This window comes from Tsukamurella hominis (assembly GCF_965137015.1).
Lineage (GTDB): Bacteria > Actinomycetota > Actinomycetes > Mycobacteriales > Mycobacteriaceae > Tsukamurella > Tsukamurella hominis.
In genome coordinates this window covers 111,375-167,689 of sequence record NZ_CBCRZG010000001.1, presented here as the reverse complement: position 1 = coordinate 167,689, position 56,315 = coordinate 111,375, and the positions used below count along the sequence as shown (strand labels likewise).

Here is a 56,315-nt window from a genome sequence, read left to right as displayed (position 1 = left end):
GTAGATCCCCAGGTACTCGACGGGCTCGCCGTCGGCGCTGCCGAACCAGTGCGGCAGCCGGGTGTCGAACTCGATCACCTCGCCGGGCTTGATCACCATGTCCTTCTCCCCCAGGAGCAGGCGCAGGTTCCCGTCGAGCACATACAGCCAGTGGTAGCCGGGGTGCGAGACCTGTGTGCGCGTCTGCACCCCGGGCCGGGGCCGGATGACCTCCTTGAAGGTGCGCAGCCCACCGGCGCGGCGGGTGAGCGGCACGATGACGTGGTCGCCGTGCCGCACCGGCTTGAGCCGCACGCGCGGGTCGCCGGTCTCGGGCGCGTCGACGAGCTCGTCGAGCGGCAGCCCGTACATGCGCGCGAGCGGCAGCAACAGCTCCAGGGTGGGCTTGCGGGTGCCGCCTTCGAGCCGCGACAGCGTGCTCACCGAGATGCCCGTCGCCTCAGCGACCGCGGTCAGGGTGATGTCGCGCTCCTGCCGGATCGCGCGAAGCCGCGGGCCGACCTGCTCGAGAACCGGATCGTCTGCCATGGGACCGATTGTGCCCGCCATCAGCCGAACGGGTTCAGGGTCCGGACTCCGAGGCCCTCGAAGTCCTGGACGTTCCTGGTGACCAGCGTGAGATCGTGGGCGAGCGCCGTGGCGGCGATGAGGGCGTCGACGATCGGCGGCGTCCGGCCCGCCGCCGATATCTCTCCCCATCGCGTAGCCGCGGGGATGTCCAGATCGATGATCTGATCGCGGTAGGCGTCCTCGATACCCGCGATCCACGTCGCGACGGCCTCTGCCTGGCGGGGGTCCCTCCGAGCCAACATGCGCTCGCCACGGCGCAGCTCACCGATGGTGAGCACACTGAGATATCCGGAGTTCCCCACGCCGGCGAGCCATTCGACCACCGCCTGGTTGGGGCGGCGCTTCACGGGCTCCGACACCACGTTCGTGTCCAAGAGGTACGCCGCGGTCAATCGAAGAGCCCCTCCGTGCGATCCGGGTCAACGGTACGCGCGGGAATCTCGAAGTCATCGACGGCGGGCGCCGACAGCAGGAACTCGGAGAAGCTCGGCCTCCGATCCCGTCCGTGCGTCGCGCGGAAATCCTCGATGTCCACGACCACCGCGATGGGATCGCCGTGCCGGGTGATCACCTGCGGCTCCCCCTCGCCGACGGCGCGCAGCAGCTCACTGAGGCGCTGCTTAGCCTCCTGGACCTGCCATTCCCGCATGCATCCAGGATACCGAGATCAGTCCAGACAGTCTAGACCCACGGCGCACCTAGCGGACCGCGGTCCGCTACGCTACGGTGGACACCACGCCCGAGCGGGCGAGTAACCCCGTCGAAAGGACCCCTATGAAGATCGGCATCATCCTCGGCTCCATCCGCGACGGCCGCAAGGCCGAGCAGGTCGGCCAGTGGGTCGCTGCGGCCGCCGCCGCGCGCGAAGGCGTCGAGGTCACCGTGCTGGACCTCAAGGAGTTCGACATCCCGCTGCTGACCTCCGCCACCGTCCCGGGCGCCGCGAACCGGCAGTACGACAGCGCGGCGGTCACCGCCTGGGGCGAGGCGGTCGACACCCAGGACGGCTTCGTCTTCGTGACCCCCGAGTACAACCACTCCATCCCCGGCGCCTTCAAGAACGCCTTCGACTCGATCGGCCCCGAGTGGGCCGGCAAGACCGTGGGCTTCGTCGCCTACGGCGCCGACGGCGGCGTCCGCGCCGTGGAGCACTGGCGCCAGATCACCGCCAACTTCTCCATGGTCGACGCCCGCGCCCAGGTCAGCCTGGGCCTGTTCACCGATTTCGACGGTGCCGGCGCCTTCGCCCCGATCGATCGTCGCCCGGCCGAGCTCGCCGCGCTGCTCGACGAGCTGACCGCCGCCACCGAGCGCCACCTGGTCGCCGCCCGCTGACCTCCTCCGCGCCGGGCCCCGATACCATCGAGGCCCGGCGCGCGAGCGCCGAATCGATTAGGCTCGCAATCGTCACACGACGAGCGGGGAGCCCCATGCGCTACGACCTCATCATCCGCGACGGCCTCTGGTTCGACGGGACGGGCGCGGAGCCCCGGCGCGCGCACCTCGGCATCGTCGGCGACCGCGTCGCCGCCGTCTCGGCCGAGCCGCTCGACGAGGCCGGGTGCCCCGAGGTGATCGACGCGCGAGGCAAATGGGTGCTGCCGGGCTTCGTCGACATCCACACCCACTACGACGCCGAGGTCCTGCTCAACCCCGGGCTCGGCGAATCCGTCCGGCACGGCGTGACGACCGCGATCCTCGGCTGCTGCTCGATGTCCACCGTCTACTCCTGCCCGGAGGACGCCGCCGACCTGTTCAGCCGCGTCGAGGCGGTGCCCCGCAAGCACGTCATCGCCGCGCTGGAGGACTTCCAGGACTGGACCGAGCCCGAGGGCTACGTCAAGCGCCTCGACTCCCTGCCGCTCGGCCCCAATGTCGCCTCCTTCCTCGGCCATTCGGACCTCCGCACGGCCGTCATGGGCTTGGGCCGTGCCACCGACACCTGGTCCTTCCCCACCCGAGCGGAACTGCGCCGGATGGCCGAGATGCTCGACCGTGCGCTCGACGCCGGGATGCTGGGCATGTCGGGAATGGACGCCCCCATCGACAAGCTCGACGGTGACCGCTACCGCTCCCGCGCACTGCCCTCCACCTACGCGTGGTGGCACGAGCGCTGGCACCTCATCAACGTCCTGCGCAAGCGCGGCCGCATCCTGCAGAGCGCCCCCAACATCAACAACCCGCTCACGGTGGTGATGTTCTTCCTCGCCTCCAGCAGCCGACTGTTCGCGCGCGGCCGCAGGGTTCCGGTGAGCCTGCTGGTCGCGGCGGATTCGAAGTCCGCCCGCGGTGCGCACCGCCTCTTCAGCGCCGCCGCCGCGATCGGCAACCGGGTCTTCGGCTCCCGGGTCGCCTTCCAGCACCTGCCGCTGCCCTTCACCCTCTACTCCGACGGCATCGACCTGCCGGTCTTCGAGGAGTTCGGCGCCGGGACCGCCGCGCTGCACATCAGGGACCAGCTCGAGCGCAACGAGCTCATGGCCGACACCGAGTATCGTCGCCGGTTCCGGCGCGAGTTCGCCCTCAAGAAACACAAGCCCGGACTGTGGCACAAGGACTTCCACGATGCCGTCATCGTCGACTGCCCCGACGTTTCGCTGATCGGCCGGAGTTTCGGCGCGATCGCCGACGAGCGCGGCATCGCGCCGCTCGACGCCTTCCTGGACGTGCTGGTCGAGAACGGGGAGAAGAACGTCCGCTGGACCACGACGGTCGGCAACGACCGCCCCGCCGTGCTCGACGAGATGGCCAAGGACCCGAACCTGCACCTGGGCTTCTCGGACGCGGGAGCGCACCTGCGCAACATGGCCTTCTACAACTTCCCGCTGCGCTTCCTCAAGCGGATGCGCGACGCCGAGGAGGCCGGCCGCACGGTGCTGCCGCTGGGCCGGGCCGTGCACCGCCTGACCGGCGAGCTGGGTACCTGGTTCGGACTCGACGCCGGCTTCCTGCGCGAGGGCGACCGCGCCGACTTCGTGATCGTCGATCCGGAACGGCTGGACGAGACCGTCGACGCGTACAACGAGGCGGAGGCGCCGTTCTTCGACGATCTCTCGCGCATGGTCAACCGCAACGACGCGACGGTGGTCGCGACCGGCATCGCCGGCCGCATCGTGTTCCGGCTCGGGGAATTCGTACCCGGGTACGGCCGCGATCAGCAGACGGGGCACTACCTCCGCGCCGGCACGCACTAGGTCGACTCAGCGCCCGCCGGTCGGGCCGGTGCCGCACCTGCCCGACCGGACGGGGTGGGAGTGGCGGCCGGACGGTTTCGCCGCGAGGCCCTCCCCCGCACGACTCTCCGCGCCCACAGTGTCCCTGTGAGATGGATCACGCCATCTCGCCCGGACCGCAGACGCAGGAGAGACGACATGGCCATCGAGCTGAACCAGATCTGGGACTTCCCGATCAAGGAGTTCCATCCCTTCCCCCGCGCGCTGATGGGGGTCGGCGCGCACGACATCATCGGCGTGGAGGCGAAGAACCTCGGCTTCAAGCGCGCCCTGTTGGTGACCACCGGCCTGCGCGGCTCGGGCATCATCGAGGAGCTCATCGGCAAGATCGAGTACCAGGGCGTCGAGGTGGTCCTGTTCGACAAGGTGGAGTCGAACCCCAAGGACTACAACGTCATGGAAGCCGCGGCGATGTACGAAAAGGAGAAGTGCGACAGCATCATCTCCGTGGGCGGCGGCTCCAGTCACGACGCCGCCAAGGGTGCGCGCGTGGTCATCGCGCACGACGGCCGCAACATCAACGAGTTCGAGGGCTTCGCCAAGTCCACCAACAAGAAGAACCCGCCGCACATCGCCGTCTCCACCACAGCCGGCACCGGCTCGGAGACCTCATGGGCCTACGTCATCACCGACACCTCCGACATGGACAAGCCGCACAAGTGGGTGGCCTTCGACGAGGCCTCCATCGTGACGCTCGCGATCGACGATCCGCTGCTGTACTACTCGTGCCCGCAGCACTTCACCGCGTACTGCGGCTTCGACGTGCTGGCGCACGGCAGTGAGCCCTACGTCTCGCGGCTGGATTTCGCGCCGTCGCTGGGCAACGCCCTGTACTCGATCGAGCTGGTCGCGAAGAACCTGCGCGAGGCCACTTTCGAGCCGCGCAATCTCAAAGCGCGCGAGGGCATGATGAACGCGCAGTACATCTCGGCGCAGGCCTTCAACTCGGGCGGCCTCGGCATCGTGCACTCCATCTCGCACGCAGTCTCCGCCTTCTTCGACAGCCACCACGGCCTCAATAACGCGATCGCGCTGCCCAGAGTGTGGGAGTACAACCTGCCTTCGCGCTACGAGCGGTACGCCGAGATCGCGGTCGCGATGGGCGTGGACACCCGCAACATGACCACGGTGCAGGCCGCGGACGCCGCGGTGGAGGCGGCGATCCGGCTGGCGAAGGACGTCGGCATCCCCGACAACTTCGGGCAGATCCGCACCGACTCGTACGAGAAGAACCAGATGAACTCGGGCAAGTACGCGGGCCGCGGCGAGGTGATCAAGGGCGACGAGAAGTCGGTACTCGCGATCTCCGAGCACATCCAGGGCGACTGGTGCACGCCGGGCAACCCGCGCGAAGTCACGGTGTCGTCGATGATCCCGGTCGTCGACCACTGCATCAACGGCACGTACTGATCCGACGAGGGAGGAGACGGGCATGACCACCGTGGCCATGATCGAGACACGCACTACGGAAGCGGAATTCGCCGACGGTCCCGCGTTGCGGGAGGCGCTGCGCGGCGCGGATTACATCGCGGATCCCGACCTGGCCACCGTGATCCACCTGTCGACGGTGCTCGGCCGGCCCCTGCTGCTGGAGGGGCCGGCGGGCGTCGGAAAGACCGAGCTCGCCAAGGCGCTGGCTCAGGTCGCCGGCCGTCGGCTCATCCGGTTGCAGTGCCACGAGGGGCTCGACGACAGCCGGGCGCTCTACGAGTGGGACTACGCGCGGCAGCTGCTCCACGTGCAAATGCTCCGCGACCGGATCGGTACCGAACTGGCAGGCTTCGACACCCTGGAGCAGGCGTCGGCGCACTTGGCCGCCAAGGACTTCGGCCTCTATTCGGAGACCTTCCTCGCGGCGCGCCCGCTGCTCGCCGCGATCCTCTCGGAGGAGCCGGTGGTACTACTGGTCGACGAGGTGGACCGCACCGAGGAGTCGATGGAGGCCCTGCTGCTCGAGGTCCTGGCGGAGAATCAGGTGACGGTGCCCGAGATCGGCACCTTCGCCGCCCGCACGCGGCCGTGGGTCGTGTTGACCTCCAACGACACCCGCGAGCTCAGCGCCGCCCTCAAGCGACGCTGCCTGCACTACCACCTCGGCTACCCGGCCGCGGACCGCGAACGTGACATCGTCGCCGCCCGCGCCCCCGAGGTCGAGCCCGCCGCGGTCGCGGAGGTGGTCGAGCTCGCGGGCCGATTGCGGGACCTGCCGCTGCGCAAGAGTCCGTCGATCTCCGAGGTGATCGACGCGGCCCGCATCGCGGCCGTGCTGGCCGGCAGCGGAACCGCGCCGGCCGAACGGCCGGAGCTGCTCTACGCCGCGCTCCTCAAGTACTCGACCGACGTGGACCTGGTGCGGACGCGGGACGCGGGCGCACCGTCGGGTCCGGTGGAGGCGACGGGCCGGCCGGACCGGACGACGGTGGCGTCGAACCCCTCCAACACCACGACGGCCGTCTTCCGCGGGCACGGGGGCCGGGGCCGTGGCGGCAACTGAGACCGCGGGCCTGCTCGACGTCGTCGCGGCGGCCTTCGGCGCCCGGCTGCGCGCGCACGGCGTCGGCGCCTCCCCCGCCGAGGTGATCGAGGTGCGGCGCGTGCTGGCTCTCTACGGGGCTCGCGACCGGGCGCGACTCGGCGCGGGCCTGCGGGCGACCTGCGTCAAGTACGCGCACGAGGACGCCGGCTTCGACGCCGCGTTCGCCGAGCTCTTCGCCGATGCACCGCGCGCCGTCGACGCTCCTGATCGCACTCCGGCACATGCGCCCCTCACCGGCGGCCTCCCCGAGGACCTGGTCCTCGACCCCGACGGGGAAGTGGGCCGCTACGCCGACTACAACGAGCGGGCCGCGGAGGTCGGCGACCTCGTCGTCGACACCCCCGAGGCGGACGAGGGCTTCAACCCGCACAAGGACGACGACGACTTCTCGGTGACGTCGGCGGCGGACGCGGAGCTCGCGGTCTCGGCCGAGGACGGCGGTCGCCGCGGCGTCAGCTACACCCTCGACGTGGCGCGGGCCGGGACCGCCGAGGTCGGGGCGCTGTCCGACGGTGCCGCGATGGCCGCGTCCGGCACGCTGCGCTGGGACGATCCGGCGGCGATCCTGGCCTGGCTGGACCGCTACGACCCGAGCCGCGTCTACGCCGACGCCGGACCGGAACAGGAGCTCACGCAGGCCACCGCGGAGCGCCTGGCGGCGGCGCTGAGCGCCTTCGTCGAGGCCCTGGCCGCGGCAGGCCAGGCCCCGCCCGGGCCGCCGGGCGAGGTCGAATCGCGCCCGCACGCCGAGCTGGAACTGGCGGTGCACGAGGTGCTGCGCCGCATGCGCGGCGCGCCCCGCGAGCGGGTGCGCTACCACGGTCACGGCCGGCTCGACCTGCGCGCGACCGCCCGGACCGCGCAGCGCACCGAGGGCGTCCCGTTCCGCCTCGCCACCCGGGTCCCCCGCCCCGACCGGCTGCGGCTGTTGATCCTCGCGGACGTCTCGCTCTCTGTGCGACCCGTCACCGCGTTCGTCCTGCGCCTCGCGCAGTCCCTCCGGCGACGCACTGCGCGGTGCGAGGTCTACGGCTTCGTCGACCGGCCGGTGGACGTGACCGACGCTCTCCTGCCCGGCGCGGGCGACGACGCCCTCGCCCGCGTCCTCGCCGACCCCGAGATCGACCTCGAAGCCTCCAGCGATTACGAACGGGTCTTCGCGGAGCTGCTCGCGGCGCCCGCCGGGCTCACCCGGCGCACGTCTGTGCTCATCGTCGGCGACGGGCGCTCGGGCGGCCTACCCGACGGTGCCGAACACCTCGCGGAGCTGCGACGGCGGGTGCACCGGCTGGCCTGGATCACGCCCGAGCCGGAGCGCTACTGGGCGCAGGCCACGTGCGCGATGCCCGCCTACCGCGAGCACTGCGACGCGGTCGTCACCGCCCGCGACGCGGACCAGCTGATCGAGCGGGCGGCGGACCTCGGGAACGCGCTGCGCTGACGCGTACCTGCCCGATCGGACAGGTACCCGCCCCTGCGAACGGCCCGCCGCCGGCGCCCCGGGCTGACGTAACATGGGTCACATCGATCCATTGAGGAGCAGCCCGTGAAACACCTCGATGATCGCCCCGCGGCCGGCCCCGATCAGCGCGCCGCGATGATGCCGTTGGTATCCCGGGAGGTGCCGCGCACCGTCAAGTTCCACGCCCCGGAGATCGTCTTCGGCGTCGACTCCCTCGGCGAGGCCGCCCACGCGGCGGTGCGCCTCGGCGCGGTGCGGCCACTGCTCGTCACCGACCCGGGGCTGATCGAGGCGGGCTGGGTCGACGAGCTCCTCGTCCACCTGCGCGACGCCGGGCTGCGGCCCGAGGTGTTCAGTGCGGTGACGCCGAATCCGAAGGACCACGAGGTCGCCGCCGCCTTCGACCGGTACGCCGAGGCGGGCTGCGACGTGGTGCTCGGCATCGGCGGCGGGTCCGTCATGGACGCGGCGAAGGGCGTGGCGATCCTCGCCACCAACGGCGGCCGGATCCTCGACTACGTGGGCGTGGACCGGGTGACCCGCCCCATCCCGCCGACGGTCATGGTGCCCACGACCGCGGGGACGGGCGCCGACGTCTCCCAGTTCTGCATCGTCACCGACACCGAACGGGCCACCAAGGTCACCATCCTGGGCCGGGCACTGGTCCCGGACGTCACCGTCATCGACCCGCGGCTGCTGACCACGATGCCGGAGTGGCTGGGCGCGGCGAGCGGCCTCGACGCGCTCACGCACGGCGTGGAGGCGTACGTCTCGCTCGCGCACAACCCGCTGACCGACCACCACGCACTGCGGGCCGTCGGCCTGGTCTCGGAGTCCCTGACCGCGAGCATGGCGAACCCGCGCAGCATCTCCGCCCGCCTGGTCATGGCGCAGGCCAGCCTCGAGGCGGGGATGGCCTTCACCAACGCGATCCTCGGTGCCGCGCACGCGATGAGCCACCAGGTGGGCGGGCTCCTGGACATGCCGCACGGCGTCATCAACGGCATCCTGCTGCCGCACGTGGTGCGGTTCAACGCCGCGGCCGATCCCGCGCCGTACGTGGCGATCGCAGCCGGGATGGGGCTCGACGAGCAGAGCGCGCCGGCCGCGGAGGCGGCCGCCGCCGTCGCCGACCGGGTCGAGGAGCTGGCGCGGGAGGTCGGCGTCCCGCGGGGCCTGTCGGAGCTCGGCGTGCCCGAGGACGTCCTGCCGCGCCTGGCCGCGCAGAGCCTCGACGACTCGTGCATGACGACGAATCCGCGGGCGGCGACGGTCGCCGAGATCACCGAGCTGTTCCGGGCGGCGATGTGACCGCCGAATCCGACCTCGCCGCGCTCACCGGGCTCCGGTCGGGCAAGAGCAGCTACTACCCGCAGTACCGCGGGGCGGTAGAGCGCGCCGAGCGCGTGCTGCACGCGCTGGACCTCATCGCGGGCGCGCTGGTGCGCACCGTCGAGGGGCCGGAGACGCTCGTGTGCTCGGTCGCGGAGGTGGCGCGCGAGCACCTGCGCGCCGACTGGGTGGTCTTCGCGCTCACCGACGGCCGGCTCACGGCCGCCGGGATGCGGCGGCTCGTGCTGGGCCCCGACGGCATCCCGTACCTGGTGGACCGAGTGACCGGCCCGCCGCTGCCCTACGAGGTCGTCGACTGCCTCGAGCGGATCCGCGACCCCGCGACGGTCTCGGACCGGACGTCGCTCGAGGGGCGGCACGCGTTCGTGCCACTCGTGCTCGACGGTGCGGTGGTCGGCGCGATCGCCGCCTGGGTGCCCGACGGGCGCGAGCTGGACGGCACCGACGCCGCAGTGTTGAGCATCCTGGCCAGCCAGACCGCGGTCGCGCTGCACAACGCGGCCCTCTACGAGGGCATCGCGACGCTGCTCACCCGCTCGGAGCAGGCCCACGCGCAGGCCCGGCGGACCGCCGCCGACCTCGCGGTGCGCAACGCGGAGCTCATCAGCACGCAGCGCGAGCTCGGCGTCGCCCAGCGGCAGCGCGTGCTCGACGACGAGCGGCACCGCATCGCGCGCGAGCTGCACGACAGTGTCACGCAGGCGGTGCTCTCCGCGGGCATGCAGATCGAGGTGTGCCGCAGCGACATCCCCGCGGCGGAGCGCGCCGAGCGGCTCGACCTGGCGAAGGAGATGACGCGACGCGGGGTGGAGCAACTGCGCGCGGCGATCTACACGCTGGGCAACAGCCACGACCACGAGGACGCGGCCTTGCCGGAGATGCTGCGGCGGCTCGGCGTGGTGCACGAGCCGGACGAGCTGACCGTCTCGGTCCGGGTGCGCGGCGAGATCCGCGAGTTGCCCACGGCCGTCGATCACGCGCTGCTGCGGATCGCGGGCGAGGCGCTGTTCAACGTCGCCGTCCATGCCGAGGCCACCCGCGCGGTGGTCTCCCTGCGGTACGGGCCGGACGCGGTCGAGCTCGCCATCGACGACGACGGTGCAGGCGATCCCGCGGCGCTGCGCTCCGCGCTCGCCACCAGCAGGGAGCGCGACCTCGACGGCCACGGGCGCGGGCTGGCCAACATGGCCGCGCGGGCCGCGGAATGCGGTGGACGGCTCGCGATCCGGCGGTCCCGGATCGGCGGCGTCCGCGTGCAGGTCGCGCTACCGGTGGAGGAGGAGTCGTGACGGAGACGCGGGAACGGACGGAGCGGTCGCGGCTGGTGCTGGTCGACGACCACGCCATCCTGCGGCAGGGGCTGCGGTCCGTGCTGGAGCGCGAGCCCGACCTGGAGGTCGTGGGCGAGGCGGTCTCGCGCGCCGAAGCGCGTACGGTGGCCGAGCACGTGCGGCCCGACGTGATGGTGATCGACCTGAAGCTTTCCGGCGGTTCGGAACTCGAGGGCCTGAGCCTGTGCCGCGACCTCACGGCGGCGCACCCGGAGATCGCGCTGCTCGTGCTCACCACGTTCCTCGACGAGCGGCTCGTGGTGGAGGCCGTCCAGGCCGGCGCTCGTGGCTACGTGGTCAAGGACGTCGACACCACGGAGCTGGTGACCGCCATCCGGTCGGTCTCGCGCGGGCAGAGCGCCTTCGACTCCCGCACCGCCGTGGCCGTGGTGCGAACGCTCGCGGGCGGCGCGCCCGACGACACCCTCACCGCCCGCGAGCTTGAGGTGCTGCGCCTGTTGGCGAAGGGCCACTCCAACAGCCGGATCGGCGAGCAACTGTTCATCTCGCCCACCACGGTCAAGTTCCACGTGAGCAACCTGCTGCGCAAGCTGGGCGTGAGCCGCCGCACCGAGGCGGCGTACGAGGCCAGCAAGCGCGGGATCATCTAGCGAGCGTCACCGGTCGAGAACGAGCCACCCGCCGTGGTGCTCGGAGACCGAGAAGTCGAGGCCGGTCGTGGCGCCGAGCTCGCGCAGCGCCGTGGCGGTGAAGGTGCGCACGTGCCCGTACCGGGCGTCGGGCTCGTCCTCGTAGGGCACCGCGACGATCACGCGGCGGCGGGCCAGCCGCACCGCCTCGGCGAGGATCGCACGCCCGGCCGGGGGCGGCACGTGCTCGAGCAGGTGCAGGGCGGTGACGGTGTCGGCGTACCCGTCGGGCAGGCCGGTCGCGGCGGCGTCCGCGGCGAGGGTGCGCAGCGTGGCCCCGAGGTCGGGAGCGACCCGCGCGAGCAGGTCCATCGTGCCCGGGCACAGGTCCGAGGCGGTGACCCGCCGGCCGCGGCGGGCCGCGCGCAGGGCGAAGAAGCCGAAGCAGGAGCCCAGGTCGAGCAGCGAGGCACCGAGCAGGAGATCCTCGGCGCGCCGATGGACGGGCGCGAAGGGCGTGCATCCGAACTCGAGATCCGCGAGGGAGTTGCGGTAGTAGGTGAGCCAGGCGGAGTCCGCGGCGTCGACGGTGCTCCGCACGGCTCCCACGACGAGCCGCTCGAACTCGTCGACGGTACGCGGCGCCGCGACGGCCGCGAGGCGCGCCGCGAGGGAGTCACGCAGGTGCTCGGGCCGCAGCCGGTGCCGCAGGTGCACCCGCCCGCCCGCGCGTTCGACGGTGACGAGCGCCCCGTCGGGCCCGGCCGACCGGGACACGGTCACTGTTCCGTCCGACCAGGTTCCGGGTCGCTGCGGGGCGAGCACATCGATCATCCTCCGAGCGTAGGAACGCCCGTGGCGCACCGCGCCGGGCCGACGGCGGGGCGGAGGCCTACCCGGTCGGAGGGGACGCGCCGGCCGTCACGGCCAGGTGATCACGCCGCGCTGGAAGGTCTGGGAGAACGTGCTCCCGGTGCGGATCTCGGGACCGGTCGGGTAGCCGTACTTGCCGGACTCTCGCTTGTCGGCACTCCACTTCACGAGGATCTCGCCCCACACCGGCCAGGCGCCGGACGCGGGCGACCAGTAGATCACGCCGCCCTGGAAGGCGTTCATCGCGCCGGTGACGGCGTTGAAGGGGCCGCGGGACTGCAGCTCGTCGGTGGTCGGGTAGCCCAGCGGGCCGTTCTCCCAGCGGTTCTCGCCCCACTTCGCGCGAATGGCGCCGCCGATCTGGTGGGCGTTGCCGCCGTCGGCACCGGGATGCCAGTAGAACGAGGACTGGTTCTTGAAGGTCTGGAACTTGCCGCCGCGACCGGCGTTCGTCTCGGGGATGAGGGGCACGCCCCACGTCGACGGTCCGCCCGTCGCGAAGTAGGAGACCTCGATCTGGCCCTTGACGAGGAACCGGCCGACCTGCTGATCGGCCTTGGCGACCGCGGCGACGGTGCCACTGATTCCGACGGCGACGGCCGCCGCGGCGACGGCGCCCCGGACCCAGGCGCGACGGTGGCTGTTCGACGAGACGTGCGTGGTCATTCCTGCTCCTTCAGTCCGTACCTCCCGAACATCATGAATCACACAAGTCACACAAACAACAACAATCACTGGTGTGTCGCCGGGCGTGTGCGCGGCGACACACCTACCGTCAGTACTGCCAGGAGCCCAACGCGTCCAGGTTCCGCGTGTCGGGCGGCCCGAACACCTTGACGTCGGCCTCGGAGCGGAAGGGGCTCCAGTCCTGTCCGGGGACGCCGGACCTGATGAACTCCATCCAGCGCCCGTGGATGTCGTCCGCCAAGGCCTGCGGCGCGTCCTCCCCCGCGTACATCGCGAAGCCGGGGTCGGCCACGTTGTCGAAGGCGAAACCGAGGTCCAGCGTGTGCATAGCCGTCTTCGTGTGCACGCTCGACGGCCACGTGAAGTAGTAGGCGTAGCAGTTCTCGCCCTGCCCCCGCTGCGCCGCGTAGCTGGGGCCGCCGAATGCGCCGTCGGACAGCAGCTCCAGCACGATCTCGCCCGGAGTCAGCGTGTCGCCGTGCACCTTCCGGTAGGCGCCCACGATCGGCGCCGTGTCGCCGAACGGGCGCAACAGCACGTCGAGCGCCTTGAGCGGGTTGTCCCCGGGGACGAACTCACCGAAGACCCGCCAGAAGTCGGACTCCTTGTGATTGTTGCCGATGATCATCCGGACCGGCACCGGCCCCTTCGCCAGGCGGCTCACCGGGTTCTCGGTGAGCAGGTCGCCGTCGACCACGGGCGGGAACAGGGTGAGCACGTTGTGCGGGCTCAGCTTGTGCAGCAGCTTCGCCACGGCGGCCGCCGACTCCCGCGGATCCTTCTCGCGCAGCGCCTCCGCGGTCAGGTGCAGGCCCAGGGCCGCCTTGAGCGGGTCGGCGAGCTTCGCCGCCGTCGGCACGTCGGCGGCCACGCCGATGCCGGATTCGCAGATCACCTGGTGGAACAGCTTCCCGGCGAACTCGGTGGTCGCGAGGGACGACACCGACATCGACCCGGCGGACTCGCCGCCGATCGTCACCCGCCCCGGGTCGCCGCCGAACGCGGCGATGTTCGCCTGCACCCAGCGCAGCGCCTGCAGTTGGTCGTGCAGCCCCCGGTTGTCGGGGGCGTCCGGCAGGTGGGTGAAGCCCTCGAGGCCCACCCGGTAGTTCGCCGAGACGTACACCGCACCGTCGCGCGCGAAAGCGGTCCCGTCGAACAGCGACTGGGCGGTGTTGCCCATGGCGAACGAGCCGCCGTAGATCCACACGTAGACGGGCAGCGCATCCCCCGGCTTCGCGTCGGCCGGGGCCCAGACGTTCAGGGTGAGCCAGTCGTCGCCCTCGATCACCGGGTAGGTGTACGGCTCCGGCAGCTCCATCGACGGCGGCGGTGTGGGCCCGAACGCGGTGGCCTCGAAGACCCCGTCGAACGGATCCGCGGGCTCCGGGAGCGCGAACCGCCGCTCCCCCACCGGGGGCTTGGCGTACGGGATCCCGAGGTACCGCGCGACACCTCCCACCAGTGCGCCGCTGATCTCGCCGGCCGGACACGCGACCCGGGGTCCACTCACTCCGTACCACCCTTCGTGAGGGCCGGCGGTCGCCCGGACGGCCCATTGTCAACAGTTGTCCTTTGCGATTCAATCAGAACTCGCGACGCAGCGACGGCTTTGCGACCGACCGATGCACACCTGCGGCACTTCCGGGCCGCGGCCACATGTCGGAGGGCTGCGCCATGATGGACCCATGCCGGACGCCCTCCGGGCGTTCACGCCCGCCACCGCCGAATGGTTCGCCGAGTCCTTCGCCGCGCCCACCGCGGCGCAGGCCGGCGCCTGGCGCTCGATCGCGCAGGGGAACAACACGCTGGTCGTTGCGCCCACCGGCTCGGGCAAGACCCTCTCGGCGTTCCTCTGGGCCCTCGATCGGCTCGCGGACCGCCCCGCACCGTCGGAGTCCGACGGTCCGCGCGGCACCTCCGTGCTCTACGTCTCACCGCTCAAGGCCCTCGCGGTCGATGTCGAGCGCAACCTCCGCGCGCCGCTCGCGGGGATCGCCCGGGTCCGGGAGCGCCGGGGCGAGCCGGCTCCGGTGGTCACCGTCGGCGTGCGCTCGGGCGACACGTCGGCGCAGCAGCGGCGGCAGCTCGTCCGCAGGCCTCCGGACATCCTCATCACCACGCCCGAGTCGCTCTTCCTCATGCTCACCTCGCAGGCCCGCGAGACCCTGGCGCAGGTGGGCACCGTCATCGTCGACGAGGTGCACGCCGTCGCGGGCACCAAGCGCGGCACGCACCTCGCGCTCTCGCTCGAGCGCCTCGACGAGCTGCTGGACGAGCCCGCCCAGCGGATCGGGCTGTCCGCCACCGTCGAGCCGGCGCAGGAGGTGGCGGCGTTCCTCGGCGGCCCGCGGCCGGCGACTGTCGTGCGCCCGCCGTCGCAGAAGGAGTTCGAGCTCACCGTCACGGTGCCGGTCCCGGACATGACGGAGCTGGACGTGGTCTCGGACGATCCGGACGATCCGGTGCAGCAGGGTTCGCTGTGGCCGCACGTCGAATCGTCCATCGTGGAGCTCATCGAACGGCACCGCTCCACCATCGTCTTCGCCAACTCCCGTCGGCTCGCGGAGCGGCTCACGGCCCGGATCAACGAGCTGGCGTCGGGCGTGCACGCCGGCCCGCCGAACCCCGCGGTCGCGGGCGGCTCCCCGGCGCAGGTGCTGGGCAGCGGCCAGACGCACGGCGCGGAGGCGGTGCTCGCGCGGGCGCACCACGGCTCGGTGAGCAAGGAGCAGCGCGCGATCATCGAGGACGACCTGAAGTCCGGCCGCCTCCGCTGCGTGGTCGCAACGTCCAGCCTGGAACTCGGGATCGACATGGGCGCGGTCGATCTGGTGATCCAGGTGGAGGCGCCGCCGTCGGTGGCCGCAGGCCTGCAGCGCGTGGGCCGCGCCGGCCATCAGGTGGGCGAGCCCAGCCGCGGCGTCTTCTTCCCCAAGCACCGCACGGACCTGCTGCACAGCACCGTCACAGTGCAGCGGATGCGCGAGGGCGCCATCGAGAAGCTCGTCGTCCCCCGCAACCCGCTCGACGTGCTGGCGCAGCAGACCATCGCCGCCGCGGCGATGGACCGGCTCGACGTGCACGACTGGCTCGCCCTGGTGCGGCGGGCACATCCCTATGCCGCGCTGCCGGATTCGGCGTACGAGGCGGTGCTCGACCTGATCTCCGGGCGGTACCCGGCCGAGGACTTCGGGGAGCTGCGCCCGCGCGTGGTCTGGGACCGCGACGCCGGCACGCTCACCGGTCGTCCCGGCGCCGGGCGGCTCGCGGTCACCTCCGGCGGCGCCATCCCGGACCGCGGCCTCTTCGGCGTCTTCATGGTGGGCGAGAAGGCCTCCCGCGTGGGCGAGCTCGACGAGGAGATGGTCTACGAGTCCCGCGTGGGCGACGTCTTCGCCCTCGGCGCCACGAGTTGGAAGATCGAGGAGATCACGCACGATCGGGTGCTGGTCTCCCCCGCCTTCGGCCAACCCGGCCGGCTGCCCTTCTGGATCGGCGACACCGTCGGCCGCCCGGCCGAACTGGGCCGCGCGATCGGGAGGTTCACCCGCGAGTTCACCGCGCTGGGCGCGCCCGAGCAGCGCGCGCGGGCGCAGGACGTCGGCCTCGGCGAGTGGGCCACCGACAACCTCGTCTCGCTGCTCGACGAGCAGCAGCGGGCCACGGGCGTCCTCCCCACCGACCGCACGCTCGTGGTGGAACGGTTCCGGGACGAACTCGGCGACTGGCGCGTGGCGCTGCACTCGCCGCTCGGGATGAAGGTGCACGCGCCGTGGGCGCTCGCGATCGGCGCGCGGCTGAACGCCGCCCTGGGGCTCTCCGGCGCGGTCACCGCGACGGACGACGGGATCCTCGTCCGCCTGCCCGACACCGACGACGCGCCGCCCGGCGCCGAGCTCTTCCGCTTCGAACCGGACGAGATCGACGCCCTGGTCACCGAGGCCGTGGGATCCAGTGCCCTGTTCGCCTCGCGGTTCCGCGAGTGCGCCGCCCGGGCGCTGCTGCTGCCGCGCCGTGACCCAGGCAAGCGGGCGCCGCTCTGGCAGCAGCGCCAGCGCGCGAGCCAGTTGCTCGAGGTGGCGCGCGGCTACCCGCAGTTCCCCATCGTGCTCGAGGCGGTCCGCGAGTGCCTGCAGGACGTCTACGACGTCCCGGAGCTGATCGCCGTGCACCGCTCGCTCGAGTCCCGCACCGTCCGACTGGCGGAGGTGGAGACGGTCGCGCCGTCTCCCTTCGCGGCCTCGCTGCTGTTCAGCTACGTCGGCGCGTTCATGTACGAGGGCGATGCGCCGCTCGCCGAGCGCCGCGCCGCCGTGCTCAGCCTGGACCCGGCAGTGCTCTCCCAGCTGCTCGGCCGGGTCGAGCTCACCGAGCTCCTGGACGCCGAGATCCTCGCCGAGATCGCGGCGCAGCTGCAGCGCACGGCGCCCGGCTACCGGGCGCGGACGGTCGAGCAGGTGGCGGACCTGATCCGCGAACTCGGCCCGCTCACCCGCGCGGAGATCGACGAGCGCTCCGAGGGGGCACCCTCCGCGGTCGACGAGTTGCTCGGCGCGGGAAGGGCCTTCGCATACGGCGACGGGTGGGTCGCCGCCGTCGAGGACGCGGCGCGGCTGCGCGACGGTCTCGGCGTCCCCCTGCAGCCGGGCATCGCGTCCGCGTTCACGGATGCGGTACCGGACCCGGTCGGCGACCTGGTCGCCCGGTACGCCCGCCGGCACGGCCCGTTCACCGCCGCCGAGGTCGCCGCCCGCTACGGCCTGGGAGTCGCGGTGGTACAGCGCCCGCTGACCGAACTGGTCGCGTCGCGAAAGGTGATCGAGGGCCGCTTCGTCCCGGACGGCGAGGACGCGGGCGTCGACGGGGTCCCGCAGTTCTGCGACGCAGAAGTGCTGCGGCGCATCCGGCAGCGCAGCCTCGCCCGGCTCCGGCAGGACGTGGAGCCGGTGCCCGAGCGCGCCTACGCCGAGTTCCTCGCGGGCTGGCACCACCTCAAGGCCCCGCTGCGCGGGATCGACGGCGTCGCCGCCGTGATCGACCAGCTGGCCGGGGTCCCGATCCCCGCCTCCGCGTGGGAGTCTCTCGTGCTGCCGCAGCGCGTCGCCGATTACTCGCCCGCCATGCTCGACGAGCTGACCGGCACGGGCGAGGTGGTGTGGACCGGGCACGGAGCGATCGGCGCGCAGGACGGCTGGATCGCCTTCCACCCCGCGGATCTCGCGCCGCTCACCCTGCCCCCGCCGGGCGCGCTCGACACCGCCGCGGCGCACGAGGCGATCGAGGACGCGGTCCGTGGCGGCGGCGCGTACTTCTACCGCCAGCTCACCGGCGCCACCCCGGAGGCGCTGTGGGACCTGGTGTGGGCGGGCCGGCTCACGGGCGACACCTTCGCGCCGGTCCGGGCCCGGCTCGCGGGCGGGCGCCGCGCCACCGCGCATCGCACGCCGCGGCGCGCTCCCCGCGCGCGGTTCCGCGTCGCGGTGGACCAGTCGCCGCCCATGGTCGCCGGCCGCTGGTCGCTGCCGCCCGCGCCGGCGGAGGCGAGCGCCACGGAGCAGTCCGCCGCCCTGGCGGAGCAGTTGCTGGAGCGGTACGGCGTGGTGACCCGCGGCGCCGTGATGGCCGAGCACGTCGAGGGCGGTTTCGCCCGGATCTATCGCACCCTGGCCGCGTACGAGGAGTCCGGGAAGGCGCGGCGCGGCTACTTCATCGAGCGGCTGGGGGCGGCGCAGTTCGCGCGGGGCGGCACCGTCGACGCACTGCGCGACGCGGCGTCCGCGCTGGAGCGGGCCCAGGAGCGGGGCGAGGCGTCCGCGCTGGTGTTGGCCGCCACCGACCCCGCCAACCCGTACGGCGCCTCGCTCCCCTGGCCGGAGACGCCCGACGGTGCCCGGCCCGGCCGCAAGGCGGGTGCCCTCGTCGTGCTGGTCGACGGTGCGCTCGCGCTGTTCGTCGAGCGCGGCGGCCGCACCCTGCTGACCTTCACCGACGCCCCGGACGCCGCCCTCACCGCGCTCGCGGGGGCGGCGCCGCGGCTCGGCGGCCTCACCGTCGAGAAGGTCGACGGTGACCCCGCCCTCACCTCGCCGCTGGCCGGCGCGCTCGCGGCGGCCGGCTTCGCGCGCACCCCGAAGGGGCTGCGCGTGCGCTGACCTGCGGGAGTCACTGCAGGAGAAGGCCGATCCGCGCGGCTGCGCCGGCGACCTGTGGCCCGAGCTCGTCGAAGCGGTCCTCGACCAGCCGGCTGCTCGGACCGGACACCGAGATCGCACCGACCGGGGCTCCGCCGTGGTCGAGGATGGGGGCGCCGATCGAGCTGATCCCCACGGACAGCCCGCCGACGTTCGTCGAATAGCCCCGCCCCGCCACCTCCGCGAGCACCTCGCGGAGCCGGCCCGGGTCCGTGATCGAATCCGGCGTCGACGCCACCAGCGGTCCGGCGAGGTACTCGTCGATGGTCTCCGCCGCGCACGCGGACAGGTAGGCGAGCCCGGTCGCGCTGGCGTGCAAGGAGATCCGTTCTCCCAGCGGCAGGAAGGCGCGCAGCGGGTGCGAGGTGTCCAGGCGCTCGATGAGCACCAGCGAATCGCCGTCGGGCGCGCACAGGTGGACGGTCTCCGTCGTCGCGAGCTGCAGCTCGTTCATGGTGGAGATCGCCACGTCACGCAACCCGCGCCCGACGCCGGCGCGACCGCAGACCGCGATGGCGCGATAGGTCATCTGCCACCGCGGCGGACTGCTCTCGGTAGGCGCGAGCCACCCCACCTCCTGGAGCGTCAGCAGGCACCGCTGGGTCGTGCTCTTGGGGAGCTCCACCGCGCGGGCGAGCTCGGAGAGCCCCACGGGCTGCATGCGCGCCACCGCCTCGAGCACCTTGAACGCCGAGACCACACTGTTCGTCGCCATTCCCTTGCCCCGCTCCTCGGTCGTGATCTACATTACATCCCGCTGGTCCATTCAGTAGTCCATTGTGCCACACAGTGGACCGATAGAGGAAGAGGTCCCCGTGTCAGCACAACTGATAGCGCTGGGAGTATTCGTCGCGATCTTCGCCCTGTCCGCCGCCCGGAACGTGAACATCGGGATCGTCATGTTCCCGGCGGCGTGCGGCGTCGGGCTCTGGGTCGCGGACATGGCGCTCAAGGACGTCGTCGCGGGGTTCCCGCTGTCCATCCTCGTGCTGCTCGTCGGGGTGACCTACTTCTTCGGCGTCGCCCACGCGAACGGCACCGTCGACTGGCTCATCGAATCCTCCCTCGCCCGGGTCGGCGGGCGGGACAAGCTCTTCCCCGTCGTCTTCTTCGTCCTCACCGCCGCGCTCTCGGCGATGGGCGCCCCGCTCGGCGGCCTGGTGATGGCGCCGATGGGCATGAGCATCGCGCACCGCCGGAACATCGATCCGATGCTCATGGCGCTCGCCATGGGCGCCGGCCTGAGCGCGGGCGCCTTCGCGCCCACCAGCCTGTTCGGCATCATCACCTGGGGCACCGCGGACGCCGCGGGCATCGCGCTGAGCCCGCTCCTGCTGTTCGGCGTCGCCGTCGCCGTCAACCTGGTGCTGGTCGCCGTCGCCTACGCCCTCTTCGGACGCTCGCGCGCCGAGCGCCGCACGCCCGCCTTCGCCGAGGCCATGGTCGCCCGCGGTGCCGCGCTCGCGGAGTCCGGCCAGACCACGCTCGCCGTCGACGCGGGCCCGGCCGCCGAGCCTGCGCGCCCCGGCAAGCCGACGCCGATCCAGCTGCTCACCGTCGTCGCCATGGCGGGCCTGGTAGGCACGGTGATCGCGCTCTCGGTCAGCGGCCTCGAGCCCGACATCGGCGTCCTCGGCTTCGCCCTCGGCGCCGTCCTCGCCCTCGTCGACCCCGCCGCGGGCAAGCAGGCCATGACCCGGATCGACTGGGGCTCCGTCCTTCTCGTCGGCGGCATCATCACCTTCGTCGGCGTGCTCACCCAGCTCGGCGTGGTGGACATGCTCGGCCGGCAGGCGGTCCACCTCGGGTCCCCGCTCGTCGCCGCGCTGCTGCTCTGCGCCGCCGCCGGCCTGATCTCGGCGTTCGCCTCCACCACAGGCATGCTCGCCGCGCTCGTGCCCCTCGCGCTCCCGCTCATCGCCGACGGCGGCATCCCGGGTTGGGCCCTGATCTGCGCGATCGGCGTGTGCTCGTCGATCGTCGACGTCTCGCCCTTCTCCACCGTCGGCGCGACCTACGTCGCCACCACCGTCGACGAGGCCGAACGGCCGCGCATGACCCGGCTGCTCACCCGCTGGGGCCTGTCGATGGTCGTCGCCGGCCCGATCGTCCTCACGCTCGTCCTCATCGTTCCAGGAATGGTGTTCTCATGACCGCTCTGCTCGCAGCCCTCCGCGACCGCACCCGTGCCGACGATCCGCGGGCGGTCACCGTCGACGGCCACAGCGTCTCCCACGCCCAACTGCGTTCCGCGGCCCTGTCCTTCGCGGCCGGGCTGAGCACCCGCGGACCCGTCGCGATCTGCGCGACGCCGACGCTCGAGACCGTCGTCGCCGTCACCGGCTGCCTCCTGGCCGGCGTCACCGCGGTGCCGGTCCCGCCCGACGCCGGCGCGGCCGAGATCGCCCACATCCTAGCGGATTCCGCGGCGACCGCCTGGGTCGGCGAGCCGCGCGAGCACGTCGGCCTGCCCGTCCACCGGGTCACCCCGGACACGGGATCCGTTCCGGCGCAGGAGGCGGAGACGGCCGACGACGCCGTCGCGATGATCCTCTACACCTCCGGCACCACCGGCGCCCCGAAGGGCGTCCTACTCAGCCGCGCGGCGATCGCCGCCGGCATCGACGCCCTCGCGGAGGCGTGGGACTGGACCGACCGCGACACCGTCGCCCACGGGCTCCCGCTGTTCCACACCCACGGACTCATCCTCGGGATCCTCGGCTCGCTGCACATCGGCTCCCGCGTGGTGCACACCGGGAAGGCCGTGCCCGAGCGGTACGCCGCGACGCCGGCCACGATGTACTTCGGGGTCCCCACCGTGTGGGGACGGATCGCCGCGGACGAGGCGTCCGCCCGCGCACTCGCCGACGCGCGGCTGCTCGTGTCCGGCAGCGCCCCGCTCCCCCTGCCCGTGTTCGAACGGCTGCGCACGCTCACCGGCCACGCGCCGATCGAGCGGTACGGGATGACCGAGACCATGATCACGCTCAGCACCCGCGCCGACGGCGAGCGCCGCCCGGGATGGGTGGGCTCCGCCGTCGACGGCGTCGACACCCGGCTGCGGGGCGAGGACGGCGCCGAGGTGCCCGCCGACGGCGAGAGCGTGGGCCGACTCGAGGTCCGCGGCCCCATGCTGTTCGCGGGGTACCTCGGCCGCCCGGAGGCGACCGCCGCGTCGTGGACCGAGGACGGCTGGTTCATCACCGGCGACGTCGCCGTGAAGGACGAGGCCGGGTTACACCGCATCGTCGGGCGGGAGTCCGTCGACCTCATCAAGTCCGGCGGCTACCGGATCGGAGCGGGCGAGATCGAGACCTCGCTGCTCGCGCGGCCGGAGGTCCGCGAGGTCGCCGTCGTGGGCGTGCCGGACGCCGACCTCGGGCAGCGGATCGTCGCATACGTGGTCGCGGCACCCGGGAGCGACGCGGACGCCGAGGCGCTCATCGCCCACGTCGCCGGCGAGCTGTCCTGGCACAAGCGGCCGCGGGTGATCCGGTTCGTCGACGCACTGCCGCGCAACGCGATGGGCAAGGTGCAGAAGGCCGCCCTGATCCGCGGCGACGGGTCCGCCGCCGACGCCGCCGGGCACACTGGGGCCATGGACCCGCTCCCCGTCGACCTGCCGTCCGACGCCGATCATCGCGCCGCGGAGGCCGCCTTCGCGGCCGCGGGCTGGGAGCGGTGCGGGGCCGGGGATTGGGCCGTCGCGCTGGCCTCGCCCGACGGTGCCCTCGTCGCGCGGATCAGTCCGTTCGACCCCGTCGGGCCGTACACCGCGGCGCTGTACCGGGAGGCGGCCGGCACCGGGCAGGTTCCCGTGTTGCACGCGCACCGCCGGCTGGCGGGCGGCGGCGACCTGCAGGTGATGGAGCGGCTCGCCGAGGCCCCGCCGGACGTCGCGGAGGCCTTCCATCGGTCGATCGCGGCGGGCGCGGAGGAGGTCGCGGCGCTGGCGGCCGTCGTGGGCCGGATCCACGCGGACGCGCTCCGGGACCTGCCGTGGTGCGGGCCGCTCGACACCAATCCGTCGAACGTCATGCTCCGTGCGGACGGCAGTCCCGTCCTCATCGACCCGTACTACGCCGACGGCCCGGATCTGTTCGCGACGGCGGGACGCGACCCCGACCTGTTCGTCACGCGGATCCCGGAGGCCCAGCGGCGCTTCCTCACCGAGATCCCGCTCGCCGCGTCCGGCCCCTGGCCCGAGGGCGAGCGAGAGGCGATGCGCGCCGCGCTCGCGGCGGCCGATGCCCGATCGGAGAAGATGGACCGATGAGCACCCCGCAGCAGCCCGTCGACCGCTACGCGCAGTTCCTCGGGATCGAGGTCACCGGGCACGGCGGCGGCCGGGCGGTGTCGACGGCGACCGTCACCGAGGACCACCTCAACCCGCACGACACCACCCACGGCGCCTTCGTCTTCGCCCTCGTGGGCACGGCCGTCGCCGCGGCGGCGAACGACGACGAGCACACCGGCGTCGCCAGCGCGATCCACATCGACTACCTGCGTCCCACCCGTCTCGGCGACGCCCTGCGCGCCGAGGCGAGCGTCGGCGAGCGGCTCCCCAAGGAGGACATCTTCGTCATCCGGGTCACCGACCCCGAGGAACAGGTGATCGCCCGCGCCACCGCCCGGTTCACCCGGCGCGTCCGCGCGCGCTAGCGACCTCGCCGTTCCGCCTCCCCGGCGGCACTGGAAGCGGAGTATGGGGAGGTATGACGAACAACGTGTACCGAGTCATCGAAGTCGTCGGCACCTCCACCGAGGGGTACGACGCGGCCGTGGCGAACGCGGTCGGCCGCGCCTCGCAGACGATACGGAACCTGGAGTGGTTCGAGGTGGTGTCCACCCGGGGTCACATCGAGAACGGCGCCGTCGCGCACACCCAGGTGACGGTCAAGATCGGCTTCCGGATGGACGGCGCCGACTGACCCGACCCCCGGATCAGCGGGCGAGCTTCTCCGCCTGCCGGACGAGCCCGTCGACGTTGCCGTCGAAGCCGCGGCGCAGGTGCGCGCCGAGCAGCGCGCCGACGAGCGGCGACAGCGGACCGTCGAGCTGGAAGTGCGAGGTGTAGCGCGACCGGCCGCCCCCGAGGTCGACGATGTCCTGCTCGCGGATACTGCGCAGCAGCCCGGCGGGCGCGGGCTTCATGGCGTACGCGAAGCCGCGGCCCTCGTCGACGGAGACGATGCACTCCTTCTGCGTCATCACCTTCGGGGGGCGCAGCGCCACCCGCATGGTGATCGCGCCGCCGGGCCGCAGGTCGCACGCGGCCTCGACGGCGAAGGGGTTCCACTGCCCGTAGGCGTCGAAGTCGGTGAGCGCCTGCCAGACGAGGGCGGGCGGGGCGGCGATCTCGCGGCTGTGATCGATGGTGAAGGCCATGCCACCAACCTAGAACATGTTCCATCCATTGCGAGCTGAGTCACAGGTAATGAGGTGGCGGAATATCTTCGCCGTAGTTACAGTTGCACCCTGCACGTTATTGCTTAGAGCTTTGAAGGAAGGTCCCGATGTCCGAGATCACGGCGGAAGCCGAACCACAGGCCTCGGCCCCCATGACGCACCGGGAGATCCTCGAGGTCATGGCGGGCCTGCTGGCCGCACTGTTCACGGCGCTGCTGAGCACCACCGTCGTCTCCACGGCGCTGCCGCGCATCATCGCCGACCTCGGCGCATCGACGACGGCGTTCTCCTGGGTGATCACCACCGCCCTCCTGGCGAACGCCGCGTCGACCCCGATCTGGGGCAAGCTGGCCGACCTGTTCAACAAGAAGGTCCTGGTCCAGGCCGCGATCATCATCTTCGTGGCCGGGTCGGTCCTCGCCGGCGCCACCCCGAACGTCGAGGTACTGCTCGTCGCCCGCGTGATCCAGGGCATCGGCATGGGCGGCCTGACCGCGCTGGTCGTCGCCATCATCGGCAGCATCGTCCCGCCCCGTGAGCGCGGCCGGTACTCCGGCTACATGGGCGCCGTCATGGGCGTGTCGATGGCCGGCGGCCCGATCCTGGGCGGCGTGATCACCGACCACATCGGCTGGCGCTGGTGCTTCTACGTCAGCGTCCCGCTCGCCGTCGCCGCGCTGATCCTCATCCAGCGCACGCTGCACCTGCCGTCGACCCGCAAGGACGACGTCTCGATCGACTGGCTCGGCGCGATGCTGCTGACCGCCGGCGTGTCCGTGCTGCTCATCTGGGTCTCCTTCGCCGGCAAGAACTACGGCTGGGTCTCCACGTCGTCGGCGGTGTACCTGATCACCGGCTTCGCACTGCTCGTCGCGACGGTGTCCGTCGAGCTGCGCGCCAAGGACCCGATCATCCCGATCGGCATCATCACCGAGCGCACCACCGCGCTCGCGATCATCGCCTCGATCGCCGTCGGCGTCGGCATGTTCGGCGCCATGTCCTTCCTCGGGCTGTACTTCCAGAACTCGCGCGGCTACAGCCCGACGATGGCAGGCGTCCTCACGATCCCGATGGTGGTCGGCATGCTGTTCTCGTCGGTCGCGTCCGGCCAGCTGATCACCCGGTTCGGTAAGTGGAAGCGGTTCGTCGTCGGCGGCGCGATCGTCATGGTCGCCGGATTCGCCCTGCTCAGCAGCATCGACCACCTGACGCCGATCTGGCAGGTGCAGGTCTACATCGCGATCATGGGCTTCGGCGTCGGCGCGCTGATGCAGAACCTCGTGCTCGCCGTGCAGAACACGGTGAGCGTGCAGAACATCGGCGCGGCGTCCAGCTCGGTCGCCTTCTTCAGGACCTTCGGCGGCGCGATCGGCGTCTCCGCCCTGGGCGCGATCCTCACCGCTCGCGTCACCGAGCTGGTGAAGGAGGGCGTGGTGGCGAACCACGTCCGCGATCCGCACAGCCCGCTCATCGCGGAGATCACCAACGCCGCGTTCGGCGACGCGACCGGCAGGATCTTCCTGGTGTCGACGGCGTGCGCGCTCGTCACGCTGATCGCGGTCGCGATGCTCCCCAACAAGCCGCTCCGCACCACGCTCGACCTGGAGCCCGGCGCTCAGGCCGCTCCCCAGGACGAGCCCGCGGACGGGCCCGCGATCACCGCTCCCACCAGCACGAACGACCTCGTCGGCGGTGCGGTGAAGGACAGCGGCAGGGCCCGCGTGGGGATCAGCAAGACCAACTAGGGTGTAACTGAAGGTGCGCAAGGGGCGGGTGAGGCGGCATAATCGCATTCATGATGCGTAATACCGCCTCCCTCGCCCTTCCGCTGCTCGCGGGTGCCGCGGTCCTCACGGCCGGATGCGCCGCCTCCGCCGGCGCCGATCCGGCCGCCTCGACCAGCGGCGCACCGGCCGCGTCGTCGGCACCGTCGAAGCCCGCGCTCGTGGGCTCGCAGTGGCGGCTCAAGTCCGATCCGACGGCCTGGTTCTGGGTCCGCGGCTCGAACATCACGGGCAACGATTCGTGCAACACCCTCACCGGCACCGCGACGTCGCTGGCCACCGCGGACCGCGTGGACTTCGGTGCCGGCCTCGCGGCCACGCAGCGCTACTGCACGGACCCCAAGGGCACGCAGACCGCGATCAGCGAGGCGCTCAAGGGCGAACGGATCTGGTCGCGCAACGGTACCGAGCTGGTGCTCACCGACCCCGACAACAACCGGGCGTGGACGTTCGTCCTGACGCCGGCGGGCGCCTCGTCGAGCGCCGCCCCCACCGCGAGCGCTTCGGCCGCGGCGACGACGAACCCCTCGGCGGCCGCCCCGTCGACGAGCATCACCGCCCCGTCGGGGACGCCGCTCACCCGCTGACCCGCGGCGTCAGTCCATTTCGCCGGCGGCCCACATCGCCGCGGCGACCTCGACCCGATTGCGCGCCCCCAGCCGGCGCGTGATCGCCCCGAGGTGCGTCTTGACGGTGCCCAGGCTGATCACCAGTTCGTCGGCGATCTCGGCGTTCGTGCGGCCGCGGGCCACGCACTGGGCCACCTCCCGCTCGCGTGCGGTCAACTCCGCGAGGGCAACGGCGGCCGCGGCGTCGCGCCGGCCGGACGCCCGGCTCCGCGCCAACAGGTCGACGGTCAGCTCCGGACTGATCAGGGCGTCCCCGGTCGCCGCGGCGCGGACCGCTGCGATGAGCAGGTCGGGGCCGGCGTCCTTGAGCAGGAAACCCGAGGCGCCCGCACCGAGCGCCGCGTCGACGTAATCGGGCTCGCCGAAGGTCGTGACGATGACGACCCGCGTCGACGACTCGACGACGCGCCGGCTCACCTCGATGCCGTCGAGGCGAGGCATCCGGATGTCGAGCAGGGCCACGTCGGGGCGCGTCTCGGCGATCACCGAGACCGCCTCGACACCGTCGGACGCCTGCCCCACGACCTCCATGTCCGGTGCCGCCCCGAGGATCATCGCGAACCCGATCCGCACCATCTCCTGGTCGTCGGCCAGTACCACCCTGATCGTCACGTCAGCGCACCCCGTGCAACGGCAGGGTCGCGCTGAGGCGCCAACCGCTCCCGTCGGGCCCGTAGCTGACGTCTCCCCCGACGGTGGCCGCCCGCTCCGTCAGGCCCGCCAGGCCCGTGCCCCCGCCCGGCCCGGGACCCGGGACCCCGCCGTCGGCCGGGCCGTCGTCGGCCACGTCGACCCGGATCTCCCGCGCGTTCCGTCCGACGGTGATCCGCACGCTCCCGCCGGGCGCGTGCCGCCGGGCATTGGTGACCCCCTCGGTGACCACGCGGTGTGCGACCAGCCGGACGAGGTCGGGCACGTCCTCGCCGTCCGCCGCGGGGTCGACCGCCACCGTGATCCGCTCCCCCGGCGTGTCCCGCGAGAGGTCGGCGAGCGCGGTGCGCAATCCGAACGTGGCGGACGCCGAGGGCGCGAGCGGCGCAGGGACGTCGGCGGGCTCCCGCAGGGTCCCGACCATGGCGCGGATGTCCGCGAGGGCGCGCGCGCCGCTGCGCTCGATCCGCTCGAGCGTGCCGGTGGAGTCCGAGCCCGCGGCGATCCCCGCCTGGGCCAGCACCACGATCCCCGTCACCTCGTGGGCGATGACGTCGTGCAGCTCGCGCGCCATCGCAGTGCGCTCCGCCAGCTGCACCTCCACCCGGGTCTCCTCGAGTCGACGCTCCGCCGTCCGGTGCCGGTGCCCGAACATGACGGCCGCGTTCACCGCGCCGGCCAGGAGGAAGGCGAGCACCAGGAGCCTCGGGTCCTCCACCGCCAGCGGGATGATGGGGACGACCGCGAGCACACCGGCCGCGAGCTCGAGAACCCCGTCGAGGGAGGTATCCGCGTACGACGCCGTGATCCCGGCGACGATCACGAAGATCCAGCTCGCCCCGGCGAGCCAGAGCGGAGTTCCGGAGGGGCCTGCGGCCGCCGCCGTGAACGCCACGGCGGCGACCACCGCCCCACCCCATGACCATGCCGCGTTCGCCCCGCGGATCTCCGCCCACACGGTGACGGCACCCCCCAGGGACGCCACCGCGTTCAGGACCAGGGACGGCGGGGTCGAGTCGATGACGAGGGAGATCGTCGTTCCGATCGCCCACCCTCCCGCGAGGACCAGGGCGAGCATGACCCGATCCGCTCGCGTCATGATCATGACGCGACTCTGCCGTAGCGCGGGCGCCCCCGACTCCACCGAAGGACCGAATCCCTCGAGGACGGCTGAGCCGTTCGGCCGAGACGGGCCGGGCGCGCGACGCACGGCTACTGCCGGAACGCCCCGTGCTCGACGCCGGGCACCGGCACGGGCTCGAGGATCTCGCTCCGCGCCTCGGGCGCGGCGGCCCGCAGGGCGTCGGCCGTCTCGTCGTCGGGCATGCCCTGCGATTCGATCTCGGCGGCGACGCGCGCCCCGTAGTTCTCGAGCTCCCGCGCGACGTCCGCGGGCGACCAGCCCAGCACCGGCGCGATGAGGTCGGCCACCTCGGCGGCGGCCTCGAGCCCGCGGTCCGGGTACTCGATGGAGATCCGCGTGCGGCGGGCCAGCACGTCCTCGAGGTGCAGCGCCCCCTCGGCCTTTGCTGCGTACAGGGCCTCCACCCGCAGGTACTGCGGGGCTCCGGCGAGCGGCTCCAGCAGGCCGCGGTCGGCCTCGGCCAGCGCGAGCACGTCGCCGATGAGCGACCCGTACCGATTGAGCAGGTGCGTCACGCGGTGCGGGTGCACGTCGTGCTCGCGGGCGATCGACGTGGTCTGGTTGGTGAGGGCGTAGTAGCCGTCGGCGCCGAGCAGCGGCACCTTCTCCGTGCAGGACGCCGGGATCTTGTGCGGCAGGTACGCCTCCGCGGCGTCGACGGCGTCGGATCCCATGACCCGGTAGGTGGTGTACTTGCCGCCCGCGATGGTCACGAGGCCGGGCGCGATGGCCGCCACCGCGTGCTCGCGCGACAGCTTCGACGTCTCGTCCGACTCCCCCGCCAGCAGGGGGCGCAGGCCCGCGTAGACGCCGGTGATGTCGTCGCGGGTGAGCTCGGTGATGAGCACCTTGTTCACATGGTCGAGGATGTAGTCGATGTCCGTCGCCGTGGCCGCGGGATGCGCCAGGTCGAGGTTCCAGTCGGTGTCGGTGGTGCCGATGATCCAGTGGATGCCCCACGGGATCACGAACAGCACGCTCTTCTCGGTGCGCAGGATCAACGCCACGTCGCTGACGATGCGGTCGCGCGGCACCAGGATGTGCACGCCCTTGCTCGCGCGGACCCGGAACCGGCCCTTCTGGTGCGAGAGGGCCTGCAGCTCGTCGGTCCACACGCCGGTGGCGTTGATGACGACGGTCGAGCGGACCTCGGTGGTGGCGCCGGTCTCGCTGTCGCGGACGACGACGCCGGACACCCGATCGGCCTCGCGGAGGAAGTCGACGACCTGCGTCGACGTGCGGACGACGGCGCCGTAGTGCGCCGCGGTCCGGGCGACGGTCATGGTGTGCCGGGCGTCGTCGACGACGGTGTCGAAGTAGCGGATGCCGCCGACCAGCGCACCGCGCTTGAGGCCGGGCGCGAGGCGCAGGGCGCCGGCGCGGGTGAGGTGCTTCTGCGCGGGGACCGACTTGGCGCCGCCCATGGTGTCGTAGAGGAACATGCCGGCGGCCATGTAGGGCCGCTCGATGACGCGCTTGGTGAGCGGCGCGAGGAAGGGCAGCGGCTTGACCAGGTGCGGCGCCAGCGTCGAGAGCGAGAGCTCGCGCTCGTGCAGGGCCTCGCGGACCAGGCCGAACTCCAGCTGCTCGAGGTAGCGGAGGCCGCCGTGGAACATCTTCGAGCTGCGCGAGCTGGTGCCCGACGCGAAGTCGCGGGCCTCCACGAGCGCCACCTTGAGACCGCGGGTGGCGGCGTCCAGGGCCGAGCCCACGCCGACGATGCCGCCGCCGATCACGACGACGTCGAACTCCTCCGCGCCGAGCCGGTCCCAGGCCTGCGCCCGGTACTCCGGCGACAGCAGCGACGCGGTGGTCGCGACACCCGCGGACGCCGCTCCGGAAGTGCCCGGAGTCGTGGCGGTTTCAGGGTTGGCAGCGTTCATCAGTGATCACCATGTCAGTATTCGGTCGTGGCTCTTTCCTCGCGCGACCCGCAGTTCGTCGCCGCAATCGATCAGGGCACCAGCTCGACGCGGTGCATCATCTTCGATCGGCACGGGACCATCGTGGCCTCCGAACAACGGGAACACGACCAGATCTTCCCACGCGGCGGCTGGGTGGAGCACGACGCCACGCAGATATGGGTGAACACGCGCCTGGTGTGCGCGGAGGCGCTCGCGGCCTCCGACCTCACCGCGACCGACATCGCGGCCGTCGGCATCACCAACCAGCGGGAGACGGTGGTCGTCTGGGACCGCGCCACGGGGGTTCCGATCCACAACGCCATCGTCTGGCAGGACACCCGCACCGACGCGCTGTGCGAGGAGCTCGCGGCCGTCGGCCTCGACGAGCCGGACCGCGACCGGTTCAAGGCCTCGTGCGGCCTGCCGCTGTCCACGTACTTCTCGGGCCCCAAGATCGCCTGGATCCTCGATCACGTCGACGGTGCGCGGGAGCGCGCCGAGCGCGGCGAGCTGTGCGCCGGGACCATCGACTCGTGGCTGGTGTGGAACCTGACCACCGACGACGACTTCGGCACCGGGACCGAGCGCAGCGACACCGCCCGCCCGCTGCACGTCACCGACATCACCAACGCGTCGCGGACGATGCTGATGAACCTGGCGGACGGCGCCTGGGATCCGGCGACGTGCGCGGCGATGGGGATCCCCATGGCGATGCTGCCCGAGATCCGCTCCAGCGCCGAGGTCTACGGCACCGTCCGCGAGCGCGGCGTCTTCGGCGGCGTGCCGATCGCCGGCATCCTGGGCGATCAGCAGGCCGCGATGTTCGGCCAGGCGGCGCTCGACGAGGGCTCGGCCAAGAACACCTACGGCACGGGCAACTTCCTGCTCCTCAACACGGGCGAGCGACCGATCTTCAGCGAACACGGCCTCCTGACGACGGTCTGCTACAAACTCGGCGACGAGGCCACCGTGTACGCGCTGGAGGGGTCCGTCGCGGTGAGCGGCTCGCTGGTGCAGTGGCTGCGCGACAATCTCGGCATCATCTCGGCGGCGCCCGAGGTCGAGGAGCTCGCCACCGGCGTCCCCGACAACGGCGGGGTGTACGTGGTGCCCGCCTTCTCCGGGCTGTTCGCGCCGCGCTGGCGGCCGGACGCCCGCGGCGTGATCGTGGGGCTGACGCGCTTCTCGGACAAGCGCCACATCGCGCGGGCCGCCCTGGAGGCCACCGCCTATCAGTCGCGCGAGGTCATCGAGGCGATGAACGGCGACAGCGGCATCCCGCTCACCGAGCTGCGGGTCGACGGCGGCATGGTCGTCAACGACACCCTGATGCAGTTCCAGGCCGACGTGCTGGACGTTCCCGTCATCCGGCCGCGGATCATCGAGACCACCGCGCTCGGTGCCGCCTATGCGGCCGGCTACGCGACCGGGGTGTGGACGCTCGACGAGATCCGTACCAATTGGGCGGAGGATGCCCGCTGGTTGCCGACGATGCCCGCCGACGAGCGCGAGCACCTGTTCGGCGAGTGGAACCGCGCGGTGGAGCGCACGCTGAACTGGGCCTGACCAGCGCGTGTTCATATAGTGAGATAACTATCTCGACAATTGGGAGACTTTGTTGAGAAAGTGCTCACATGTCCGAGGAAACCGGTTCCCAGTCCGTCCGGGCCGTGCGCGGCTCGGCGATCCGCGATCTGCTCGCCGTGACCGAACGTCCCGGGGTCATCTCCCTCGCCGGCGGCCTGCCGGCGGCGGACCTGCTGCCCGCCGCACGGGTGGCCCGCGCGGCGGCGGCCGCGCTGCGATCGCCGTCGGCGCTGCAGTACGGCGTGACCACCGGTGCGCCCGCGCTCCGGGAGGTGGTGCACGCGCGGGAGTCCGCGGCGCTGGGCCGCGACGCGGGCGCGGTCGTCGTCACGCACGGCTCCCAGCAGGCGCTCTCGCTCCTGGCCCAGGCGCTGCTCGACCCCGGTGACACGGTGATCGTCGAGGACCCCGGGTACATCGGCGCGCTGCAGGCGTTCGACACGACTCGCGCGCGCGTCATCGGCGTGCCGATGGACGCCGACGGGATGCGCGTCGACGAGCTGCGTCCGCTGCTGGAGCGCGAGCGGGTCCGGGTCGTGCACACCGTCTCGAACTTCCACAACCCCGGCGGCGCCACCCTGTCCGAGGAGCGGCGGCGCGAACTCGCCCGCCTCGCCGACGAATTCGGCTTCTGGATCATCGAAGACGATCCGTACGGCGAGCTGCGCTTCGCGGGTTCGACAGTGCCGCCCGTCGCCGCGTTCTCGGACCGGGTCCTGCGCCTGTCGAGCGCGTCGAAGATCGTCGCGCCGTCGCTACGGGTGGGCTGGATGCACGGCGACGCTGCCGTTCTCGCGCTCGTGGAGCGGCTCAAACAGGGCGCCGACCTGTGCGGCTCGAGCCTCACCCAGGCCATCGCGGCCGAGCTGCTCGCGGACACCGCCTGGCTCGACGCGCACGTCAACGGAATCCGCGCGGTCTACGCGGAGCGGGCGCTGGCTCTGCACGCCGCGCTCGTCGACGCCTTCGGCGACCGGCTGCGCCCGACCACGCCCGAGGGCGGAATGTTCCTCTGGGGCGAGTTCACTGACGGCACAACGACATCCCACGCCCTCAGCGCGGCCGTGGACGCCGGCGTGGCCTACGTGCCCGGATCCGCCTTCGCGGTGCAGCGGGACCTCGATCACGCCCTGCGCCTGTGCTTCACGACCGGATCGCCGGACGACCTCCGCGAGGCCGTCCGGCGACTGTCGACGGTGCTGTGATCGGACGGGGCCGTCAGGCTCCGTAGCGCGGGAAAGTGGTGTCGCCGGCGTACCGTGCGGCGTCGCCCAACTCCTCCTCGATGCGCAGCAGCTGGTTGTACTTCGCGACCCGCTCACTGCGGGCCGGGGCACCGGTCTTGATCTGCCCCGAGCCCACCGCCACCGCCAGATCGGCGATGGTGGTGTCCTCCGTCTCACCCGAACGGTGACTCATCATGCTCTTGTAACCGTTGTTGTGCGCCAGCGCCACCGCATCCAGCGTCTCCGTCAGCGTGCCGATCTGATTGACCTTCACCAACAGCGCATTCGCGGCACCCCGGGCGATACCGTCCTCGAGCCGCTCCGGGTTGGTGACGAACAGGTCATCGCCGACGAGCTGGATCTTGTCGCCGATCGCGTCCGTGAGGTCGACCCAACCCTCCCAATCATCCTCCGAGAGCGGATCCTCGATCGACACCAGCGGGAACTCCCCGATCAGCTTCGCGTAGAACTCGCCCATCTCGGCGGCGCTGAGCGTCTTGCCCTCGAACTTGTAGCCCTCCGGCGTGTAGAACTCCGTCGCCGCCACATCCAGCGCGAGCGCCACATCCGAGCCGAGCGTCAGGCCCGTCTTGGCGATGGCCTCCGAGATCAGCTCCAGCGCCTCCCGGGTGCCGGCGACCGACGGCGCGAAACCACCCTCATCGCCCAGGCCCGTGTTCAGCCCCTTGCTCTTGAGCACCGACTTCAGCGCGTGATACACCTCCGTGCCCCAGCGCAGCGACTCCTTAAAGGTCTCCGCACCGATCGGCGCGACCATGAACTCCTGCACATCCACACCACTATCGGCATGCGCGCCGCCGTTGAGGATGTTCATCATCGGCACCGGCAGGATGTGCGCGTTCGGGCCACCGATGTACCGGAACAACGGCAGCGCCGCCGACTCCGCCGCCGCCTTCGACGCCGCCAGCGACACACCCAGCAGGGCGTTCGCCCCCAGCCGGCTCTTATCCGGGGTCCCATCCAGATCCAGCAAAGTCTGGTCGATGATCCGCTGCTCATCCGCGGGAATGCCGATCACCTCCGGAGCGATCACCTCCAGCACACCCTCAACGGCCTTCGTCACACCCTTGCCGCCGTACCGCTCACCACCATCGCGCAGCTCCACAGCCTCATGCTCACCGGTCGACGCACCCGAAGGCACCGCCGCACGGGCGAAGCTGCCATCGGCCAACACGATCTCCACCTCAACCGTGGGGTTACCACGGGAATCGAGGATCTCGCGGGCGCCTACCTGGACGATCTCGCCGGCGGTCGTCACAGCGACTTCCCCACCAGGCCGGTGAGATCCACGAGACGGTTGCTGTAGCCCCACTCGTTGTCGTACCAGGAGACGACCTTGGCCTGGTTGTCGATCACCTTGGTGAGGCCGGCGTCGAAGAGCGAGCTGTGCGGGTCGGTGACGATGTCGGAGGAGACGATCGGGGCGTCGTAGTACTTGAGGATGCCCTTGAGCTTCCCCTCGGCCGCGGCCTTGAGCGCGGCGTTGATCTCATCGGCCGTGGCGCGCTTGCCCAGCTCGACGGTGAGGTCGGTGACCGAGCCGGTGGGGATCGGCACGCGGAGCGCGTAGCCGTCGAGCTTGCCCTTGAGCTCGGGCAGGACGAGGCCGATCGCCTTGGCCGCGCCGGTCGAGGTGGGCACGATGTTGATCGCGGCGGCGCGAGCGCGGCGCGGGTCCTTGTGCGGGCCGTCCTGCAGGTTCTGGTCCTGGGTGTAGGCGTGGACCGTGGTCATGAGGCCGCTGACGATGCCGAACTCGTCGTTGACCACCTTCGCCAGCGGGCCGAGGCAGTTCGTGGTGCAGGAGGCGTTGGAGATGATGTTCTGGGTGCCGTCGTACTTGTCGTCGTTGACGCCCATGACGATGGTGATGTCCTCGCCCGAGGCGGGAGCGGAGATGACGACCTTCTTGGCGCCGGAATCGAGGTGGCCCTGGGCCTTGTCGCGGGCGGTGAAGATGCCCGTCGACTCGACGACGACGTCCACGCCGAGGTCGCCCCAGGGCAGCGCCGACGGTCCCTCGCGGACCTCGAGGGCCTTGATCACCTGGTCGCCGACGCGGATGGAGTCGCCGTCGGCGACCACGTCCGCGTCGAGGCGGCCGAGGATGGAGTCGAACTTGAGGAGGTGCGCCAGCATGGCGTTGTCGGTGAGGTCGTTGACCGCGACGATCTCGATGTCGGTGGCGCCGCCGAGGGCCTTCTGGGCGGCGACGGCCCGGAAGAAGTTGCGGCCGATCCGGCCGAATCCGTTGATGCCTACGCGAATCGTCATGGTTGTTCCTTTCAGATGTGTCCGTGCGCGGTGTCTCCGCGGCGTCGGACGGGATGAGTCTGGAATGCAGCCGGTTTCGGCTAGTTCGTGCTGATGGACTTGCCGGCGGAGTGCAGGTCGTTGCACGCCTCGACGACCCGCTCGGCCATCGACGTCTCCGCCTTCTTCAGGTAGGAGCGGGGGTCGTAGGTCTTCTTGTTGCCGACCTCACCGTCGATCTTGAGCACCCCGTCGTAGTTGGCGAACATGTGCCCCGCCACCGGACGGGTGAACGCGTACTGGGTATCGGTGTCGACGTTCATCTTCACCACGCCATAGGACAGCGACTCCTCGATCTCGCTCTTCAGCGAGCCCGAACCGCCGTGGAAGACGAAATCGAAGGGCTTGCTGCCCGCCGGCAGGCCCAGCTTCTCCGAGGCGACGGTCTGGCCGTCGCGGAGGACCTCGGGCCGCAGCTTCACGTTGCCCGGCTTGTACACGCCGTGGACGTTGCCGAACGTCGCCGCGAGCAGGTAGCCCTCGGCCCCCAGCGCGTCGACGGTCTTCGCGAAGTCCTCGTTGCTGGTGAACAGCTTGTCGTTGATCTCGTTCTCGACGCCGTCCTCCTCGCCGCCGACCACGCCGATCTCGATCTCCAGGATGATCTTCGCGGCCTTCGACTTCGCCAGCAGTTCCTGCGCGATCTCGAGGTTCTCCTCCAGCGGCACGGCCGACCCGTCCCACATGTGCGACTGGAACAGCGGGTTCTGGCCCTTGTCCACCCGCTCCTGCGAGATCGCCAGCAGCGGCCGAACATAGCTGTCGAGCTTGTCCTTCGGGCAATGATCAGTGTGCAGGGCGACCGTCACGTCGTACTGCGCCGCCACCACGTGCGCGAACTCGGCGAGCGCGACCGCACCGACCACCATGTCCTTGACACCCAACCCGGAACCGAACTCGGCACCGCCGGTGGAGAACTGGATGATCCCGTCACTGCCCGCATCGGCGAAACCCTTGATCGCCGCGTTGATCGTCTCGCTCGACGTGCAGTTGATCGCCGGATAGGCGTAACCGCCCTCCCGGGCGCGGTCCAGCATCTCCCGGTAGGCCTCGGGGGTGGCGATGGGCATGGTTGTGTCCTTCTGTAGCTGAGTGGAAGTCGTGGGAGTGGCGGAGAATCAGGCGCTCAGTGGTCGTCTTCGCCGATGCGGTGCACGTGGATCAGGTTGGTCGAGCCGACCGTCCCGGGAGGAGCGCCGGCGACGATGACGACCTGATCGCCCGTGGAGTAGCCGCCGATCCCCTCCAACGAGTGGTCGACCTGCCGGATCATGGCGTCGGTGCTGTCCACACCGTCCACGAGGAAGGTCTCTGTGCCCCAGGACAGGGCGAGCTGGCTGCGGACCTCGGGCAGCGGCGTGAACGCCAGCAGCGGCAGGCGGGTGTGCAGCCGGGCCAGGCGCCGCACGGTGTCACCCGACTGGGTGAACGCGACGAGCGCCTTGGCGTTGAGCCGCTCGCCGATGTCGCGGGCGGCGTACGAGAGGATCCCCGGCTTGGTGCGCGGCACGTGGTTGAGCGGCGGGACGGACGGCGCACCGTCCTCCACGTCCTCGACGGCGCAGACGATCTTGGCCATGGTGCGCACGGTCTCGATCGGGTACTTGCCCACCGACACCTCACCGGAGAGCATCACCGCATCCGCACCATCGAGCACCGCGTTCGCCACATCCGAGGCCTCCGCCCGGGTCGGACGGCTGTTCTCGATCATCGACTCCAGCATCTGCGTGGCGACAATCACCGGCTTCGCGTTCTCCCGCGCGATCTGAATCGCCCGCTTCTGCACCAGCGGCACCTCCTCCAGCGGCAACTCCACACCCAGATCACCCCGGGCGACCATCACCGCATCGAACGCCAGGATCACCGCCTCCAGGTTCTCGATCGCCTCCGGCTTCTCCAACTTCGCGATCACCGGAATCCGCCGGCCCACCCGGTCCATCACCGCATGCACCCGCTCGATATCCGCCGGCGACCGCACGAACGACAACGCGATGAAATCCACACCCAGCTCGAGCGCGAACTCCAGATCCTCGATGTCCTTCTCCGACAACGCCGGAACCGAGACATTCATCCCCGGCAACGACACGCCCTTGTTGTTCGACACCGGGCCGCCCTCGGTGACCTCACACACCACATCGTTGCCGTCGACCGAGACCACCTTCAGGCCGACCTTGCCGTCATCGACCAACAACCGGTCACCCGGGCGGGCGTCCTGCGCCAACTCCTTGTACGTGGTGGAGACCCGATCATGCGTGCCCACCACATCGTCGACGGTGATCCGCACCGTCTCACCCGTCTCCCACACGGTCCGGCCATCGCCGGCGAACCGGCCCAGCCGGATCTTCGGCCCCTGCAGATCCGCGAGGATCCCGACCGCACGGCCGGTCCTATCCGAGGCGGAACGGACCCGCTCGTAGTTCACGCCGTGATCGGCGTGCTCACCATGGCTGAAATTCAGGCGCGCAACGTCCATGCCCTCCTCCACGAGAGCAAGAACCTTCTCCTCGGTTCCGACAGCGGGGCCCAGGGTGCAGACGATCTTGGTTCGACGAGTCACAGGACGGAACGTATGCACCCCGGATCGAGGTGACAACCGTCACGCCCATATGGGCATCAGGCGCGATCCGCGGATTCGGCCGGCGCGACGCGCAGCAGCGAGATCGCGGTCTCGCGATCGGTGACCAGGGACGTGACCACCCCGCTGATGAGGCTCGCGCGGATGGCCTCCACCTTCTGGTGGCCGCCGGCGATGGCGATGACCTCGTCGACCGCGCTCAGCTCCCGGTACGAGATGGCGAGCGTGCGGCCACTGTAGTTCGTGCGCACCGGGCGCCCCGCGGCGTCGAACTGGATGGCGCACAGCTCGGCGGCGACATTGAGCGAATCCAGTTCCGCCCGGCCCTGATCCGACAGCATCGCGTACACCTGCGAGCCCGTGAGATCGAGGCTGCCGACCGCGACCACGGCGACGGTGATCCGCTTCCACAGATCCATCGCGGTGGCGACGCCGGGCTGCCGCGCGAGGGCCGCCTTCATCCGCTGATCGGACATGATCAGGGGTGCGTAGATGGGGTACTGCGGGCCGCGGGAGACCGAGGTCAGCTGGCGCACCAGGTCGACCGAACTGGCCTGCACGTCGCCCACCACGCCGGACATCTGGACGATCGTGCACGGCGGCAGGTCGCGGACGTGCTGCGCCATGGCGTCCAGGGTGCGCCCCCAGCCGACGCCGAGCACGTCGGACTCGGTCACGACCTCGCTGAGCAGGTCCGCAGCCACCCGCCCGAGGCCGTGCCGCAGTCCGTCGAAGTCGGTGAACGAGCCGGTGGCGACCAGCGCACGTCGCAGGCCGTAGGCGCGGCGCAGCCGCTCCGAGAGGTCCGCGTCGATCGCGGCATCGGTGTTGATCTCGATGCGGACCAGGCCCGACTCGAGACAAGCGTCGAGGATCCTGGCCACCTTGTACCGGGACAGTCCGTACTCGGCGCCGATCTCCATCTTCGACTTCCCGTCGAAGTAGAACCGTCGCGCGATGGCGGCGGCCTGGACGACTTCGGCCGGCCCCATGGACCCCATCGGTGCCTCCTGAACAACGTCGTGGGCGGGACGTCCGCCGCCCTCAGCGTAGTTCCCCCGGACGGCGATCCGCGCCCATATGGGCGCCGCCGTTGTCGAAACGTTCCGATCCGCGTCTGATGAGTCGAGAACGACGACGGCCGGACGGCCTCGTCTCCAGAGACGAAGGGGAAGATGTGCGCATCGGAGTGTTGACCGGTGGTGGTGACTGCCCGGGCCTGAACGCGGTGATCCGCGCGGTGGTCCGCACCAGCGACTCCCGCTACGGCTCCGCCGTCGTCGGGTTCCAGGACGGCTGGCGCGGCCTCCTGGAGGACCGCCGGATCCAGCTGTCCAACGACGACCGCAACGACCGCCTGCTCACCAAGGGCGGCACGATGCTGGGCACCGCCCGCACCCACCCCGACGTCCTCAAAGCCGGCCTGGACCGCATCAAGGCCACCCTCGACGACAACGGCATCGACGTCCTCATCCCCATCGGCGGCGAGGGCACCCTGACCGCCGCTTCCTGGCTCGCCGACGAAGGCGTCCCCGTCGTCGGGGTGCCGAAGACCATCGACAACGACATCGACTGCACCGACGTGACCTTCGGCTTCGACACCGCGCTGACCATCGCGACGGACGCCATCGACCGCCTGCACTCGACCGCAGAGTCGCATCAGCGGGTGATGCTGGTGGAGGTGATGGGCCGGCACGCGGGCTGGATCGCCCTGAACTCCGGGCTCGCCTCCGGCGCCCACGCCGTCCTCATCCCCGAAGTCCCCTTCGACGTCGAAGAACTCTGCACCATGATCAAACGCCGCTTCCAACGCGGCCACGCCAGCTTCATCGTCGTCGTCGCCGAAGGCGCCAAACCCGCCGAAGGCACCATGGAACTCCGCGTCGGCGGCACCGACGAATTCGGCCACGAACGCTTCACCGGCGTCGCCCACCAACTCGGCGTCGAAATCGAAAAGCGCATCAACAAGGAGGTCCGCACCACCGTCCTCGGGCACGTCCAACGCGGCGGCACCCCGACCCCGGCAGACCGGGTCCTCGCCACCCGGTACGGCGTCAACGCCGCCGACGCCGCCCACGCCGGCAAAACCGGGCAGATGGTCTCCCTGCGGGGCACCCAGATCGGCCTCGTCCCCCTCGCCGACGCCGTCAAACAGCTCAAGCGGGTCCCGCGGGAGCGCTACGACGACGCCGCCGAGTTCTTCGGCTGACCGCCCTCCGACGGCCCCGCCGTGACTCAGCCGGCGGCCTTGAGCGCGCTCCGGACCGCGGCGTTCACGGCCACGACGAGCGGCACGTCGAACTGCGGCTGCAGCCGCAGGGCGGACGGTGAGAGCGGCCCGCCGCCCATGATCACCGCGCGGGCACCGTCCTGATCCACCGACTGCCGCACGGCATCGCGCAGCGCCGCGTCGAGCGCGTCCGGCGACGTCACGAGCTGCGTCGCATCGCCCGGCGTGACCCGAACCCCGCGGTACTGGCCCTCGATGCCGAGCTCGGCGGCCTTCTGCCGGAAGGATTCCACCAGTGCGGGATCCGACGTGACGGTGGCGATGCCGAACGCGCGGCCTCCCTCAGCGGCCTCCCGGAAGGCCTCCGTACCGATGCCGAAGACGGGCACCGAGACCGCCGAGTCCAGCTCCGCCAGCCCGGGATCGCTGAACGCGGAGACGATGATCGCCGCGACGCCCGGCTCCTTCGCCGCCGTGACGCCGCGCTCGACGACGCCCCGCGCAGCGGTCGCCATATCCTGCTGCGTGGTCAGGAGCGCGGGCGCACCGTCGTTGGTGACGCCGACGATCTTCGCCGCGCCGCGCGCCTCCGCCGTCGCCAGCTCGACCATCGAGGAAGTCGCGCTCGCACTGGAGTTCGGATTGATGAGCACGATGGTCCTGACCTGCGCCGCCGCGCTGGACGAGCTCGCCGCCGCACCGTCGCCGGCGCTCCCGCATCCCGCGATCGTCACCGCGAGGACCCCCGCCGCGAGGACACCTCCTCGTACCGCCATGCCGCACCTCTTCCCGCCCGGCCCACCACCGGGTCACCGAATTCCGTACGGCGGAATCTACGCTCCGAGTCGCGGATGAGGTGGTGAACGGGGATCACGGACGCGATCGCACATCCGGCAGGACGTGGGCGCCGCGCGCCGGCCGGATCGCGGCCACCGTCGGCACGGGATGTCCGGCGGCGGCGATGCGCTGCGGAAGCGACTCCGCGATGCGCCGGGCGGCGCCCGCGGGCGCCAGGGCGATGACGGTGCCGCCGAATCCGCCGCCCGTCATCCGCGCGCCGTACGCACCGAGCGCGACCGCGGTGTCCGCGATGAGATCGATGGCGGGGACGGTGATCGCGAAGTCGTCGCGCATCGACGCCTGCGAGGCGTTCATGAGCGCGCCGAAGCCGGCGTGATCCGCGCGGCGCAGCGCAGCGGCGGCATCGAGCACGCGGCGGTTCTCGGTGAGCACGTGCCGGGCGCGGCGACGGGTCTCCTCGTCCTGCAGCGACTCCCAGGCATCGTCCGGGGCATCGCGCAATGCCGCGACGCCGAGCTCCGCGGCCGCGGCCTCGCACGCCTCGCGTCGACGGCGGTACTCCCCCGCCGCGTGCTGGTGCGGCGTCCGCGAGTCGATCGCCAGCAGCACGTCGTCACCGAGGCGCAGGGGCACGGGATCGACCGCCAGCGTACGGAAGTCGAGCAGCAGGGCCGTGTCCTCCGCACCGAACAGGCTTCCCATCTGATCGAGCAGGCCGGTCGGCGCGCCGACGTAGTCGTTCTCGGCACGTTGCGCGATGCGCGCCAGCTCGGTCCGATCCGGAACAGGGCCCGGCGCCGCTTCGAGCACGGCCAGCAGCACCGCGCACTCCAGGGCGGCGGACGACGAGAGCCCCGCCCCCACCGGCACCTCGGAGCGGAGTCGCAGCGCTCCGCCCGGCACGGACACGCCGTGCTCGCGGAGCGCCCACACGCACCCCGCGACGTAGCCGGCCCAACCCCGCACCTGCCCCGGGAGGGTGTCCAGCGGTACCGCCACGGCACCGCCCTCCTGGGCGGAGGTGACCTCGATCGCGGAACCGCCCGCAGCCGGATCGAACTCGGCCACGGTCCCGAGCTGCAGCGCGATGGGCAGCGCGAACCCGTCGTTGTAGTCCGTGTGCTCGCCGATCAGGTTCACCCGCCCAGGGGCGTACGCGCGCACCGTCATCCGATCACCCGCCGCAGCTCGTCGGCGATGGCCTCCGGCGTCTTGTCCGTGACGAAGGCATCGCGGCCGGACTCAGAGCCGGCGAGGTATTTGAGCTTGTCCGCGCTGCGGCGGATGGAGAACAGCTCGGCGTGCAGGTAGCCCTCGGCGGAGCCGGATCGGTACTGGTGCCACGAGGCGATGTACGGCAGCGGCGCGTCGTAGAGCGCGTCGAAGGCGCGGAGCAGCACCAGGTAGACCGCTGCCAGGTCGTCGGCCTCGGCGTCGGTGAGCTCGGACAGGTTGTGCACGTGCCGGTTCGGGTAGACGTGCACCTCGGCGGGCCACTTCGCGGCGTACGGCACGAAGGCGGTCACGTACTGGGTGCGGACGAGGATCCGAGATCCGTCGGCGATCTCGGACGCGAGCACCGCCTCGAACAGGTCCGCGCCGTGCTCCGCGCGGTACTGCGCCGCGGTGCGCAGCAACGAGGAGGTGCGTCGGGTCCGGAAGGGGTAGCCGTAGATCTGCCCGTGGGGGTGTGTGAGCGTCACGCCGATCTCCTCGCCGCGGTTCTCGAAGCAGTACACCTCCTCGATGTCGCTGCGCGCCAGCAGGTCCGCGGTGCGGTGACTCCATGCATCGATCACCAGCCTGGCCCGCCGCTGCGAGAGGCCGGCGAAGGATCCGTCGTGATCGCTGCTGAAGCAGACCACCTCGCAACGGCCCAGACCCGGCACCTCGAGGCGCAACGGGTCCACCGCCGCGGGCGCAGGCGCCGCGTAGCCGTCGGGGGCGGAGAGCGAGGGGAAGCGGTTCTCGAAGACCACCACTTCGTAATCCGCAGCGGGGATCTCACTCGAGAGCCCGGCCGGGTCGGGGTCGAGCGGGCACATCGTCCGCGGTGGCTTGTAGGTCCGCTCCTGCCGCGCGGGCGCGATGATCACGTTATCGCCGGTCGTGGGATCGCGCCGCACGGTGGTGACCGGCACCGTCGGGCGCGCAGGGAGGTCCCTGCGGTCCACGCCGATCGACGGCGGACCGTCGGAGGAGAAGAACAGGATCTCGCGGCCGTCGGCGAGGCGGGATGCGGTGGGGGCGGCGATCTCGCGGGTCATGGGGCACCTCCCGGCACGACGGTGAGCGGGACGGCGGCGGCCAACGCCTCCCGGGCGACGGCGCCCAGGCCGTCGTCGACGATCAGGGCGTCGGCGTCGGCGAAGCGCGCGAACAGGTGGGCGCCGATCTCGCCGTACTTGGTGTGGTCGGCGAGGAGCACGGTGGACCGGGCGCTGCCGATGAGGCGCCGGTTCGTCTCGGCCTCACCGATGTTGGGCGAGGTGAACCCGGCCACGGGGTCGATCCCGTGACAGCCCAGGAAGGCGAGGTCGCAGCGCACGCGCTCGAGCATGGCGTTCGCCACGGGCCCCACCAGCGCGTCCGACGGGGTGCGCTGCCCGCCCGTCAGCTGCACCTCCGCCGCCCCGGTCGGGTCGGCGCCGGCGTCGTCGGGATCGGTCAGCTCGTGGAAGATCGAGATCGAATTGGTCACCACGGCGACGCGGCGGCCCCGCAGCAGGCGGGCGAGCTCGAGAGTGGTCGTCCCGGCGCCGACCGCCACCGTCATCCCGTCCTCGACGAGAACTGCAGCGGCGGTTGCGATGGCGCGCTTCTCGGCGGTGTCGCGGACGGCCTTCTGCGCGGACCGCGGCTCCACGCCCCGTCCGGCCCGGGCGCCGGGCAGGACCGCCCCACCGTGCACCTTGGCGAGCTCGCCGGCCTCGTCGAGCCGGTCGAGGTCGCGGCGGATCGTCATCTCGGAGACGCCGAGCTCGGCCGCGAGGTCGATCACCCGGACGGAGCCGTGGGCCGCCGCCGCCTCGAGGATCAGCCGGCGTCGATCAGCTGCGAGCACGCCCCACGCCCATCACTGCCCACACCTCGAAGGCGACGGCCACGAGGACGAGGGCGCCGCCCACCCACAGGTTCCCGGCGCTGCCCGCCGCCATATCGACACGATCGGGCGTGTGCTCGAATTCGCGGGCACCCAGTTCGGCGAACGACGGTACGAACCCGGCGATCAGGAGCAGGACGCCGTAGATCCCGAGCAGGGCGGCGATCACGGTGCGGATGTCGGACAGGAGCGCCAGCTTCGTGGACTTCTTCGCCGGAGCGGACGCGGTTCCCTTGTCGTTGGTCATGGTTCAGCTCCTCGTCAGTGGAAGATCAGGCCGAGTACGACGGTCGTGGTGAGCACCGCGGCCCCCAGGGGCACGGGGCGCGAGTACCAGGGCGCGGAGCCGTCGTCCTCGCCCCGCAGGGTGGCCTTGTCGGTGAGCGAGTAGACGTAGCCGCTCAACTCGGATTCGGGCTTCGGCTTCGTCACGGCGGAGACCAGCACGGAGACCACGATATCGACCACGAAGGCCGCCGATGCGGCGACGAAGGCCATGCCCTGGCCGGGCAGGTCGATCACGCCGGTCTTCTGCAGGATGAAGACGCCGATCGCGGCCAGCGTGCCGGAGACGAGGCCCACCCAGCCGGCGGTGGGCGTCATCCGTTTCCAGAACATGCCGAGCAGGAACGTCGCGAAGAGCGGCGCGTTGAAGAAGCCGAACAGCGTCTGCAGGTAGTCCATCAGGTTGGAGTAGCCTGCGGCGATCGTCGCCGTGCCGATCGCGAGGAACACCGCGATGACCGTCGCGACCTGGCCGACGCGGATGTAGTAGGAATCCTCGCGGTCCTTGACCACGTACTGTTGCCACAGGTCGTAGCTGAACACGGTGTTGAACGCGGAGACGTTGGCCGCCATGCCCGCCATGAACGACGCGATCAGGCCGGCGACGGCCACGCCCAGCAGGCCGTTGGGCAGGATGTCGCGCATCATGAGCAGCAACGCGTCGTTGTAGGTGACGCCGTCCGGCGCGCCGTTGTTCTTGAGGTTGATCATGTCGCCGATCGCCGCGGCGCAGATCATGCCCGGCACCACGACCACGAAGGGGATGAACATCTTCGGGATGGCGCCGATGATGGGCGCGCGCCGCGCCGCCGACATCGAGTCCGAGGCCATGGCGCGCTGCACCTCGACGAAGTTCGTGGTCCAGTAGCCGAAGGAGAGCACGAAGCCGAGACCGAAGACGATGCCGACGACGGACCAGACCGGCGATTCGAAGCCGCTGAGCGCCTGCCCCGGCCAGGTGTGCAGCTGATCGGAGACGGTGGCGGTGACGCCCTTGTCGGAGCGGGTCTCGATCACCTTCTCCTTGAGTCCGCTCCAACCGCCGACCTTGATCAGGCCGATCACGGTGAGCGGCACCAGCGCCGCGAGGATGACGAAGAACTGCAGCACCTCGTTGTAGATCGCGGCGGAGAGGCCGCCGAGCACGGTGTAGGTGAGCACGACCGCCGCGGCGACGAGGAGCGAGACCCAGTGCGGCCAGCCGAGGACCACGTTGATCACGGTGCCGAGGAGGAACAGGTTGACGCCGGCGATGAGTACCTGGGCCACCGCGAAGCTCAGCGAGTTCACCAGGTGCGCGCCGGTGCCGAAGCGCTTGCGCATGAACTCGGGGACGCTGCGCACCTTCGAGCCGTAGTAGAACGGCATCATCACGATGCCGAGGAAGACCATGGCCGGGACGGCGCCGATCCAGTAGTAGTGGAAGGTCGACATACCGATCTGGGCGCCGGTGGCCGACATACCCATGATCTCGACGGCGCCGAGGTTCGCGGAGACGAAGGCGACGCCGGTCACCCACGCCGGGAGCCGCCGACCCGAGAGGAAGAAGTCGAGGCTGGATGCGACCTGCGTACGGGCCAGGTACCCGATGCCCAGGACGAACACGAAGTAGATCGCGACCAGCGTGTAGTCGAGCAGTCCGACGTTGAGTCGGAGTGCGTTGTCGGCGAGGAGCATCGCGCCTCCAGGGGGTCAGTGAACGAATTCACACGAAATTTAACAGAGCCTCACAGCCCAGCTGAACGTTTTTGTGATTTTTCGTGCGAAATCGATCAGCGACTCCTCCGAAGAACCGCGTCGCGATCTCCGCGCCCGGACCCGGCAGCCACCATCACGACCAGGAACGCCTCGGGATCGCGGACGGCACCGTCGACGACGTCGTCCCGATCGCTCACCGCCGGATGCTAGGCCAGGTCGTCCTGGCGCATCAGCTGCCGGGCGGCCTCGGTGACCGAGCCGGACAGCGACGGGTACACGGAGAAGGTCTGCGCCACGTCGTCGACCGTGAGCCCGTTCTGCACCGCGACGGTGAGCGGCAGGATCAGCTCGGAGGCGTTGGGCGCCACCACCACTCCGCCGATGACGAGGCCGGTGTTGGGACGACAGAAGATCTTGACGAAACCGCGCCGCAGGCCCGACATCTTCGCGCGCGGGTTCGTCGCGAGCGGCAGCATGACGGTGCGCGCCTGGTACGTTCCGTCGTCGATCGCGGCCTGCGAGACGCCGACGGTGGCGATCTCCGGGCGGGTGAAGATCGCCGACGACACGGTCTTCAGCTTCACCGGCGAGACGCCCTCGCCGAGCGCGTGGTACATCGCGACGCGGCCCTGCATCGCGGCGACGGAGGCGAGCGGCAGCACGCCGGTGCAGTCGCCGGCGGCGTAGATGCCGGGCACCTTGGTGCGCGAGACGCGGTCGACGGGGATGTAGCCGCCCTTGTCCACCTCGATGCCGACGTCCTCGAGGCCGATGCCCGCGGTGTTCGGGATCGAGCCGACCGTCATGAGGCAGTGCGAGCCCTCCACGGTGCGGCCGTCGGTCAGGCGCACGACGACGCCGTCCTCGGTTCGCTCCACCTTGTCGGCGTAGGCCCGCTTGACCAGCGAGACGCCGCGGTCGAGCAGCGCGTCCTCCAGCACCAGGGCGGCATCCTCGTCCTCGTGCGGCAGCACCCGGTCGCGGGAGCTGACGAGGGTGACCTTGATGCCGAGCTCGGTGTAGGCGTGCACGAACTCCGCGCCCGTGACGCCGGAGCCGACGACCACGAGATGGGTCGGGAGCTCCTCGAGGTCGTACAGCTGCCGCCAGGTCAGGATCTTCTCGCCGTCGGGCTGCGCGGACTCCAGCACGCGGGGCGACGCGCCGGTGGCGACGAGCACGACGTCGGCCTCGAAGGACTGCTCACCGCCGGACGGCGTGACGACGTTCACCTCGTGATGGGCCATACCCGACGCCGTGGGAGCGAGCGTGGCGCGGCCGCGGATGATCCGCACGCCCTCGCCCGCGAGGCGGGCGCGGATGTCGGCGGACTGCGCCGCCGCCAGGTCCTTGACGCGCGAGTTGATCCGCTCGACGTCGATCTCGACGCGCTCGAAGTGCAGCTCGATGCCCAGGTCCACGGCGCGCCGGGTCTCGGTGCGGATGCCGGTCGAGGCGATGAAGGTCTTCGACGGGACGCAGTCGTACAGGACGCAGGCCCCACCGATCCCGTCGGACTCGATCACCGTGACGTCGCCGCCGTGCGCCACCGCCACCAGTGCTGCTTCGTACCCCGCCGGACCGCCGCCGATGATCACGATGTTCGTCATGTCTGCAACGCTATCGTCCGACCGGCCTCCGCGTGCGGGCACCGTCGGGCAGAGCCGTCCGCGTGGACCGGCGCGGTAAAGTCCACCCTGTGCCGATCTACGCCGCATACGGCTCCAACATGCACCCCGACCAGATGGCCGAGCGCGCCCCGCACTCGCCCATGGCAGGCACGGGGTGGCTGCACGGTTGGCGCCTGACCTTCTCCGGCGAGGACATCGGGTGGGAGGGCGCACTCGCGACCGTCACCGAGGACCCCTCCGATCCCGACGCCAAGGTCTTCGTGGTGCTCTACGACGTGACCCCCGACGACGAGGTCTCCCTCGACCGCTGGGAGGGCTCCGAGCTGGGCATCCACGTCAAGCTCAAGGTCCGCGTCGACCTCATCGGCGGCGGCTCCACCCTGGCCTGGTTGTACGTCGTCGACGCCTTCGAGGGCGGCCTCCCGTCGGCCCGCTACCTCGGCGTGATGGCCGACGCCGCGTACATCGCGGGTGCCCCCGAGGAGTACGTCCTCGACATCCGCACCCGCGAGTCCCGCAACGTGGGCCCCGGACCGGGCGCGTCCGCCGACGGCCCGGAGTAGAACCGCTCAGGCGGCCTCGGGCCCGCAGCCCGCCGGCGCCGGCTCGATCGCCGCCGCCAGCCGGCGCAGCGCCCGGGCCAGCCCGGGACGCAGGCCCCGTCGTCCGGGTGCGACGGTGCTCCCCACCCGGTTCCGGGCCTCCCGGTCCCGCGAGGATCGGTCGTGCACATCCGCCATGCGGGCGTAGACTGCTGCCGTCGGAGGATCCGCCGTCAGGTTCCAGTGCTCTCGGTATTCGCTCATACTCCGAGCACACACGAACCCCGCCGCGGGTTCCAATGAATTAGGTGGCGCCTACATGTTGACCTACCTGTTGGACGTCGGAGATCTGGCCGACGCCCGCTTCGTGGTGTCGCCGCTCAACGAGACCGTCCTGAGCCTGTTCCACCTGAACAAGGTCTACGACACCGCGCACCACCTCACGGGGTGGCGGTGCGAGGCGAACGCCCGCCGGGACGAGTACGACCGCGAACTGATCGACGCGCTGGTCTCGCCGTCGGGCAAGCAGATCCCCGACTTCCTCACTCCGGTGACCGCACAGGCCGACGTCCGGCCGACGTTCGACGCGCACCTCGACGCGGTCCGTGGCACGGACGCGCGGACGGCGCGCGCCGAGCTGGTCGAACTGGCGGAGGGCGCGGCACCGTCGGGGCCCCTGGCGTGCCTGATCGCCCTGGACGATCCCACACCGGTCATCGCCGATGCCCTGGCCGACTATCACCGCGCCGCCGTCGCGCCCGTGTGGCCCGCGGTGCAGCGGATCCTGGAGTCCGACATCGTCTTCCGCGGTCGCGAGCTCGCCGTCGGCGGCCCCACCCGTCTCTTCGAATCGCTGAGCCCGCGCGTGGAATGGCGCCGCACCGGGGAGTTGAGTGTGGACATGTCGTGCTCGGTGGTCTCGGGCGAGGTCCGCTCCCCCGGCCTCGGCCTGACGCTGATGCCGAGCGTCTTCACGACGAAGATCACCACCGCCCACGATCCGACCCGCACCGCGCCGAACATCGGCTACCCCGCCCGGGGTTCGGCGACGCTCGCGGAATCCGTTCCACCAGTCGCCGACGACGCGCTCCGCAGGCTGATCGGCACAGCGAAGGCGGACCTCCTCGCGGTACTGGCCGAGCCCGCCGCGGTGGTCGATCTCGCCGCCGCGCTGGGGATCTCGCCGTCAGCTGTGTCGCAGAGCCTGAAAGTACTGGGCGCCAGCGGGATCGTCGAGAGTTCGCGGTACGGACGTCGGGTCCTGTACCGCCGCACCGTCCTCGGCGACGCGCTCGTGCGCGGCGACGGCTGATCACAGCACCACCGTCACACGAAGCGCGGAGCCCCGCATCGACGACTCTCGGATTCTGTCCGCTCCGGACACGGAGTCCGAAGCGGACAGAATTCGAGAGTCCGATCGCCGCACTGCCGTCGCCGCGACCGGGACCACGCCGGCGCGGGCACGGCCCCGGTCGCGGCGATCAGCGCCCGGAGGCGAAGACCACGTTCGTGAAGACCTTCACGCCCATCTCGAGCGCGCGCTCGTCGAGCACGAAATCGGGCTGGTGCAGGTCGTACTGACGGCCCTCGCCGGACCACACGCCGAGCCGCGCCATCGCGCCGGGCGACTCCTCCAGGTACCACGAGAAGTCCTCGCCGCCGCCGGACTGCGGGGTGTCGACGACCCCGTCGGGCGAGACGGCGCGCGCGGCGTCCGCGAGGCGGGTGGCGGCCAGGTGGTCGTTGATGACCGGCGGGACGCCGCGGGTGTAGTTGACCTCGTGCTTGATCCGCAGCGGCGAGAGCAGTTCGGCGATGATCTCGCGCACGAGCGGCTCCAGCGACTCCCAGATCTGGTGCTCGCCGGTGCGGACGGTGCCGTGCAGCGCCCCGATCTGCGGGATCGCGTTCGGCGCGGAGCCCGCGTTCGCGGCGCCCCACACCATGATCGTGCCGGAGCGAGGATCCACGCGGCGCGACAGCACGCCGGGCAGGCCGGTGATGACGGTGCCCATGGCGTAGATCAGGTCGCTGGTCAGGTGCGGCCGCGAGGTGTGCCCGCCGGGCGAGTGCAGGATGACCTCGACGTGGTCGGCGGCGGAAGTGATCGCGCCGGAGCGGACGCCGATCTTCCCGACCTCGACGCGCGGGTCGCAGTGCAGCGCGTAGATCCGCGAGACGCCCCGCATCACCTCGTCGCGGACCGCGGACAGCGCGCCGCCGGGCATGACCTCCTCGGCGGGCTGGAAGACCAGCCGCACGCCGACGGGCAGCCGCCCGGCGCGGGCGAGCTCCGCGAGCGCGAGGCCGGTGCCCAGCAGGATCGACGTGTGCGCGTCGTGGCCGCAGGCGTGGGAGACGCCCGGGGTCGTGGACTGGAACGCGAGGCCGGTGGCCTCGTGGATCGGCAGAGCGTCCATGTCGGCGCGCAGGGCCACGCGCTCGCCGGCGGTGGGGCCGAGATCACAGATCAGGCCGGTGGTCGACAGCTTCCGCGGGTGCAGACCCGCGGCGGTCAGCGCCTCGAAGACCGCGTTGGTGGTGCGCTGCTCCCGCCAGGACAGTTCGGGGTGAGCGTGCAGGTCGCGCCGGAACTCGCGGAGCCAGTCGCCCTTGCGCTGCAACCACCGATCGACGTAGGCGGCCCTCGAGAGTTCCTCGCCCGCAGTCCCGCTCGCCGTGCCGCTCACCGTCCGCCTCCATCACTTCCGCGCCCGGCCCCGGTCAGCAGCCGCGCACGCTCGTCCTCGTCCTCCGCGACCGCAGCGAAGGCTGCGGCCAGGGCCAGAGCGCCGTCGCGCACGGCCCGATCGGCGGATTCGGTGGCGGCGGCGGCCGTGAATTCCGGCTGATGGGTCACGGCCCCGTCGGTCTCGAGGCCGATCAGCGGATGGATCGACGGTACAGCGTGGCTCACATTGCCCATGTCGGTACTCCCCAGAGGCACCAGCCGCTCGAACTCCGGCGCCACCGGGTCGCGGCCGATCGCGACCGCCGCGGCCCGATAGGCGGCGGCGAGGCCGTCGTCGCTGCGCAGCTCCGTGTACGCGGGCGAGACCTCGGTGACCTCGTGGGTGCACCCGGCCGCGAGGGCGCCCGCTGCGAAGCAGTCGCCGGCGCGCGCGGCGAGCCGGTCCAGCGACTCCGCGTCGTCGGCACGCAGGTAGTAGAGCAACTCGGCGGCAGCGGGGACGACGTTGGGCGCGGCCCCGCCCTCGCTGACGATGCCGTGCAGCTGCTGCCCGGGCTCGAAGTGCTGCCGGAGCAGTCCGAGGGCCACCTGCGCGACCGTGGCCGCGTCGCCCGCGTTGCGGCCGGCCCACGGTGCCGCCGAGGCGTGCGCCTCACGCCCCGTGAACCGGATCGCGAGGTCGGCCAGCGCCAGGGTGCGCGTGCGCACCACGTCGAACGGGGCGGGGTGCACCATGCCCGCGCACGCGACACCGTCGAACGCGCCGCGCTGCAGCATGAGTACCTTGCCGCCCCCGGACTCCTCGGCCGGGGTGCCGTACACCTCGACGGTGAGGCCGAGCTCGCCCGCGACGGACGCGAGCGCGATGCCCGCGCCGAGTCCGGCCGCGGCGATGATGTTGTGTCCGCAGGCGTGCCCGATGCCGGGCAGGGCGTCGTACTCGGCAAAGACGGCGACGCGCAGCGGCCCGTCGCCGGCCCGTCCGACGAATGCGGTCTCGAGGCCCGCGACGTGCCGCTCGACGGCGAAGCCGTGCCCCGCGAGGGCGTCGGCCAGCAGCGCCGCCGCGAACCGCTCCTCGAAGGCCAGCTCGGGCCGGGCGTGGATCTCGTGGCTGACCGCGACCAGGTCGCCCCGCACGCGGTCGACGGTGCCGGTGAGCGCCTCCAGGACGGAGGTGACGCGACCGGTCACCGTCAGCCGAACTTGACTTCGGTCGTCGGAACGGCGAGGTCGGCGATGAGGTGCGTGTGCAGATCGTTCTTGATCTTGTTCAGCGTGGGGCCGTCGGCCGCGGCGTTCGCGGCCGCCCGGGCGGTCGCGGCCGGCAGCAGCTCGGCCTCGGAGACCGCGGCCTGCACGATGCCGGCGGCCACGGCGTCGGCGCCGCCGTAGCGGCGCCCGGTGGTCATCGCCTCGACGGCGGTCTGGTACGGCAGGCGCGAGCGCAGCAGCGTCGCCATGCCCACGGTGAAGCCCATCTTGAGGCTGACCTCGGGCAGGCAGAAGAAGCCCCGGTCGTCGCGCATCACCGCGAAGTCGCACGACAGTGCCAGCATGGCGCCGGCGCCGAAGGCGTGGCCGTTGACGGCCGCGACGGTGGTCATGGGGAAGGTCAGCAGGCGGCTGAAGACCGTGTGCACGCGATCCAGGTAGGTCGGCAGCTCACCGGCGTTGGCCAGGATGTACATGACGTCGAGGCCGTTGGAGAAGAACTTGCCAGTGGCGGTCACGACGAGCGCCGCGGGGGAACCGGCCGCCTGCGCCTCGATCTCGTCGAGGCGGGCGTGCACCGCGTCGACCCAGTCCGGGGAGAAGCGGTTCTCCGGGTTGGTCTCCGAGAGCTCGACGCCCTCGTCGCCCAGGAACAGAGTGAAGACGTCGTCGGTGCGCGTGACGTAAGGCATGGCGATCACGATAGCCGCTAGCATCGGTTCCCATGGCGCAGACTGCACGCGACACCGGCATCGACGATCCCACCGCGGCGGCCCGGGAGGCGGCCGACGCGCTCATCGCGGCGACCGGAGGTGAGCGCTTCGACGTGGCGGTCGTCCTCGGCTCCGGCTGGGCGCCCGCGGCAGATGCGCTCACGGCGCGCGGCGCCGCCGCCGGCTCCGTCCCGATGGCCGAGCTGCCGCACTTCGCGCCGCCCAGCGCGGCGGGCCACAAAGGCACGGCGTCTGCCGTGGTCGTCGGCGGCAAGCGGGTGCTGGTCCTGCTCGGCCGCACCCATGCCTACGAGGGCCACGACCTCTCCCGCGTGGTCCACCCCGTGCGCACGGCGTGCGCGGCGGGCGCGTCGACGGTGATCCTCACCAACGCCGCCGGCGGCCTCCGCGAGGGAATGTTCGTGGGCGAGCCGGTGCTGATCTCCGACCACCTCAACCTCACGACCCGCTCGCCCCTGGTCGGCGCGCAGTTCGTCAACCTCGTCGACGCCTACTCCCCCGCCCTGCGCGCGCTGGCACAGCAGGTGGATCCGTCGCTGAACGAGGGCGTCTACGCCGGGCTGCCGGGCCCGCACTACGAGACCCCGGCCGAGATCCGGATGCTGCGCACGCTGGGCGCCGACCTGGTGGGCATGTCGACGGTGCACGAGACGATCGCCGCCCGCGCGGAGGACGCCGCGGTGCTGGGGATCTCGCTCGTCACCAACCTGGCCGCCGGCATCACCGGCGAGCCGCTCAACCACGAGGAGGTCCTCGAGGCCGGTCGCGAGGCCGCCGCGCGAATGGGCGGCCTGCTCGCCGACGTGATCGAGGCGATGGAGGCATGAGCGCCGAGCTCGCGGCCGAGGCCCTCGCATGGATCGAGGGCGACCCCGACCCGGCGACCCGCGCCGAGCTCGAAGCCCTGAGCGGCGACGAGCTCGCGGAACGCTTCGCCGCCCCGCTCTCCTTCGGCACCGCGGGCCTGCGGGGCCCGGTGCGCGGCGGACCGTCGGGCATGAACGTGGCGGTCGTGACCCGCACGACCTGGGCGCTCGGCGAATGGCTGAAAGCGAAGTGCCTGGGCGGCGGCACCGTCGTCGTCGGGCGCGACGCGCGGCGCGGCTCGGAGGCCTTCTTCGCTGCCGCCACCGAGGTGCTCGCGGCCCAGGGCTTCGCCGTGGTGGCGCTGCCCGAACCCGGCCCCACTCCGTGGGTCTCGTTCGCGACCAAGGCGCTCGGCGCCGTCGCGGGCGTCCAGATCACGGCCTCGCACAACCCGCCCGCGGACAACGGCTACAAGGTCTACCTCGACGGCGGCGCCCAGTTGGTCTCCCCGGCCGACGCCGAGATCGAGAAGCTCATCGCCGCGGCCCCGCACGCCACGGCGATCGAGCGGACGCCGGTGCCCGCCGACCCGCGCGCCGCCGAGGTGGTCGCGGCGTACCTGGACCGCGTCTCCTCGCTGCGCCCGGCGCCGTCCGCGCCGCTGCGGATCGCCCTGACGCCGATGCACGGCGTGGGCGGGAAGGTCGCGGTGGAGGCCCTGCGCCGCAGCGGCTTCGACGACGTGCACGTCGTGGAGCAGCAGTTCGCGCCCGATGGCGAGTTCCCGACGGTGACCTTCCCCAATCCCGAGGAGCCCGGCGCATCCGACCTGCTGCTCGCCCTCGCGGAGCGGGTGGACGCCGACCTCGCGATCGCCCTCGACCCCGACGCCGACCGGTGCGCCCTGGGCGCCCGGTTCCCCGGCGGCTGGCGGATGCTCACCGGCGACGAGTCCGGTTCGCTGCTGGGCGCCCACCTGCTCGATGCACCGCTGGACGGCGCACCGTCGGATCCCCTCGTGGCGACGACGATCGTCAGCTCCGAGCTCCTCGGCGCGATCGCCGAGAGCCGCGGCGCGCGGTACGCGCGCACCCTGACCGGGTTCAAGAATCTCGTCCGGGCGGGCGACGGCCTGGTGTTCGCGTACGAGGAGGCGCTCGGCCTCTGCGTCGACCCGTCGACGGTGCGCGACAAGGACGGGATCTCCGCCGCGGTCGTCGCCGCCGGTTACGCCGCAGCCCTGAAGGCGCAGGGCAGCGGGTTGCCCGACGCCCTGGACGCGCTGTACCACCGGCACGGCGTGTACCTGTCGAGCCAGTACGCGCTGCGCGTGGACGACGTCGCGCGGATCGCCGCGATCATGGCCGCGCTGCGCGCCGACCCACCCATTGAGGTTGCAAACACCGCCGTCGGCTGTGAGGATCTTCTGACGGCACGCCCCGCGACGGACGCGCTGGTGTTCCGCGGCGACGGCGTCCGGGTCACCGTGCGCCCCTCCGGAACCGAGCCGAAGGCGAAGTTCTACCTGGAGGTGATCGAGCCCGTGACAGTCGACAGCGACACGAGCGGCGCCGAGGCGCGCGCTCGACAGCGGCTCACCGAGGTGACCGAGACGGTGCGTAAGTGGGCGGCCTTCGGGTGAACCGCCCCGCCCGCCCGGCCGATCCCGCACGCGGCCGGGTGATCGCCGTGTCGGTGCTGGTGGGGGTCTTGATCGTGGTGGCCGCAGCCGCGGCCGCCACCGCCTACGTGAGCGGCAAGCGGCCCACCGAGCCCGCGGCCGTGGCGGCACCGCCCTCCGGACCGTCGAGTTCCGCCCCGGTGACCGCGACGGCGACCCCCGAGCCGGCGAAGCCCGCGCCCGCACCGTCGATCCCCGGGACCGACGTGCTCGGCTTCCTGGGCACACCGGCGCGCTGCGCCGACGGCGACGGTGCGCGGATGATGGTCCTCACCGCCACCTCGCAGGCCGTCGTCTGCGATCGCGCGGGCGCGCTGTACTACGCGGGCTGGCGCATCGACACCGGTACCGGGACGCGCATCGAGGGCGTACTGCCCGCAGGCCCGGGCTGGGTCGCTCGCGCCCCGGACGCGACGATCAACATCACCCCCGCCGGCCTGGTGATCAGCACCCCGTCGGGCGAGTTCACCGAGCCGGCGACGGGATTCTGGGCGGCCCCGTAGCCCCGTCCCGTTCCGCGGGTCAGGTCCAGCGCGGGCCGAACTGGCGGTCGCCGGCGTCGCCGAGGCCGGGCACGATGTAGGCGTTCTCGTTCAGCCCCCGGTCGACGGTTGCCGTGACCAGGCGGACGGGGTGGCCGCAGTCCGCGAGCGCCTGCACGCCCTCGGGCGCCGCGACGACGCACACCGCGGTCACGTCGGTCGCGCCGCGCTGCGCGAGCAGGCTCAGCGTCTCCACCATCGAGCCGCCGGTCGCGAGCATCGGGTCGAGCACGAAGACGGGACGGCCCGCGAGATCGGCGGGCAGCGACTGGAAGTACGGCT

51 protein-coding genes and 1 pseudogene (2 of these 52 cut by a window edge) are annotated in these 56,315 nt (G+C 71.6%); 23 read left to right on the top strand and 29 right to left on the bottom strand.

Annotated elements, in window-relative coordinates:
• The 3 genes in view from ACM9LD_RS00790 to ACM9LD_RS00780 are tightly spaced (at most 20 nt apart) and all read right to left on the bottom strand, a layout consistent with a single transcriptional unit that may run on beyond the window.
• Window positions 1-528 carry the 5' portion of a helix-turn-helix domain-containing protein gene (locus ACM9LD_RS00790; protein ID WP_415674911.1) on the bottom strand. Its footprint begins 51 nt before the window's first position, so only the first 528 of its 579 coding nucleotides appear in the window; it begins with the start codon at window positions 526-528; its stop codon lies beyond the left edge, outside the window.
• Between the two features lie 20 nt (window positions 529-548).
• Window positions 549-944, bottom strand: coding sequence for a type II toxin-antitoxin system VapC family toxin (locus ACM9LD_RS00785; RefSeq protein WP_415675223.1), 396 nt, complete (start codon window positions 942-944; stop codon window positions 549-551).
• Between the two features lie 14 nt (window positions 945-958).
• Entirely contained in the window at window positions 959-1,219 is a 261-nt protein-coding gene (locus ACM9LD_RS00780) for a type II toxin-antitoxin system Phd/YefM family antitoxin (protein WP_415674910.1), read from the bottom strand.
• 125 nt (window positions 1,220-1,344) lie between these two features.
• On the opposite strand from ACM9LD_RS00780, the gene ACM9LD_RS00775 reads away from it, so the two are divergent.
• The 8 genes from ACM9LD_RS00775 to ACM9LD_RS00740 all read left to right on the top strand — a co-directional run bounded on the left by ACM9LD_RS00775 (window position 1,345) and on the right by ACM9LD_RS00740 (window position 11,096).
• Window positions 1,345-1,905 (top strand): NADPH-dependent FMN reductase, encoded by a 561-nt coding sequence (locus ACM9LD_RS00775; protein WP_415674909.1) that lies wholly within the window; start codon window positions 1,345-1,347, stop codon window positions 1,903-1,905.
• A 95-nt stretch (window positions 1,906-2,000) separates the two neighbouring features.
• A complete protein-coding gene (locus tag ACM9LD_RS00770) occupies window positions 2,001-3,764 on the top strand; it encodes an N-acyl-D-amino-acid deacylase family protein (protein ID WP_415674908.1) in 1,764 nt (587 codons plus the stop codon).
• A 177-nt stretch (window positions 3,765-3,941) separates the two neighbouring features.
• Complete coding sequence (mdo, locus tag ACM9LD_RS00765; RefSeq protein ID WP_224647266.1) at window positions 3,942-5,213, top strand: NDMA-dependent methanol dehydrogenase; 1,272 nt, start codon at window positions 3,942-3,944, stop codon at window positions 5,211-5,213.
• Between the two features lie 22 nt (window positions 5,214-5,235).
• Complete coding sequence (locus ACM9LD_RS00760) at window positions 5,236-6,297, top strand: MadB family AAA-type ATPase (protein ID WP_415674907.1); 1,062 nt, start codon at window positions 5,236-5,238, stop codon at window positions 6,295-6,297.
• Window positions 6,284-7,780 (top strand): MadC family VWA domain-containing protein, encoded by a 1,497-nt coding sequence (gene madC, locus ACM9LD_RS00755; protein ID WP_415674906.1) that lies wholly within the window; start codon window positions 6,284-6,286, stop codon window positions 7,778-7,780. Before ACM9LD_RS00760 ends, madC begins: the two co-directional genes overlap by 14 nt.
• A 159-nt stretch (window positions 7,781-7,939) precedes the next feature.
• The gene (locus ACM9LD_RS00750) at window positions 7,940-9,112 is read left to right on the top strand and encodes an iron-containing alcohol dehydrogenase (RefSeq protein WP_415675222.1); all 1,173 of its coding nucleotides are present in this window, start codon (window positions 7,940-7,942) and stop codon (window positions 9,110-9,112) included.
• Window positions 9,109-10,443 (top strand): MadS family sensor histidine kinase, encoded by a 1,335-nt coding sequence (locus ACM9LD_RS00745; RefSeq protein ID WP_415674905.1) that lies wholly within the window; start codon window positions 9,109-9,111, stop codon window positions 10,441-10,443. The genes ACM9LD_RS00750 and ACM9LD_RS00745 overlap by 4 nt, the downstream gene beginning before the upstream one ends.
• The gene (locus ACM9LD_RS00740; protein WP_415674904.1) at window positions 10,440-11,096 is read left to right on the top strand and encodes a MadR family response regulator transcription factor; all 657 of its coding nucleotides are present in this window, start codon (window positions 10,440-10,442) and stop codon (window positions 11,094-11,096) included. The genes ACM9LD_RS00745 and ACM9LD_RS00740 overlap by 4 nt, the downstream gene beginning before the upstream one ends.
• A 6-nt stretch (window positions 11,097-11,102) precedes the next feature.
• Here the strand turns inward: ACM9LD_RS00740 and mftM are convergent, their stop codons facing one another.
• The 3 genes from mftM to ACM9LD_RS00725 form a co-directional block, all read right to left on the bottom strand.
• Entirely contained in the window at window positions 11,103-11,909 is an 807-nt protein-coding gene (mftM, locus tag ACM9LD_RS00735) for a mycofactocin oligosaccharide methyltransferase MftM (protein WP_415674903.1), read from the bottom strand.
• 87 nt (window positions 11,910-11,996) lie between these two features.
• Window positions 11,997-12,614 carry an LGFP repeat-containing protein gene (locus ACM9LD_RS00730; RefSeq protein ID WP_415674902.1) on the bottom strand — a complete coding sequence of 206 codons (618 nt, stop codon included), beginning with the start codon at window positions 12,612-12,614 and terminating at the stop codon, window positions 11,997-11,999.
• 109 nt (window positions 12,615-12,723) lie between these two features.
• Entirely contained in the window at window positions 12,724-14,148 is a 1,425-nt protein-coding gene (locus ACM9LD_RS00725; RefSeq protein ID WP_415674901.1) for a carboxylesterase/lipase family protein, read from the bottom strand.
• Between the two features lie 175 nt (window positions 14,149-14,323).
• Between ACM9LD_RS00725 and ACM9LD_RS00720 the strand changes: the two genes are divergently transcribed.
• Window positions 14,324-18,790, top strand: a complete 4,467-nt coding sequence (locus tag ACM9LD_RS00720; protein ID WP_415674900.1) for an ATP-dependent helicase — start codon at window positions 14,324-14,326, stop codon at window positions 18,788-18,790.
• A 10-nt stretch (window positions 18,791-18,800) separates the two neighbouring features.
• Here the strand turns inward: ACM9LD_RS00720 and ACM9LD_RS00715 are convergent, their stop codons facing one another.
• The gene (locus ACM9LD_RS00715; protein WP_415674899.1) at window positions 18,801-19,544 is read right to left on the bottom strand and encodes an IclR family transcriptional regulator; all 744 of its coding nucleotides are present in this window, start codon (window positions 19,542-19,544) and stop codon (window positions 18,801-18,803) included.
• 100 nt (window positions 19,545-19,644) lie between these two features.
• Here ACM9LD_RS00715 and ACM9LD_RS00710 point away from each other — a divergent pair, with 100 nt between their 5' ends.
• From ACM9LD_RS00710 to ACM9LD_RS00695, 4 genes and pseudogenes are all read left to right on the top strand, one after another.
• Entirely contained in the window at window positions 19,645-20,982 is a 1,338-nt protein-coding gene (locus ACM9LD_RS00710; protein WP_415674898.1) for an SLC13 family permease, read from the top strand.
• A pseudogene (locus tag ACM9LD_RS00705) lies at window positions 20,979-22,382 on the top strand (acyl-CoA synthetase); the annotation flags it as partial. The gene ACM9LD_RS00710 and the pseudogene ACM9LD_RS00705, both read left to right, overlap by 4 nt.
• A 719-nt stretch (window positions 22,383-23,101) precedes the next feature.
• Entirely contained in the window at window positions 23,102-23,491 is a 390-nt protein-coding gene (locus ACM9LD_RS00700) for a hotdog fold thioesterase (protein ID WP_415674897.1), read from the top strand.
• A 53-nt stretch (window positions 23,492-23,544) separates the two neighbouring features.
• Window positions 23,545-23,760 (top strand): dodecin, encoded by a 216-nt coding sequence (locus tag ACM9LD_RS00695; RefSeq protein ID WP_415674896.1) that lies wholly within the window; start codon window positions 23,545-23,547, stop codon window positions 23,758-23,760.
• A 13-nt stretch (window positions 23,761-23,773) separates the two neighbouring features.
• On the opposite strand, the gene ACM9LD_RS00690 is transcribed toward ACM9LD_RS00695, so the two are convergent.
• Complete coding sequence (locus ACM9LD_RS00690; protein WP_415674895.1) at window positions 23,774-24,217, bottom strand: SRPBCC family protein; 444 nt, start codon at window positions 24,215-24,217, stop codon at window positions 23,774-23,776.
• A 128-nt stretch (window positions 24,218-24,345) separates the two neighbouring features.
• Here ACM9LD_RS00690 and ACM9LD_RS00685 point away from each other — a divergent pair, with 128 nt between their 5' ends.
• Both ACM9LD_RS00685 and ACM9LD_RS00680 read left to right on the top strand, forming a co-directional pair.
• Window positions 24,346-25,983, top strand: coding sequence for an MDR family MFS transporter (locus ACM9LD_RS00685; protein ID WP_415674894.1), 1,638 nt, complete (start codon window positions 24,346-24,348; stop codon window positions 25,981-25,983).
• A gap of 50 nt (window positions 25,984-26,033) precedes the next feature.
• Window positions 26,034-26,609 carry an META domain-containing protein gene (locus ACM9LD_RS00680; protein WP_415674893.1) on the top strand — a complete coding sequence of 192 codons (576 nt, stop codon included), beginning with the start codon at window positions 26,034-26,036 and terminating at the stop codon, window positions 26,607-26,609.
• Between the two features lie 9 nt (window positions 26,610-26,618).
• On the opposite strand, the gene ACM9LD_RS00675 is transcribed toward ACM9LD_RS00680, so the two are convergent.
• From ACM9LD_RS00675 to ACM9LD_RS00665, 3 genes are all read right to left on the bottom strand, one after another.
• Window positions 26,619-27,263, bottom strand: coding sequence for a response regulator (locus ACM9LD_RS00675; protein ID WP_415674892.1), 645 nt, complete (start codon window positions 27,261-27,263; stop codon window positions 26,619-26,621).
• A gap of 1 nt (window position 27,264) precedes the next feature.
• Window positions 27,265-28,407: a sensor histidine kinase gene (locus ACM9LD_RS00670; protein ID WP_415674891.1), complete on the bottom strand. Its 1,143-nt coding sequence runs from the start codon at window positions 28,405-28,407 to the stop codon at window positions 27,265-27,267.
• A gap of 107 nt (window positions 28,408-28,514) precedes the next feature.
• Entirely contained in the window at window positions 28,515-30,329 is a 1,815-nt protein-coding gene (locus ACM9LD_RS00665) for a glycerol-3-phosphate dehydrogenase/oxidase (protein WP_415674890.1), read from the bottom strand.
• A gap of 27 nt (window positions 30,330-30,356) precedes the next feature.
• Between ACM9LD_RS00665 and glpK the strand changes: the two genes are divergently transcribed.
• Both glpK and ACM9LD_RS00655 read left to right on the top strand, forming a co-directional pair.
• A complete protein-coding gene (gene glpK, locus ACM9LD_RS00660) occupies window positions 30,357-31,916 on the top strand; it encodes a glycerol kinase GlpK (RefSeq protein ID WP_415674889.1) in 1,560 nt (519 codons plus the stop codon).
• A 68-nt stretch (window positions 31,917-31,984) separates the two neighbouring features.
• On the top strand, window positions 31,985-33,142 hold the full coding sequence (locus tag ACM9LD_RS00655; RefSeq protein WP_415674888.1) for an aminotransferase-like domain-containing protein: 1,158 nt from the start codon (window positions 31,985-31,987) through the stop codon (window positions 33,140-33,142).
• 13 nt (window positions 33,143-33,155) lie between these two features.
• On the opposite strand, the gene eno is transcribed toward ACM9LD_RS00655, so the two are convergent.
• From eno to ACM9LD_RS00630, 5 genes are all read right to left on the bottom strand, one after another.
• The gene (gene eno, locus ACM9LD_RS00650) at window positions 33,156-34,442 is read right to left on the bottom strand and encodes a phosphopyruvate hydratase (protein ID WP_415674887.1); all 1,287 of its coding nucleotides are present in this window, start codon (window positions 34,440-34,442) and stop codon (window positions 33,156-33,158) included.
• Window positions 34,439-35,458 carry a type I glyceraldehyde-3-phosphate dehydrogenase gene (gene gap, locus ACM9LD_RS00645; protein ID WP_415674886.1) on the bottom strand — a complete coding sequence of 340 codons (1,020 nt, stop codon included), beginning with the start codon at window positions 35,456-35,458 and terminating at the stop codon, window positions 34,439-34,441. Before gap ends, eno begins: the two co-directional genes overlap by 4 nt.
• Window positions 35,459-35,538: 80 nt before the next feature.
• Complete coding sequence (gene fbaA, locus ACM9LD_RS00640; RefSeq protein ID WP_415674885.1) at window positions 35,539-36,567, bottom strand: class II fructose-bisphosphate aldolase; 1,029 nt, start codon at window positions 36,565-36,567, stop codon at window positions 35,539-35,541.
• A gap of 56 nt (window positions 36,568-36,623) precedes the next feature.
• Window positions 36,624-38,054, bottom strand: a complete 1,431-nt coding sequence (gene pyk, locus ACM9LD_RS00635; protein ID WP_415674884.1) for a pyruvate kinase — start codon at window positions 38,052-38,054, stop codon at window positions 36,624-36,626.
• A 56-nt stretch (window positions 38,055-38,110) separates the two neighbouring features.
• Window positions 38,111-39,073 carry a sugar-binding transcriptional regulator gene (locus ACM9LD_RS00630; RefSeq protein ID WP_415674883.1) on the bottom strand — a complete coding sequence of 321 codons (963 nt, stop codon included), beginning with the start codon at window positions 39,071-39,073 and terminating at the stop codon, window positions 38,111-38,113.
• A gap of 176 nt (window positions 39,074-39,249) precedes the next feature.
• Here ACM9LD_RS00630 and ACM9LD_RS00625 point away from each other — a divergent pair, with 176 nt between their 5' ends.
• Window positions 39,250-40,281: an ATP-dependent 6-phosphofructokinase gene (locus tag ACM9LD_RS00625; protein ID WP_415674882.1), complete on the top strand. Its 1,032-nt coding sequence runs from the start codon at window positions 39,250-39,252 to the stop codon at window positions 40,279-40,281.
• A gap of 26 nt (window positions 40,282-40,307) precedes the next feature.
• Here ACM9LD_RS00625 and ACM9LD_RS00620 read toward each other — a convergent pair whose 3' ends face one another.
• The 8 genes from ACM9LD_RS00620 to ACM9LD_RS00585 all read right to left on the bottom strand — a co-directional run bounded on the left by ACM9LD_RS00620 (window position 40,308) and on the right by ACM9LD_RS00585 (window position 47,799).
• The gene (locus tag ACM9LD_RS00620) at window positions 40,308-41,078 is read right to left on the bottom strand and encodes an aspartate/glutamate racemase family protein (protein WP_415674881.1); all 771 of its coding nucleotides are present in this window, start codon (window positions 41,076-41,078) and stop codon (window positions 40,308-40,310) included.
• A 94-nt stretch (window positions 41,079-41,172) separates the two neighbouring features.
• A complete protein-coding gene (locus tag ACM9LD_RS00615) occupies window positions 41,173-42,273 on the bottom strand; it encodes a galactokinase (protein ID WP_415674880.1) in 1,101 nt (366 codons plus the stop codon).
• Window positions 42,270-43,370 carry a galactose-1-phosphate uridylyltransferase gene (gene galT, locus ACM9LD_RS00610; RefSeq protein WP_415674879.1) on the bottom strand — a complete coding sequence of 367 codons (1,101 nt, stop codon included), beginning with the start codon at window positions 43,368-43,370 and terminating at the stop codon, window positions 42,270-42,272. The genes ACM9LD_RS00615 and galT overlap by 4 nt, the downstream gene beginning before the upstream one ends.
• Window positions 43,367-44,167, bottom strand: coding sequence for a DeoR/GlpR family DNA-binding transcription regulator (locus tag ACM9LD_RS00605; protein WP_415674878.1), 801 nt, complete (start codon window positions 44,165-44,167; stop codon window positions 43,367-43,369). Before ACM9LD_RS00605 ends, galT begins: the two co-directional genes overlap by 4 nt.
• Complete coding sequence (locus tag ACM9LD_RS00600; RefSeq protein WP_415674877.1) at window positions 44,154-44,453, bottom strand: hypothetical protein; 300 nt, start codon at window positions 44,451-44,453, stop codon at window positions 44,154-44,156. The genes ACM9LD_RS00605 and ACM9LD_RS00600 overlap by 14 nt, the downstream gene beginning before the upstream one ends.
• Before the next feature lie 14 nt (window positions 44,454-44,467).
• Window positions 44,468-46,168, bottom strand: a complete 1,701-nt coding sequence (locus ACM9LD_RS00595) for a sodium:solute symporter family protein (RefSeq protein ID WP_415674876.1) — start codon at window positions 46,166-46,168, stop codon at window positions 44,468-44,470.
• A gap of 95 nt (window positions 46,169-46,263) precedes the next feature.
• Window positions 46,264-46,386: a hypothetical protein gene (locus ACM9LD_RS00590; RefSeq protein ID WP_415674875.1), complete on the bottom strand. Its 123-nt coding sequence runs from the start codon at window positions 46,384-46,386 to the stop codon at window positions 46,264-46,266.
• Window positions 46,387-46,395: 9 nt separating this feature from the next.
• Window positions 46,396-47,799: an NAD(P)H-quinone dehydrogenase gene (locus ACM9LD_RS00585; RefSeq protein WP_415674874.1), complete on the bottom strand. Its 1,404-nt coding sequence runs from the start codon at window positions 47,797-47,799 to the stop codon at window positions 46,396-46,398.
• Between the two features lie 89 nt (window positions 47,800-47,888).
• On the opposite strand from ACM9LD_RS00585, the gene ACM9LD_RS00580 reads away from it, so the two are divergent.
• Window positions 47,889-48,383: a gamma-glutamylcyclotransferase gene (locus ACM9LD_RS00580; RefSeq protein ID WP_415674873.1), complete on the top strand. Its 495-nt coding sequence runs from the start codon at window positions 47,889-47,891 to the stop codon at window positions 48,381-48,383.
• A 6-nt stretch (window positions 48,384-48,389) separates the two neighbouring features.
• On the opposite strand, the gene ACM9LD_RS00575 is transcribed toward ACM9LD_RS00580, so the two are convergent.
• Complete coding sequence (locus tag ACM9LD_RS00575; protein WP_415674872.1) at window positions 48,390-48,626, bottom strand: hypothetical protein; 237 nt, start codon at window positions 48,624-48,626, stop codon at window positions 48,390-48,392.
• 55 nt (window positions 48,627-48,681) lie between these two features.
• On the opposite strand from ACM9LD_RS00575, the gene ACM9LD_RS00570 reads away from it, so the two are divergent.
• The gene (locus ACM9LD_RS00570; RefSeq protein ID WP_415674871.1) at window positions 48,682-49,674 is read left to right on the top strand and encodes an ArsR family transcriptional regulator; all 993 of its coding nucleotides are present in this window, start codon (window positions 48,682-48,684) and stop codon (window positions 49,672-49,674) included.
• A 169-nt stretch (window positions 49,675-49,843) separates the two neighbouring features.
• Here the strand turns inward: ACM9LD_RS00570 and ACM9LD_RS00565 are convergent, their stop codons facing one another.
• The 3 genes from ACM9LD_RS00565 to ACM9LD_RS00555 are packed head-to-tail and all read right to left on the bottom strand — an operon-like array spanning window position 49,844 to window position 52,961.
• On the bottom strand, window positions 49,844-51,052 hold the full coding sequence (locus ACM9LD_RS00565) for an amidohydrolase (protein ID WP_415674870.1): 1,209 nt from the start codon (window positions 51,050-51,052) through the stop codon (window positions 49,844-49,846).
• Window positions 51,049-52,248, bottom strand: coding sequence for an amidohydrolase (locus ACM9LD_RS00560; protein ID WP_415674869.1), 1,200 nt, complete (start codon window positions 52,246-52,248; stop codon window positions 51,049-51,051). The genes ACM9LD_RS00565 and ACM9LD_RS00560 overlap by 4 nt, the downstream gene beginning before the upstream one ends.
• Before the next feature lie 2 nt (window positions 52,249-52,250).
• Window positions 52,251-52,961 carry an enoyl-CoA hydratase/isomerase family protein gene (locus ACM9LD_RS00555; protein WP_415674868.1) on the bottom strand — a complete coding sequence of 237 codons (711 nt, stop codon included), beginning with the start codon at window positions 52,959-52,961 and terminating at the stop codon, window positions 52,251-52,253.
• A 32-nt stretch (window positions 52,962-52,993) separates the two neighbouring features.
• Between ACM9LD_RS00555 and ACM9LD_RS00550 the strand changes: the two genes are divergently transcribed.
• From ACM9LD_RS00550 to ACM9LD_RS00540, 3 genes are read left to right on the top strand one after another with little or no spacing between them, the layout of a single operon-like run.
• Entirely contained in the window at window positions 52,994-53,830 is an 837-nt protein-coding gene (locus ACM9LD_RS00550) for a purine-nucleoside phosphorylase (RefSeq protein WP_415674867.1), read from the top strand.
• Window positions 53,827-55,452: a phospho-sugar mutase gene (locus ACM9LD_RS00545; protein WP_415674866.1), complete on the top strand. Its 1,626-nt coding sequence runs from the start codon at window positions 53,827-53,829 to the stop codon at window positions 55,450-55,452. Before ACM9LD_RS00550 ends, ACM9LD_RS00545 begins: the two co-directional genes overlap by 4 nt.
• Window positions 55,434-55,994: a hypothetical protein gene (locus ACM9LD_RS00540; RefSeq protein WP_415674865.1), complete on the top strand. Its 561-nt coding sequence runs from the start codon at window positions 55,434-55,436 to the stop codon at window positions 55,992-55,994. Before ACM9LD_RS00545 ends, ACM9LD_RS00540 begins: the two co-directional genes overlap by 19 nt.
• Window positions 55,995-56,013: 19 nt before the next feature.
• Here ACM9LD_RS00540 and upp read toward each other — a convergent pair whose 3' ends face one another.
• Window positions 56,014-56,315, bottom strand: the final stretch of a protein-coding gene (upp, locus tag ACM9LD_RS00535) for a uracil phosphoribosyltransferase (RefSeq protein ID WP_415674864.1). 328 nt of this gene lie beyond the right edge of the window; 302 of the gene's 630 nt are visible here — the last part of the coding sequence; its start codon lies beyond the right edge, outside the window — the gene reads right to left on this strand; its stop codon occupies window positions 56,014-56,016.

What these genes read in the sequence shown, in the direction of transcription:
- ACM9LD_RS00750 (WP_415675222.1), top strand. Translation starts at nt 7,940, where the DNA reads ATGCCGTTGGTATCCCGGGAGGTGCCGCGCACCGTCAAGTTCCACGCC.
- ACM9LD_RS00550 (WP_415674867.1), top strand. Translation starts at nt 52,994, where the DNA reads ATGGCGCAGACTGCACGCGACACCGGCATCGACGATCCCACCGCGGCG.
- ACM9LD_RS00780 (WP_415674910.1), bottom strand. Translation starts at nt 1,219, where the DNA reads ATGCGGGAATGGCAGGTCCAGGAGGCTAAGCAGCGCCTCAGTGAGCTG.
- ACM9LD_RS00700 (WP_415674897.1), top strand. Translation starts at nt 23,102, where the DNA reads ATGAGCACCCCGCAGCAGCCCGTCGACCGCTACGCGCAGTTCCTCGGG.
- galT (WP_415674879.1), bottom strand. Translation starts at nt 43,370, where the DNA reads ATGACCCGCGAGATCGCCGCCCCCACCGCATCCCGCCTCGCCGACGGC.
- ACM9LD_RS00595 (WP_415674876.1), bottom strand. Translation starts at nt 46,168, where the DNA reads ATGCTCCTCGCCGACAACGCACTCCGACTCAACGTCGGACTGCTCGAC.
- ACM9LD_RS00695 (WP_415674896.1), top strand. Translation starts at nt 23,545, where the DNA reads ATGACGAACAACGTGTACCGAGTCATCGAAGTCGTCGGCACCTCCACC.
- ACM9LD_RS00655 (WP_415674888.1), top strand. Translation starts at nt 31,985, where the DNA reads ATGTCCGAGGAAACCGGTTCCCAGTCCGTCCGGGCCGTGCGCGGCTCG.
- ACM9LD_RS00665 (WP_415674890.1), bottom strand. Translation starts at nt 30,329, where the DNA reads ATGAACGCTGCCAACCCTGAAACCGCCACGACTCCGGGCACTTCCGGA.
- ACM9LD_RS00690 (WP_415674895.1), bottom strand. Translation starts at nt 24,217, where the DNA reads ATGGCCTTCACCATCGATCACAGCCGCGAGATCGCCGCCCCGCCCGCC.
- ACM9LD_RS00570 (WP_415674871.1), top strand. Translation starts at nt 48,682, where the DNA reads ATGTTGACCTACCTGTTGGACGTCGGAGATCTGGCCGACGCCCGCTTC.
- ACM9LD_RS00555 (WP_415674868.1), bottom strand. Translation starts at nt 52,961, where the DNA reads ATGCCTTACGTCACGCGCACCGACGACGTCTTCACTCTGTTCCTGGGC.
- ACM9LD_RS00615 (WP_415674880.1), bottom strand. Translation starts at nt 42,273, where the DNA reads ATGACGGTGCGCGCGTACGCCCCTGGGCGGGTGAACCTGATCGGCGAG.
- ACM9LD_RS00620 (WP_415674881.1), bottom strand. Translation starts at nt 41,078, where the DNA reads ATGGCGGTACGAGGAGGTGTCCTCGCGGCGGGGGTCCTCGCGGTGACG.
- fbaA (WP_415674885.1), bottom strand. Translation starts at nt 36,567, where the DNA reads ATGCCCATCGCCACCCCCGAGGCCTACCGGGAGATGCTGGACCGCGCC.
- ACM9LD_RS00545 (WP_415674866.1), top strand. Translation starts at nt 53,827, where the DNA reads ATGAGCGCCGAGCTCGCGGCCGAGGCCCTCGCATGGATCGAGGGCGAC.
- gap (WP_415674886.1), bottom strand. Translation starts at nt 35,458, where the DNA reads ATGACGATTCGCGTAGGCATCAACGGATTCGGCCGGATCGGCCGCAAC.
- ACM9LD_RS00730 (WP_415674902.1), bottom strand. Translation starts at nt 12,614, where the DNA reads ATGACCACGCACGTCTCGTCGAACAGCCACCGTCGCGCCTGGGTCCGG.
- ACM9LD_RS00600 (WP_415674877.1), bottom strand. Translation starts at nt 44,453, where the DNA reads ATGACCAACGACAAGGGAACCGCGTCCGCTCCGGCGAAGAAGTCCACG.
- ACM9LD_RS00760 (WP_415674907.1), top strand. Translation starts at nt 5,236, where the DNA reads ATGACCACCGTGGCCATGATCGAGACACGCACTACGGAAGCGGAATTC.
- ACM9LD_RS00770 (WP_415674908.1), top strand. Translation starts at nt 2,001, where the DNA reads ATGCGCTACGACCTCATCATCCGCGACGGCCTCTGGTTCGACGGGACG.
- mdo (WP_224647266.1), top strand. Translation starts at nt 3,942, where the DNA reads ATGGCCATCGAGCTGAACCAGATCTGGGACTTCCCGATCAAGGAGTTC.
- mftM (WP_415674903.1), bottom strand. Translation starts at nt 11,909, where the DNA reads ATGATCGATGTGCTCGCCCCGCAGCGACCCGGAACCTGGTCGGACGGA.
- ACM9LD_RS00670 (WP_415674891.1), bottom strand. Translation starts at nt 28,407, where the DNA reads ATGATCATGACGCGAGCGGATCGGGTCATGCTCGCCCTGGTCCTCGCG.
- ACM9LD_RS00720 (WP_415674900.1), top strand. Translation starts at nt 14,324, where the DNA reads ATGCCGGACGCCCTCCGGGCGTTCACGCCCGCCACCGCCGAATGGTTC.
- ACM9LD_RS00630 (WP_415674883.1), bottom strand. Translation starts at nt 39,073, where the DNA reads ATGGGGTCCATGGGGCCGGCCGAAGTCGTCCAGGCCGCCGCCATCGCG.
- ACM9LD_RS00715 (WP_415674899.1), bottom strand. Translation starts at nt 19,544, where the DNA reads ATGGCGACGAACAGTGTGGTCTCGGCGTTCAAGGTGCTCGAGGCGGTG.
- ACM9LD_RS00575 (WP_415674872.1), bottom strand. Translation starts at nt 48,626, where the DNA reads ATGAGCGAATACCGAGAGCACTGGAACCTGACGGCGGATCCTCCGACG.
- ACM9LD_RS00775 (WP_415674909.1), top strand. Translation starts at nt 1,345, where the DNA reads ATGAAGATCGGCATCATCCTCGGCTCCATCCGCGACGGCCGCAAGGCC.
- ACM9LD_RS00585 (WP_415674874.1), bottom strand. Translation starts at nt 47,799, where the DNA reads ATGACGAACATCGTGATCATCGGCGGCGGTCCGGCGGGGTACGAAGCA.
- ACM9LD_RS00685 (WP_415674894.1), top strand. Translation starts at nt 24,346, where the DNA reads ATGTCCGAGATCACGGCGGAAGCCGAACCACAGGCCTCGGCCCCCATG.
- ACM9LD_RS00680 (WP_415674893.1), top strand. Translation starts at nt 26,034, where the DNA reads ATGATGCGTAATACCGCCTCCCTCGCCCTTCCGCTGCTCGCGGGTGCC.